Raw genomic sequence first — 57,671 nt, 5'->3', positions numbered from 1 at the left:
TGCTTTAATTATTAAAATATCATCATTTTCTTTCACATTCTTTTCTACCCACAAATCTTTCGGAATTACCTGTCCATTAACAGCCACAGCGATTCCTTTCGAGTTCTCGCCAATTTGGTCAAACACGATTTGTTGCAGCATTCTATTTGCTACGACTTCAACTTCCTTGTTATTGATTGTTATTGTCATTCCGTTACGCATTAATTACTTTAGGAATGACCAAAAAGAGATCATCTGAACTTTTCCCTACGTTGGTGCCAACCAAATCAGGTTCAAAGGGTATTTCTCAGACAGTCGGCTGACTGTCACCCCTAAAGTTTGGTATCGCTTGTGCCTTAGCTTCAGCGATGGTACAAAGATACAAGAGTTAATCGAGAAAAGAAAAAATGATTCGTTAAAATTGTCTATCAGATTCAATAACTCTTTTATTATCTTTGAGCCGCCGCTGAAGCTAAAGCCCAAGCGTCGCATTTGAAAAACAAAGAACTCACTTCATGAAAAACGTAGCAGTTATTGGAGCAGGAACGATGGGAAATGGAATTGCCCACACTTTTGCACAATTTGGATATAAAGTATCCTTAATCGATGTAGCACAGGCTTCATTGGATAAAGGAATCGCAACAATTACCAAAAACTTGGATCGTCAGGTTGCGAAAGAAGCTATCACGGAAGCAGACAAAGCAGCAACATTGGCGAACATTACCACCTTTACTTCCATGGAAGAAGGCGTAAAAGGAGTAGAATTAGTAGTTGAAGCTGCAACTGAAAATGTAGATTTGAAATTGAACATTTTCAAGCAATTGGATACTTTGACTGCTGAAAATGTAATTTTAGCTTCCAATACTTCTTCTATTTCGATTACAAAAATTGCTTCTGTTACAAATAGACCAGAAAAAGTAATTGGAATGCACTTCATGAATCCAGTTCCGGTGATGAAATTGGTAGAGATTATTCGTGGATATTCTACCACAGATGAAGTGACAAACTTGATCATGGAAACTTCCAAGAAATTGAATAAAGTTCCAGTTGAAGTAAACGATTACCCCGGATTTGTAGCAAACAGAATTTTGATGCCAATGATTAACGAAGCAATCTATACCTTGTATGAAGGAGTTGCTGGAGTGGAAGAAATCGATACGGTGATGAAATTGGGAATGGCTCATCCAATGGGGCCTTTGCAATTAGCTGATTTTATTGGATTGGATGTTTGCTTGGCAATTTTGGAAGTATTGCACACTGGTTTCGGAAATCCGAAATACGCACCGTGTCCGTTATTGGTAAATATGGTAACTGCAGGTAAAAAGGGAATAAAAACAGGAGAAGGATTCTATTCGTGGAATCACGGAACAAAGGATTTAATCGTTGCTCCGAATTTTGCGAAAAAATAAATCGAAATCTTGATTATGATATGAATGGCGGAAATACTCTTTCCGCCATTTTTTTATTCTCTTCTAAATCATTTTTACTGATAAAAACCGCATCACTACAACAATCTTCTCTTACTTTTTTCCAAGGCAGAAAGAATGAGCACTGCTCATGAAGACGAAGCATGACTTTCACAAAAAGTCAAATGCTAAGGTAGTAAGCAAAAACGCCTTAACCCAATTACGGCATTCAGGCAGCATTCCCTTTCTGACTGACCTTAGGAAAGGCGAGGTCAGGACCTCAAATGGAAACCACTTTCCTAGTTCAGTAACAGAAATGGAAGGCTTTTTCTTTCAAAACACCAATTTTAGTATAGTTGATGATTTTAGCTTCGAGATTTCAATTTCTCAGCAGTGTAATTGGGATTTTGTCCGCAGTAACGATTTTCAGAAAAAAAGCAAAATCAATTGTACGAAAAGTAAGCCGCTGATTTAGAAAATCAATTTAAACACATGTATTAAATACTGTTCTAATGATTTAAATTTAGTTTATCGGACACTAGTGATTCTATTCAATCAAAAACACCTTTGTTACTGGCAAACCTTCTTCTGAATCAAGAACCAAGAAATAATTCCCTTTTTGAAGATTAGATACATGAACTTCGATCTGATTCTTTTCAGACAGCTCCGAAATTTGTTCTGTACGAACAATTCTTCCCGCTAAATCGACAATACTTAATGTCAATTTATTTGTTGAAGTAGCATTCAGCTGCACCACAAAATTTCCATTGGAAGGATTGGGGAATACAGAGAAACTATTCTCTTGCTCCTGCTCTATTCCCAAATGACAATTGGTAGTCGTACCATACAAATAATGAGCAGGAATATTGGGTTTTTCAGATGAAGGAGATATTCCTCCACCAAGTGAAATATTTGCAGGATCCAATCCGCAAGCAACTCCTAAGTTATTTGGACAAACAATTTCTCCATCAATAAAACTAACCGATTCTTGATAAATCAAAATCCGTTTTGAAGGAGCGAGTATGATTTTTGAATTTGTATTTACCGATGCAATATTCTGCACGGTAGCAAGCACATTTGCCTGTTCCAAATCATATTGTTTGAGTGTCGTTCCTGAAATAAGATACAATTTCGTTCCATCGGGCGAAAAGGCAGCTTGGACACTGCTCCCCAATGCTGCGCGAAACTGAACGGTTCCCAATACCGGATCTAGATCGTACAGCGCATTTCCAACAGTCATAAAACGTCTATTGGGCGACACAACCAATGCTCCTTCTCCGCCTACTAATTTCTGAAACTGATTAAAGCCACCAACTCCAAAGTGAATGTGATACAAGGAATCATCCGTGTAAGAAAACAACCAATAACCTGCTTCTCCCGACTTTTTAGCCTCACCATCGGAATCTAAAACTGCCGTTACAGGTTCATAATTTGATTTATGTCCGGAAATAATGTGATATGGAACCAAGACGTTGTATCTTGAAATGACTGCTCCTTGCCCGCTATTTGCATTCATATCGATGATCGAATAGGTTAATCCCGAATTGTATTGATTTCCGGAGAAAGTGCTTTCGAGACAATCTTTGGTAAACAAATAATATTTACGATTTGTAGGAGTAATTCCTTCCGGATCAGGTAGTGCAATTGCGCCTTGAAAACTGCTTACACAGCCACCTGAATCAGTGAAATTTCCGTTTTGCAAATACGAATGATTGGGAGAAAAAACTCCGCCCTGGTACTGTGTAGCTGTAGGAGAAACTCCGCCGTTACTATAAAACAGGAGATTTCCCTGCGGATCACAAATAGAAGCAGCACATTCAAGCGACTCTTTTGCCTGATTACTAAGCACTAATGGCGGCTGATGACGAAAATCCAAAAGCGTAGTTCCAAAATAAAGCGTACTCACTTCGTTTTGAGCGGAAACATTACAGGAAAAAATGAGAAGACTTAGAAGATAGAGGAATCTCATAGTTAGTAGGTTTATTTTAGGCAAGTTACAATAAAATGATGTACGGACAAGTCGCGACTTGTCCGTACATCATTTTATTCGTTTCGCAATTTCACAAAAATATGCTTCGTGTTTTTATTGGCTGTTTCTCGGATATCGATTTCAAATTCGTCGGTGCTTTTGATGAGTGGTAAAAGTTTTTGAAACCCGTAATTTCTAGGATCAAAATCGCGTTGTTTTTTCTGCAAAAAGTTCCCCAATTCACCCAAGAATGTCCAGCCTGTATCATCTGCTAAATCACTCACACTTTTCTTCAGTAAGTTGACCAAACTCACATCCACTTTATTCATTGGTAGCGGTTCTTTTTCCTTCTTATTTAGCTTTTGTTTGGTTTCGGTTTTAGAAGGAATTGGTTTGGGCTTCAAAATTTCGATGTACACAAATTTATCGCACGCAGTAATAAAAGGAAGCGGTGTTTTCTTCTCGCCAATTCCCATTACTTTCTTACCTGATTCGCGTAAACGAGTAGCTAAACGTGTGAAATCGCTATCGGATGAAACAATGCAAAAACCATCTACTTGTTGGGAATACAAAATATCCATCGCATCGATGATTAGCGCACTATCACTCGAATTTTTTCCACTGGTATAGCTGTATTGTTGAATGGGAGTAATTGCATTTTCAAGAAGAACGCCTTTCCATCCATTTGCATTGGGCTTTGTCCAATCGGCATAAATTCGTTTAATGGTTGGAGTTCCTGTTTTAGCCACTTCTTCCAACATTTCTTTGATACTGGAATAGGGTACATTATCGGCATCAATTAAGACTGCCATTTTTTGTTCGTTCATTGTATTCATTTTAGGTATTCTGCTTCGTTGTTATTCTTAATCTTTAGAAAAACGAATTGAATAGTGTACAAGATAGGAAAAAGAAATATGAATTATCAATGAGTGAATTATCAAAGGGAAAACATTAGATTGGAGAATTGAAAAGATAGGATTCATTTTAAATGTTAAGAATTAGTACAAAAGTCGCTCTATAATCGGGTGAAATACGAAGGATCTTTTATGTTCATTAACTGTTAGTAAATCTGCGAAAAGACTCCAAATAGAACTAGAAGGAAGAAAACTGAATTTTTAACTTTACAACAAAACAACTCCGTAATGCCATTATTTCAAAAAACAGTTCTTAAAAAACACCTTTCCGAGATAAATAAAACCATCCTAATAGCAGGAACACCAACTAAATTTGTTGAAAAAAATTAATCAAAACGTGTATCTGCGAAGAAAAAGACACTTACTTTCAAAACTTGCATAAAGGCATAAAATAGAACAAAATTACAATGGCAAAACAAACGGCAAAAAACACCAAATCCATCGAAGAAACCCTTTGGGATTCAGCTAATAAACTACGTGGAACGGTAGAATCTTCTGAATACAAACACGTGGTGCTTGCGCTTATCTTCTTGAAGTTTACTTCCGATAAATTTGAAGAGCGCCGTCAGGAATTGGTTGCTGAAGGAAAAGACAAATACTTGGAGATGCCAGAATTCTACAACATGAAGAATGTGTTCTTCTTGGCAGAAGAAAGCCGTTGGAGTTACATCATTGCCAATGCAAAACAAAACGACATCTCTTTAAAGATCGATACCGCACTCCATACCGTAGAAAAAAACAATGCGTCATTAAAAGGTGCTTTGCCCGACAACTACTTCTCACGCTTAAACATGGACGTGAGCAAGTTGGCTGCCCTACTCGATACCATCAACAATATTGATACGCTCAAAGACAAACAACAAGACATTGTTGGGCGTGTGTACGAATACTTCCTCAGTAAATTCGCATTGGCAGAAGGAAAAGGAAAAGGTGAATTCTATACGCCAAAAAGTATTGTAAACCTGATTGCTGAAATGATTGAACCTTACAAAGGAGTGATCTATGACCCGGCTTGTGGTTCTGGTGGTATGTTCGTACAATCCATGAAATTTATTCAAAGCCATCATGGAAACACCAAAGACATTTCCATTTACGGACAAGAATACACGAACACGACTTACAAACTGGCAAAAATGAACCTGGCTATTCGTGGAATCTCGGCCAACCTAGGTGCTGTTGCTGCCGACACCTTTGCCAAAGACCAACACCCAGATTTGAAGGCCGATTTCATCATGGCGAATCCTCCGTTTAACCAAAAAGACTGGCGGGCAAGTGATGAATTAACAGATGATCCTCGTTGGAAAGGTTATGATCTACCCCCAACAAGTAATGCGAATTACGCTTGGATCTTGAACATGGCAAGTAAACTCTCTGAAAATGGAGTAGCTGGTTTTATCTTGGCAAACGGCGCCCTTTCTGGTGGTGGTGAAGAATACAAGATCCGCAAAAAGTTAATTGAGAATGGTGTTGTGGAGGCAGTAGTTATTTTGCCTAGAAGTATGTTTTACACCACAGATATTAGTGTAACGCTTTGGATTCTGAATAATAACAAAACAGAACGAGTTGTAAAACACCCGGATGAAACAAGAAATTACCGAAATCGGAAAGATGAAATCTTGTTCATGGATTTACGTGAAATAGGCGAACCTTTTGAAAAGAAGTTTACTCAATTTTCAGAAGACCATATCAAAGAAATTGCTGGAACATATCACACATGGCAACAAAAAAACTCCAACTACAAAGACATTCCTGAGTACTGTTATTCAGCAACTTTAGAAAATGTAAAATCTAAAGATTATTCTTTAGTTCCTAGTAAATACATCGAATTCGTCAATCGTGATGAAAACATTGATTTCGATGACAAAATGAAAAGTTTGCAAGCAGAATTTACCGAGTTATTAAAAGCAGAAGAAAGTTCTAAAAAGGATTTAATGAATGTGTTCAAAGAATTAGGATATGGGATCAAATTATAAAAAATTGGGTCCATATATTCAGATTGTAAATCAACGGAATAGCAGTTTGAGTGGACATAAATTACTGGGAGTAAGTATTAAGAAATGCTTTATGCCTTCAATTGCTAATATTATTGGAACAGACATGTCAACGTATAAGTTGATTCGAAAAAAACAGTTTGCATACGGCCCTGTAACTTCGAGAAATGGTGATAAAATTTCAATCGCAATTCTTGATGATCTTGACGAGGCAATAGTTTCTCAAGCCTACACAGTTTTTGAAATAAAAGATTTTAATGAATTGGATCCTGAATATTTGATGATGTGGTTTAGAAGACCTGAATTTGATCGCTATGCACGTTTTAAATCCCATGGGAGCGCACGTGAGATATTCGATTGGACTGAAATGAGTGAAACTGAACTTCCAGTTCCAAACATCGAAAAGCAACGCGAAATAGTTCGGGAATACAACACGATCGTAAACCGCATTTCATTGAATGAACAACTGATTCAAAAATTGGAAGAAACGGCGCAGGCTATTTACAAGCAATGGTTTGTGGAGTTTGAATTTCCGTATGAAAACGGAAAGCCGTATAAATCTTCTGGCGGCAAAATGGTATGGTGTGAGGAGTTGGAGAAGGAGATTCCACGGGGGTGGGAAGTGAAGACTTTAGATAATTTTTGTGAATGTCTTGATAATTTGAGAAAACCATTATCAGGAATTCAAAGAGGCACAAAAAAAGGAGTTTATCCATATTTCGGGGCAATGTCAATCATTGATTATATTGATTCATACATATATGACGGGGTGTTTCTATTGGTTTCTGAGGATGGTGCAAATGTTGTTGATGAATTTGGTCGACCTGCCACCCAATATGTCTGGGGTAAATTCTGGTTGAACAATCATGCGCATATATTAAAAGGAATTAATCCATACTCCACAGAATTTATAAAATTAGGTTTGTCATTTATCAATGCCTCACATTTAGTAACCGGAGCGGCACAACCAAAAATTAATCAGAATAATTTGATGTCAATAGAATTATTGAAGCCTGGCAAGTCCGTCCTTGTTGAATTTAATAAATTGATCAAACCATTATTTAATCAAATTATGTATTCAACAGATCAAACAAAATTATTGTTTCGCTTTAATGAATTACTTCTTTCCAAAATGACTAAAGTTGAAGAAACAATGTAAAAAGGATTGTCTATTTCTTTCTTTTAGAATGAAAGTACTTATCTAAAGCTTGATTAAATATCTTCTTTTCGTTTCGAACTTGTTTTATTATTGCCGGTTCATCCATTATTTCGGCTGCACGTTCAGCATATGTGAAATAGTTTCCTGAAGGTTTCTTTTTTGATTTATCCGAAATCATTTGAAACTCACCAGTATCTCGTTTTTCAAAACGGAGAAAATTCTTTTTTGCTGAATGATGATCCAAATCAACATTACGATAAATTCTATAGAGTTGTCTTTTGAATAAAATTGGTTTATCACCTTCTTTCTCCGCAATTTTCAACGCTAATTTTGATTTGTTTTTAACTGCATAAATCATGCGACGATAAAACTTCGAAATATTCGTTGATTTAATGAGAGTTTTTGTGCCATAAAACTCAAAGCCTAAATAGTTTAGCGGTTGATTTTTTATCCATTCCTCTCCACTTTTTTTAAATACCGAAATACCTGTGTTTGTATTTTGAAATCTAAACACTTCGGTTTTTTCAGTACTAATGATAACTTCTTGTCGTTTCATTTCCTCCGTCACAACCTGATTAACTAATTCCGTTTGTTCGGGACTACATATTACGATAATGTCATCAGAATACCTTCTGTAATAGCATCTTTTTTGGTCGACTAATTTTTGAATAATAGTTTTATCAAAATCCAAGAGATACAGATTAGCCAATAGTGCGGAAATCGGAAGACCTTGAGGAATACCGACTTGTTCACCTGCTTCATTCTTAAAGTTATTTTGGAAAATATGAATTTCACCTTTTTTTACACTCGTTCGAAAATCCTTCGGTGATTCAAAATAAGCTCTAAATCCGTTTTTGTTTCGGATTTCGGCTAGACGCTTTTCATCGTATTTTCTTTGTGGACCTTTACCTAATCTTTTTAAATCATTCTTGTATATAAAACTGAATTTTGTTGCTGCCTTAAATACATTCAAATGATCGGCTGGTAGATCTTTCTCGTTAATTAGTTCTGCCCATTTCTTATAAAGAAACCCATGATTCAAGGTAGAAAAGAAGCTTTTAATATCGAATGCCATAACAATGGTGTCACCAGAATCACATACTCTCATTTTTATTTCATCAAATACTTCCTTTGCAAAATGAATGTTTCCTTTGTTTTTGTCTGGTGTGTCATCTACTGGTATTTTACGATAAGCAGTTACACTTTTATCGAGTTCAAGATTCTTTTTTAATTGTTCATCATATTTTTCCTGCAATTTTTCGGCATAATATGCCATAATAAGTGCATCAAAATGATTAGCATAATGTAAAGGTCTTTTTTTTACATTTTTTTTAATCACCCCATTCTCATCAACAAAACTGTGTGCTCTTTTGGAAGTTTCATTCGGGATTTTCTTGAACTTTCGTTCATCTATAATAGTATGTAATAATGGATAAAATGCGTAATTGGCGACAAATTCCTTAGATTTCAACTTTGCTTCAATTTTACTATAATCTTTCCATGATCCACTAGTTTGCGGTGAAATGTGGTAATATCCTTTTATTTTAAACCAATCAGGTAGTTCCATAAAAAAATTAAAAAGCAGCCCTAGTAATGGATAACAGAAACATACATCTTACGATTCGAACCGGCACTCAAATTCTTGAGTCACTTTAATTTCAATATTCAAGATGGAATAAATAAATATATAATAAAGATGATAATAACCTTGATTAATACAATAATATCTATTATCTTGCAATGTCTGCTAAAGATTGGACTGAACGCTATTAAGGCGGTCATGTGCCAGACTTTATTGGACAATCTTTTTCCCTTAACAGGTACATGACCGAAGTCACCAATTGGTTCTTGCCAAGCGTTTCTTCCCGAGGGCTGCACTCAAATGTAAACATTTTAAGTTATATTTATTCTTTTAAAAATCTAACTTATGAAAATCACACTTGGGACTGTTGTTTCTTTAAAATCAAATAGCCTTATTCACATAGCTAATCATCATTTTCTAAGTCTTGGAGGAATAGAACATTTTACAACTCCTTTAATGGTTGTTATTGAAGTGTTATATGCTACTCAGGCTGAACTAGACGAAGAAACAGGTGAAGAGAAAATTCAACAGAAAGGAAAGAATAAATACAAATGCACTTATTTCTCAAATAAAACGATGAAATTTGAGGAAAACTGGTTTAGTGAAAATGAATTAAAAGTATACGGCGCTTCGGATCATACTGTTCACTTAAATGTCGACTCATTAAGTATTAAATGGGGTGATACAGTACGTTTTAAAACAGTAGATGAAGAGGCAAGGAAAACCAAATCATTTAATGATGGTGAAAAACAAAAAACAGGAAAGCCATTGTTAACCTTTACATCACCAGCACTGCAAGTGGCAGGATTTTCAGCTATTGACAAAAAAGAATCGTTAATTGATCCACATAACGGGCAAAAAAAACGTGAAAAATCAGAAAAACTGGTGAAGTGTAAGTTTTTCAACACCGAATTAGATAAGTTTTCAGAACAATTGATCCCAATAGAATGCCTTCAAAAAATTGACATTACTGAAATTGAATCACACCTCGAAATAATTTCAAAATTCATAATTTCAAAATCTTTAGTTATTATTGAATTGCAAGATGCAAAGTATTTTGGAAAACCACAGAGCGTGCATATTTTTGCCGGCCGTTATCAATTGATTTTTTGGAATGAGTTATTAAAAAAGAATGAATTTATTTGGATGGATTTAATCGTTGATTTCTTTGAAATCAATTTAGAAGACAGCAAATATTATCCAGGAATGCATGAGGTGGATGGAGAGCATAAAGTAATAGATTCTCCAAGCTTTATCAAATTGAACTCTGAAATTTTAAAAGATTCAAATATCAAAATTGTATATCGTAATTTGAAAGACCAAGTGATTTCGAGATATATACAAGTCAAAAAGGTTAGTAATCCAGTTGAAAATGAAGATCCAACTATATCCAAACAAACATATTACTTAAATGCTCATTGTTTTTATCGAGAAGCTGAAAGAGAATTTAGAAGTGATCGAATTCTGTCTATTCGCACAATTGAAGAGGTACAACTGAATACTTTTTTAAATTCCATTTACTTGTAACGAATGTTCTATAAACTTTTATGAAAGGATTTGAAGATTACATCCGCTTTTTCAATTCTTTGAAAATAGATTTGAAAGATGTAACAACGCTAGAGGAAAAACAGAATTTTCAAAAGGTAGTAATAGCCACTTATACTATAGAGAGCAAAAAATTTGAAACAAATAAACTGTATTACAAACGTGTCACCAATGCACGAAATGTAAAAAATGCGGTGTACCTCGATAGCTATTTTAATGATGAAGTCTATTGGTTAGATATTGATGAGCATGAATGGCCACAATCATCTGGCGAAACAGATATTGATGAATTAATCGTAAACGATATCACTCACAACCCTATTTTCAAAAATGAATTGCTGAAATTAGCAAACAATCAAGGTACTGGTTTCATTCAATTAATTTCAAAACAAGGTAGATCAAATCAATATTACCGCAATTTTGAAAATAACAATCACTGGCACGACATCATTTTACTGATAAAAGCTGTAATTGAAGGTGAAACAAATCTGAACCCTTTTCTGAAATCACTTGTGTTTAAATGGGACGGTAATAAGCATACAGAACGTTTACGCTCGTCACTTAGTCCACATTTTGGAAATAGAGCATTGTTACACCATTTAATCAATAATGTAAACAGGAAGAAATCAACTGTATTAAAAGAATTAATCATGCAAGAATATATTGACTTACTGAATTTCAAAAAACAAATCATTCTGCAAGGTCCTCCCGGAACGGGTAAAACAAGACTAGCGAAGGAACTAGCCAATATAAAATGTGGAATCACTGTTGAGTTTATTAAAGATAATTTGAAAGTTGGAGAAAAAATCGACAATGTTAGTGGGGCAAAAGATTATTATACGGTAAAGGCAATTGATACCAATACGGTTTCGTTGGTTTCTGAGAGAACAACCCAAGATTGGAAGCCAACTTACGTTGAAATCATTAAAAAATATAATCGACTGATAAGCGGTGAAGATGTGAAAAGTGCTAATGGTCTGAATCCTTATGATTTAGCAATAGCGAAACACTTTCTAAAAAAAGTAAGAGGTTCATCAAACAAAGAACAAATTAAATTAATTCAATTTCACCCAAGTTTTTCATATGAAGACTTTGTAAGAGGTATTGTATCGAAAACATCCAATATTGGAATTATTTATGAAGCCCAGAACAAGGTTTTAGCTGATTTTGCAAAAGCGGCTTTGGATAACTACCGTTTAAGCAAAACCGATAATACAGATGCAGTTATTGACAAGTGGGTAGAAGATACGTTCAATGAATATAAATATGACATTGAACAGGCTGTTGAAGAAAAAATGCTTTTAATTTCGGGTTCAATAGGCATATTTGAAGTACAACATGACTGTTTTAAATACGGTTTAGAGTGGCAAGTTCCGTCAAGAATCAACTTTGTAGACTTTAAGAAATTGATAAAATGGATTGTTGTTGGAGCACATGTTTTAGGTAATCCAATAGCAAAAGAATTATCTGTTCACGCGCATTACAGAAATCCATATTACAGCAGTTTACTAACTGATTTCTTTTCGAAATATCATTTTGAGAACACAGTTGAAAAGGTAGTTGAAAAGAATTATGTGCTGATAATCGATGAAATTAATAGGGCGAATCTTTCAACGGTACTTGGAGAATTAATTTATGCTCTCGAATATCGCGGTGAAGCGGTAGAAAGCATATATGAAATTGAAGGGTCTAACAAATTAATTCTTCCACCAAATCTATATATCATTGGAACAATGAATACTGCAGACCGCAGTGTTACACAAATTGATTATGCAATTAGAAGACGTTTTGCTTTTGTAGACATTTTACCTGAAGATATATCAAGTGATTTAGGTGATGACTTTAAGTCAGATTTATTTAAAAAAGTAGCAGCTCTGTTTGTCAAAGATTTCAGTGCTTCACTTGATTATTCTCGAGAAAAAGTAATAACGAATTCGGAACATTTATCATTTGAATTTAAACCAAAAGAAGTATGGTTAGGCCATTCCTATTTCATCCAGCACTACGAAATTGATCAATATGGTGAACAGGATAGAGATAATCCGTTTGACTTCAATTTGCGCTTAGATTATGAAATCAAACCCATTCTCCGTGAATATGTAAAGGATGGTATTTTAAAAGAGTCGGCTCTTGCAGAAATTGAAGCCTTATCATGCTCCGTTTAAGTGAACACCAAAAATATTATCCGTACAAAGAAGACCCCTACTTAGTACTGCAAGCGCATTTGAGTGATTGGTCTGTTCCTTGTCGTCCAATCTATTTTCGTGCAAATGAAAATAGCGTGTGTGTGCACGTGCAGCTCAATGTAAATCAAATACACATTGAAAACTCCTATTACATCGGTTTAGATTGGATTCGACCATGGAACATGCCAGTTTTGGTAGAGCCAAAAGTGAACAACGAGCAATACAAACTGAATCATCTACAGATGTTACTAGATGCACTTGAAGAACCTGAAAACTTGGATCATCTAGACGGCTTGATGGATGTCCGTTTTGAAGATGAATGGATTCCAGTTTCTGGCGAAAGTTCCATTGAGCTAACACCCTTTTTAATAGTGCAATTTTTAATGGCTGTAAGAGCCATTGTGAGGAAAGGTCTAAAAAAGGATTATTACCGAGTAAAAGAAAATCTAACCTCCAAGGTAAAAGGAAAAATACTTGTTGGTCAGCAAATTCGTCAAAATGTGGTTCGCAATAACTTGACAAAAACTGTTTGTGAATTTCAAGATTATGGATTAAATACAGAAACAAATCAATTTTTGAAATACGTGTTGCAATTTGTGCAAGTTAAGCTAGAAACAAGTTCATTTAGTAATGATAATTTAATTGAGACACTTCGTTTCAATTTAGGCGCTTTCAATCAAGTTTCCAATAAACCGTTTTATTCCTTTGAAAAAAAAGAAACCAATCCATTTTATCGCGAATACAATTTAGCCATTACTTTAGGAAATCAGTTGCTGAAATTAATGGATCATAATTTATCCAAAGCAAGTATTGAAATCCAAAAATATCCGCCACATTGGATAGACATGAGCAAGCTCTTTGAATTGTATGTGTTTAAAAAGCTACGCGAACAATTCACAGGAACGGATGAAGTAATGTACCATGAAAAAGTGCATTATCAAGAACCTGATTTTCTAATTCGTTCAGCGCATTTAAAAGCGGTTGTGGATGCAAAATACAAGCCACGTTATAAAAGTGGTAATCCTTCAATGGAAGATGCACGGCAACTTTCGGGTTATGCTCGTTTAACAAAAGTATACGAGAAATTAGCTGTCCCTGCCAATGAAATAATCCCCGTGTATATTGTTTACCCCAGTGCTCTGAAAGATTATTCAGTAGTGGTTGAAAACAGTAGTGAAGATGAAGTAGCTTTTGATCTTGAAACAACAAGTGATTCATTGACCTTATTTAAAGAAACGGCAAAGTACAGAAAGTCATCAGCGTATCAAAAAATGTATATGCAAGAATTGGATTTGAAAATAAAATGACTTTTGTAATAAGTTCAGTCGAAATATAAATTCTTACTTGAGGCTCTCCTTCAAATTCTTAAACGGCAAGCGTCCGCCTTTAGCGCGTACGTTTGAAATAAATGCATCGTATTGTTCTTCAGTCCAAAGTTTGGAGTTATAGGCTTCTTTGATCAAATCAAAAGTGGTGAGTAAATCCAGTGTGTGGCGTTTACAGTATTCGCCCACATCGCGTAAATTGCTTGAAACCACTATGTCCTTTGTGAATTTACAAAAACTCATGCAAGCGCTTTCTCCTGCTCCCATATCCATAACTGCAGATGTAAGGTGTGCATATTCCTTCATCATATCTGCATTTACCGGGAACTGAACAATTTCAATAAATTTTAATTGATGAATGGCACTATCAAGCATTGTTTTACTCAGCTTGTACTTTTCAACCTCCATGTAAACACGATCCAATACTATTTTTCTGTTAGATGGAAAAATGTTGCGCAAATCAGAGAATGATTCACCTTGTATAAAATGAATGAGTACATCGGCGTCAAAAACAAGAATTTGGTTAGGAGTAGGTGTTAGCATCTGTATCTATTTTTGCTCCAATAGAGGATAGATGTCAATTCCAATGTCGTCCATTAATTGTGCAAAATCTGCGAGCCCAATAATTTCTTGCTTATACAACAATTGCCCTTTTTCAAAATAATCAGATGAAATTACCTTCGGACTAGTGGCTTCATACAATTGGGTTTCAAAACCTAATCGTTCGGCAGACTCTTTCACCGTTTCAAAATAAGCTTTTTGTAAATCTGTTTGTTTATCAATTAATCCCAAGTTCACCAAACGATAAACCATTGCTTGCCGAGAGACTTGAAAATACTGCTCAAGTTTTACAATTTGTTCAATACCAATTTGTTTACTCAGAAAGTTTTGCATCAATAAAAGTTCCTTTATGCCTTCTTCTGGCATCAGTAGTTCACTAGCAAAAGCATCAGCCAGTTTTTCGTGTTCGTCTTTTACACGGTCTTCATTGCTTGCTATGATTTCAAACTGAAAATCTTTTTGTACGAATAAATGATACAATTCATGACAAATTGTAAAGTTTTGTCTGCCTTTAACGTGGTTACAATTGATTAATAAAAAGCCATTGTCCTCAAACTTTGCTGCCATTCCTGAAAAACTTTCAGACATTTTAGCAAAAACAGTTAATAAATCCAACTTAGCCAATAAAACATCCATACGCAGTGGCGCTGCCTGCCCTAGGTCAAATCTTCTTCGGAATTCAATTGCTGCATCTGCGGCTTTGTATTTGAGCTCGTTTTTATTCATTTAACACGAGCCATTAAGCGATTAACGCGTTGGTAATTTTTCACAATGCGTTTAAATCGTGCTATTTCATGTAAGTCTTCAGCAGCATAGTCATTTGCGCGGTATGCAATTCGAATTCCAACAGCGTTTTCAGTATTGAAAAAGTCGCTGAGTTCCACACCAAACAAATCTGCAGCTTTTTCTAACAAAAGAAGAGGGATTTCTCTGTTTTCATTTTCGTAGTAGGAAATTTCTTCTCTACTACAACCAAGATATTCCGCCATTTTTTGTTGCGTAAAACCCATTGTTTCACGCAGTTGTTTAAAGTTGGTGGCAATTAATTCTTGTGACATATGATTGAATTGTTGTGTTACAAAGTTATACTAATTTACAAAATAATTTAAATCGTGTAACATTTATTTTCAATCGTTCGTATCGAGAAAAAGCGTTAAATGTGCTTCTATTCCATATTTTTAGGTCTCTTCATCCAAAGAATTATTATTTTAACACTCTAAACTGTAATTACCAATTGGTAGAATGAAATTCACCGAGTCACAATTAGAACTAGCTATCATAGAACTCTTCCAATTAGAAGAAATTCCACATGTTGTTGGTTCCAGTATTCACCGCGAAGCATCAGAGGTTTTAATCAAAGAAGATTTGATTGCCTATTTATGCGCGAAGTATTCGGATGCGCTTTTAACAACTCAGGAAGCAGAAAGCATCATTCGCCAATTGGAAAGCTATCCAGCATCTGATCTTTACGAAAGTAACAAAACACTCATGAAACTCATTTCAGATGGGTTTTCTTTTAAACGAGAAGATAGGAGTCAAAAAGACATTTGGGTGTATTTGATTGATTATATGACTGTTGGGAACAATACCATCAAATTTGTCAATCAATTAGAAATTGTAGGTTACCACAACCGCATTCCAGACGGAATTGTGTACATCAATGGTATTCCAATGGTGGTGCTAGAATTTAAAACAGCCATCAATGAAAATACAACCATTTTTGATGCATACAAACAACTCACCGTCCGTTATAAGCGTGATATACCAGAATTGTTTAAGTACAATGCTTTTTGTGTAATTAGTGATGGCGTAAACAACAAGGCAGGTTCGTTTTTTGCACCGTATGAATTTTTCTATGCGTGGCGTAAGATTGAAGGACTAGACATTGAAGTAGATGGCATTTCTTCCTTGTATACCCTACTTCAAGGCATGTTCAACAAAAAAAGGTTATGTGATATTATTTGCAATTTCATTTACCTTCCAGATTCTTCCAAACGTGATGAAAAAATAGTTTGCCGTTACCCGCAATATTACGCAGCACGTAAATTATTTGAGAATATAAAAACCCACCAACGTCCAAATGGCGACGGAAAAGGTGGTACCTATTTTGGTGCAACTGGTTGCGGAAAAAGCTACACCATGTTGTACCTGTCGCGTTTATTAATGAAAAATGCGGCTTTTCAGAATCCAACCTTAATAATCATTACAGACCGCACCGATTTAGACGATCAACTTTCAGGTCAATTTACCAATGCAAAAGGCTTTTTAGGGGATCAGAATGTAATTAGTGTAGAAAGCAGAAGCGATTTACGAGCGCATTTATCGGGAAGGAAAAGCGGTGGAGTGTTTCTAACCACCATTCATAAATTTACAGAAGACACCGAATTATTGACAGACCGCACCAATGTCATTTGTATTTCGGATGAAGCGCATAGAAGTCAAACCAATTTGGATCAAAAACTAGTTATTACAGAACAAGGCGTGAAGAAAACCTTTGGTTTTGCAAAATATTTACATGAGTCATTGCCAAATGCGACCTATGTTGGTTTTACGGGTACTCCTGTAGATGCAACGCTTGATGTTTTCGGAGAAATCGTTGATTCTTATACTATGACGGAATCGGTTCAAGATGAAATCACAGTACGCTTAGTGTATGAAGGTCGTGCTTCTAAAGTGGTGCTTGAAAGTAAAAAAGTGTATGAAATAGAAGAATATTATAACAATTGTGTAGCAGAAGGCGCATCCGAATATCAGGTGGATGAAAGTAAAAAAGCCACTGCAAGCATGAATACAATCATTGGTGACCCGAAACGAATCCATTCGATTGCGGAGGATTTTGTTACCCATTATGAGAATCGTGTAAATGAAGGGTCAACTATTTTAGGAAAAGCCATGTTTGTGTGTAGCAGTAGAGAAATTGCATGGCAATTATACCAAGAACTGGTTACGCTGCGTCCGGAGTGGAATGTGGTTAAAATTGCAGACGAAGGTGCAGAATTATCGGAAAGAGAGCAGAAAGAAATAAAACCAATGGAACGGGTAAAAATGATAATGACCCGTGGGCAAGACGATGAAAAAGAATTGTATGACTTATTAGGTTCCAAAGAATACCGTAAAGAGTTAGATCGTCAATTTAAGAATGCAAAATCAAACTTTAAAATTGCCATAGTAGTTGATATGTGGCTTACTGGCTTCGATGTGCCTTTCCTAGATACCATTTACATAGATAAGCCTTTGCAAAAACATAACCTTATTCAAACTATTTCTCGTGTAAATAGAAAATTTGAAGGGAAAGAAAAAGGCTTAGTGGTTGATTATATTGGAATCAAACGCGAAATGAATTTGGCATTGGCAATGTACAGCAAACAAGATGGAACCAATTTTGAAGATATTGCCCAATCTGTGGTAATTGTAAAAGACCAATTAGAATTGTTAGCCAATTTGTTTCACACATTCGATTCATCCGGCTATTTTTCGGGTACACCAATTTCACAATTAGAAACATTAAATAAAGCTGCTGAATTTGTGCTGGTTACACGCAACCAAGAAAAGCGCTTTATGGATATTGTGAAACGTTTAAAATCCGGCTACGATATTTGTTCAGGAGCAAATGAGTTTTCAGATACACAACGCGATCATATTCATTTTTATTTAGCTGTTCGTTCCATTGTCTTTAAACTCACGAAAGGAAATGCTCCAGATACAGAGCAAATGAACCGAAAAGTCCGCGAAATGATCAAAGATGCCATTCAAAGCGATGGTGTAGAAGAGATTTTTAAACTCGGAGAAGATACAGCCAGCGAAATTGACTTGTTTGATGATGATTATTTGAATAAAATCAACAAAATAAAGTTGCCACATACAAAGATAAAATTGCTGCAACAACTATTGCAACAGGCAATTGGGCAACTTTCTAAAGTGAATAAAATTCAAGGAATAAATTTTTCAGATAAATTAAAATTTATTGTAGATAAATACAACGAACGTAAAGAAAACGACGTACTTCAAAGTCAAGTCTTAGAAGATTTTACAGATGAAATTATCGGTTTATATTATGCCATGAAAGAAGAAAAAGATTCCTTTAAAGACTTAGGTATAGACTTCGAAGAAAAGGCATTCTACGATATTTTAAAAGCATTAGCCAACAAATATGATTTCTCTTACCCTGAAGACAAGCTCATTCACCTTTCAAAGAAAGTGAAAACGGTTGTTGATGATTTGGCAAAATACACCGATTGGTCAAAGCGAGATGATATTCGGGCAGAACTAAAAGTAGATCTTATCATTCTACTCGCAGAAAACGATTATCCACCAGTTGATAGAGACGAAGTTTACAAAGAGATATTTGAACAAGCAGAGAACTTTAAGAAGAATAGGTAAAGCAGTATAGTTTTTGAATAGAAGTAAACTATACAGTTTGATTAGAATTGTCTTTTTAACAACATATTGCAAGAAACTCCCTCAATGAATATTCCTTGAGTTTTTGATTTGATATCAAGTAACGCTTGAAATTATTTGAATAACACGAATTACTTCATTTTCCCTTTTTCCTTTAAGAGCAATTCAAACTCCATTCGATCTTCTGGAGTTTTAAAACAGCTTTTAGGAATCCAAAAGGTTTGTTTAGTCTTCAATCGAACATGATACTGTTTCTTGGAAGAAACTACTTTATCCATATCAACAAAGAAAAACACACCTTCGCTTCCTGTTTCATCTTTTATTTCTATACAATGTTCAAATAGCATCAAAATTCTCTTGCTTTTAAATATTGGATTATTTTTAAACCCACTAATAAAGAAATGGCGTGCAATAAGCATTACCGCAACCAAAAATAAAGGGTATATAAAATGGGATACGCATGGATTGACAATTATATCATAAATCATTTTTCCAATCAGAAGACCGAAAAATGGATATACTACAAACCAATATTTCTTGACAGCTTCTTTCATAAACAAGAATTCAAACTGCAGGGCACTTTGCTTATAGGGATTACTTGATAATTTAGGTTCCATGGCACAAATATGTCAAAAATAAAATAGAACGAAAATTCAAACACTTTCAGAACCGATCAATAAATTTAAGAATTCGTGAAATTACAACCTATTTTTTGATCATCTTGACTAATGAAACAACTCAACACCTGATTCATTATAAGCAATATCATAACTGCTATTCTTTTGTACTAGATTTTAGTTGTCAGCAAGACCTTTTTTAGAAATTATTTTTCAAATTACAATATCCTCATTTTTTTGAACCCATTTTTTTCATTATCTTAAATAGATGAGACATCGAAAATTAAATCGTCTGAATGGTTTCGACTATTCTAAAGATAATACCTACTTCATTACATCCTGTGTACAAAACAAATATCCGCTTTTGGGAAAAATTATTGGTGAGGAAATGCAATTAAATGAATTAGGGAAAATTATTGAACGACAATGGTATTGGCTCGAAGAACAATATTCATATGTAAAATTGCATGCGTTTGTAGTAATGCCAGATCATATTCATGGGTTAATCGAAATTGATAGAAATCTTAAAATTGAAGAAAACCAGAAAATAAAATCCATCTCACAATTAATTGGAGCGTTTAAAACAAACTCATCAAAAGAAATTCATCTTAAATGGGATGAATCATTCGCGTGGCAACGTTCATTTCACGATCGCATTGTACGTGATGAAAATGAATATCAAAGAATATTCAAATACATTGTTGAAAATCCAATAAAATGGGCGCAAAACATACAGGAAAACATGTAGGGGTAGCTCGCGAGCTACCCCTACATGTTTCATTTCCTAGACATTCCCCTACCTCAACTGCTTCCAATTCTTATCCAACAAGCATTCAATCACTACATCTCCAGATTTATTTACCCGAAACTGCGCATATTCTGCTTGATCGAAATGTTTGCTTCTCCCCTCTTGAAACAAGTATTCATTGGGTTGGATTTCGTAATTGAAATACGTGTTTTTACAAGGCAATTCGAATTCTCCTTTAGCTAAAGGTTTTTTGTTCTTTATTCGGACAAAAACAGCCAAACTATCCTGCATTTTCACCACCACTTTTCTGCGAAGTGGTCCATCATAAGGCCTCGAACCCATAATGTTTATGTTTTCGAAATCGAAAGAGTTGGTAGAAATATCATTGTTAATGGCATAATTCAAAGTCATGTAATCTCCCATCATAAATGAACGTGGGTCAACAGGTTGCAGCTTCAACACCAAAATCTCACCATTTTTAATGAGTTCTTCTTTCTGGAATACCATCCATCCAAAAACACCGAAAACCAACATCATATTGGCTATAATTAAATTTCTCTTCCAATTAATCATGACGCTTTTTTTTTAAAGATTAACACCAAATAAAGTCCTAGATACAATGCTCCTAACCCCATAAACAAAAGTGATTTATGCATCAAGCTCCAATCCAACTCGTAGTAAAAATGAATCACTGCATAGATTAATCCGAGCGCACTTGTGACGATTCCAAAAATGGAACGAGTAAAGAGAAATGCTAAAAATGCCAGCAAGAAAAAGGCGATTTTCACACTAAAAACCCCTAGAAGAAATAAACTCAACGGTAAAAAAACAACCACCCAAAGTGGAATATTTCGATCCTTCATTCGTCGGTATTGCCACACAAACAAGGCAAAAGCCAAAAGAAGCAATTCCACATACATTGCCCGATTATACCACAAAGGCTCTTGAAAAGTCCCCCTCCAATGATTCCAATTGATGAAACCAAGTACGTAATAGCTTGTGAGAGCTACAAAAATTCCGTTTTTCAAATAATTGAAGAAATAGGACCATTTGATGAAATGAACCAAAACTGCTTCTTCGAAATAAATCAGCAGTGCTAGAATCAATGTGAAGAGCATCACGATCAACTTGAACGTATAATACGGAAATTGATACTCATCAATCAGCCAATTCATTTGCCAAAAAAGACCTACAATCCCCAAGATTGTTAGTAGGTTTTTTCTCGAAACAAGAATCAAAATAATCAATAGAAATACACTAATCAATCCTACATGCGAGTCTTTCCAATGTAAGGAGTATAAAAAAGCATTGAATGAGAAAAATCCAAATACACCAGCTCCAGCAGCCATTGCGTCTACTAATCGCTGATTGACAAAAATATGAAGCAAAATACATGCGCCAAGTAGAAGAATACTCCAAATGAGAAAAAATCCAGAAGAAGGATTATCTATTATTTGAAAAGTTGCACCTGTGAAAAGCCCCAATGTCAAGAGTGCTCCAATGAACACCAAATATTCGAGTGCTCGGATTCCAAAATGTGAGGCATGGTAATTCACCTCTTTCAGTGCTGCAGCCTCATCAATAGTTGCTTCCGGAAAAAGCGTTTTCCAACTGTCTTTTAACAAGTTTATCTTATGCTTTTCCATTCTTCCAAGAATTTCGTAAATAAATCAAAAAGAACACACTTCCTACTAAAGACCCTAAGGTTAGGAAAGCAGGTAAAAACAAATTATCGTCATAGCGAGTGATTACTTTCGCATTCATTACAATAATCAACGAGAGGGAAATATGCGCAATCGGAACTAACCATTTCTTATAAATTGCCAAACAAAAAAGAGCTACTTCGCAACAGATAAATAATGAAAATTCAAACCACTCAAATTTGGCAAAGAAAGAATCATTCGTAATCATGACCGAAGTTCTAGCGGTACTGAAAACAATTGCTGGAGTGAGTAAAGTCAACAAATACCAATAAGGAAATGACTTATTTGGTTTCCACTCATTCCACAAAACTGTTAATGCAACTACTCCAAAAAGATAGACATACACTGCAAAAAAATTATTGAAATAATCATAAAGCGCAGTGCAAAGCAGCAAGTGAAACAAAATCCACAAGGGTGTAAAATGCATCACAAAAACCCAAACAACAATCAGCACCAACCAAAGAGCGATAAACTGATAAGTAAAAGCTCCTGTTTGATAAACTTGTCCAAACACAGCAAACAAAACACCAACCAATACCGAACTAATTGTAACCAGAAGTTGTTTCGTCAACAATGGTACTTTCGGTAAAAAACTTGGAATTAAAAATCCGAGTAAGAAGATTAAAACGGTGGTAAATTTCCATGTAGGGGTTATATCTCGCCAATTAAATGCGAAGAAGAAAATGAATCCAAACGCCAGAAGACTAATTCCTCCTACTAAAAGTATCCATTGCAAAAATTGATTATACTCTGTAGGTTGGATTAAAATTTGATCGCGGAAACCCTCTTGTTTCTGTTCCGGACTTAAATCAGCATGATTAGCAAGTGCTGTTAATTCCGTTCGAGACAAACGCTTTTCGTGTTGTTCCATAGGTTATTTTGTATTCGTTGAGTGATCTCAGTAATTCACTTAATAGGGTAAATATAACATTTGAAAAGAAAAAAAAAGTTAAACCAAAAAAATGGATAAAACTTCTCAAAAATCACTGACTCATTTTACTGAATAACCACACGATGTTGACTAATTCCTTGACGGTTTGATAGCGCAAAAATGTAGACTCCTGCACTTAATTCTGGAAGTGAAATTCCAATTCTGAATAGGTAATAAATAGAGAGGAAGTAAAACTTCCCCCCTATTTATTTTTAGTATTGAATCATGAATTTTGCAATCATTGGCTCTAAACCAACTGGCGTAATTTCAATGAAATACTCTCCACGAGAAAGGTCATCTGCATCAATATATAATTGATTTACACCAATTGAAGTAGAAACTTCTTGATTTCGAATTGTTCTTCCTGTTAAGTCAAAAATGCGAATAGACGTTGTTTTTGACAAGTTTTTCAAATTTAAAACCGCTACGAAATTACCATTTGATGGGTTTGGATATAGGTATAAATCTGTTTCAGAAACCTCACATTTCACACTCAAAGGACTGAAAACTGTAAGAGTTCCATCTAAATCTGTTTGTTTCAATCTGTAATAAATCATATTCGGATTCGTTCGCGCAAAACTGTATGAATACGCTTGAGGAACAGTTGTTGTTCCAGCTCCATCAATGATTTGGATTACCTCATAGTTAATCCCATCAACACTACCTTCTAAGGTGAAATAATCATTATTCATTTCAGCCTCAGTTGTCCATGTAAAATCAATGATTCGATCTTTACAAGAAGCATTGAAACTCGAAAGGCTCACAGCCAATCCACATGGATCAACGATAATCGTAACACTTGAACTCAAAGGCACTGAGCAATTGCCAATTACTGAAACCAAATTCATAGTCACATTTGCTGTGATATTAGGAATAGTGATTTCATCCTGATGATGATTCAAGATCACTGTGCTATTTCCAGATCCAAAATTATAAGTCAATACTGCACCATCCGTTCCCGAAATATAAAAGATTCCATCAGTTCCTGCACAAGGCATTGAGTTGGTCGTAACTGAATACGTTGGTGCGAGTATTTCAGGAATAGTTACCGATAAATTGGAAGTACATCCATTAATATCTGTAATAGTAACAGGATATGTACCGCCAGCCAAGTTAGTTTGCGTTAATGTCGATGTGTAGGGATGATTTGTTCCATTCCAATTGATTGTATACGCTGGAACTCCACCCGTAGTATTTACTGTTGCCGAACCATTCGTACTTCCTTCACAAGCAGGTGTATTTCCTGTTACAAATAAATTAGGTTGTCCGTTTGTTGGGAAAATATTTACAGATCCCGTTGCGATACACCCTGTAGCTACATTCGTTGCTGTTACAGTATAATTTCCTGGAGCTACATTGGTAATACTGGATGAAGCCGCACCCGTTGTAGTACTTCCGTTAGACCAAACGAAATTATAACTTCCTGCCGGAGTTGGTGTAGACGTTGCAGTTCCATTGTTGTTACATGAAACACTTGTGCTGCTCAAATTCGCTTGAGGATTCGGGTTCACAGTTATTGGGAAAGCAAGTGTTACAGGACATCCTTGCACCGTATTTCCACCAGCAGTTTGCGTTGAAATAACAGTTGCATTGTACGTTCCTGTTGATGTTGGTGAAATTGTAATCGTATTTGTTGTTTGAGAAACAATACCCGTTGTTGGAGACCAAGTCAATACATTGGAAGCTGTTAATCCATTTACCGTTAAAGTAACATTGTTTCCATTACACACACTAGTTGGTCCAGAAGCCGTAACCGCTGGAATTGGTAATACATGTAAAAAGATTGTCTTTGGAGTCGAAGCTCCACAACAATCTGTTACCAAAGTCAAGGTAATTGTATAATATCCTGGCGTATTGAATTGCGCATTCACATTTTGAACAGATCCTGGATTGGCAATTGCTCCACCAAAATTCCAGATGTAGCTATCTGCATAATAGACACTTTGGAAGTTTGCAAAAGAACCTGCACACAATTGATACACATCTGTGGTTACTAAAGTCGCATTGGTTGCAATTTGAGGAGTTAAACCTCCATCAAAAGCAATATTATGAAAACCAGTATATGTATTTGCCCCCATTGAAACGCTGTATCTGTTTACAACAGAATATTGCGTAATTGTTGGACTTACCACTCCAGCAGTTGCAGGTGCTGCGTTATTTGTTACCACATCAAAATCCCAAGCTGCAGGTGCAGCAGAGGTATAAGTAACATTTGTATTTGTACAATTGACGTTCGTAACAGTAATTACGGGTTGAGCAGCTAGTCCAAAGTTTGAAACATTGGTTGCTAAAGCAGTTCCACTAGCAAGATGAATATTGATAGAAACACCTGCAGAACCATTTCCACCGTTACCACCTTTGCCACCATTTCCACCTTTACCACCAATTCCGCCTCTGTTTCCATCTCCATCTCCGTTCGTACAACCATTACCTAAAGCTGGAGTTGGGCTAATACCTCCAAGTCCTCCAGTACCTCCAAGTCCAGCTGCACCAGCTGCACCAGCAGTTACATTTGATTGAACCACATTTCCAGCAGCGCCATTATTGAATAAGAAGATTCCAAATGAAGCACCACCACCAGAAGCACCTGCACCTGCACCGCCACCTCCAGATCCACCGGACCCACCAGATCCACCACCACCGGCTGCATCACAATTATCAGTATCACGTCCAGCACCGCCGGCACCGCCACCGCCACCGCCACCGCGACCAACAGTTCCATTCGTACCATTTCCTGGGATAAAAAATCCAGCTACATAAGAACTCGTACCAGCAATTCCATCAATTCCTGCAGCACCTATTGCTCCAGCTCCGCCTGTACCACCATATGGAGTATTCGCTCCATTACCATCCGATGCTCCACCAGTTCCTCCTGCTCCAGCAGTACCACCTCCACTTGGTGCCGCAGTTCCACTATTCCCATTGAATCCAGCTGTAGCAGTATTATCTGGTCTACCCGCACCGCCAGCACCGCCAGCACCGCCAGCAGTAGCTGAACCTCCAACTTGAGTTGCACTTAGTCCACCAGCTCCAGCACCACCGCCAGCACCGCCAGCGCCGCCATTATCTGCACCGAAACTACAAGTACATTCAGGACCTCCGCCAGTCGCTCCATTTGCAGCATTTCCGCCATTTGCCCCATCCCAAGTAGCATTGAATGTTGCAGCATTATTATCCCCAGACCCTGCCATAGCAGCACCTGGCAAAACTTGAGTACGAACAATATTGTAATTCGAGCAATTCGTTAAATGCATTCCGTAAGTAGACATACCTGGCTGATTTGCAGCAGCAGTTGTAATTGTTAAATCTTGCAAGCGGAAACCTACAGCACTATTTGCATAAAATGCCACCAAACGTTGAGCTCCTGCTGCTCCTTCCGGCGCTACAGTACTGCGAGTAATCGTTGTTGCTCCAGCTAGGCTTGTTTTCACCCAAGTTGTTGGATCAAAACCACCTTCCAGTGTTACATAACTACCTAATTGAAGTGGAGCATTTATCGTATATGTTCCTATTGCCAATTTAATGACAGCATTATTACATTGTGCCATAGACAATGCATTTTGTAATGAAGTAGGACTAGCCTGGGTACCTGGGTTTCCTGCCGCCCCTGTTGGAGAAGCATAAATATTTACACAACTCGCCAATGCTGGAGGTGAACCAACAACAACCGTCATAGTTGCCTCTGATGAACATCCTGTAAATGGATTTGTAACACGCAAAGTGTATACATAAGTTCCAGGTGCAGCAGGAGTTGTAATAGAAAGAGAAGAAGTATTTCCTGATACCGTTCCAAATCCTAAACTGACCATTGCAGGATTGAACCATTGAAAATTCATTCCTGTTACATTCGTACTACCAGTCAACATGACTGTAGAGCTGGCACAAGCTGAAATCGTTGTAGGAGTAATACTCACAACAGGATCAGCGGCAACGGTTACTTGAACATTGTCCGTAGAAGAACAACCATCTGTATACGTCAACAAAACAGCATAAGTTGTTGTTGAACCAGGAGTTGCAGTAACACTTGGAGTATTCGTTCCAGATAATCCAGCAGAAGGTGACCAAATATATGTTGAAGCATTCGCGGCTGCAGTTGTTGCTGTTAAAACGGTAGAATTTCCAGCACAAATAGTTACATCTGGACCTGCATTTACAGGCGGATTTGGATTTGCAATGACATTAATCGTGATTACTTTTGAGTTTTCACCAACGAATGGACACGCATTATCTTCGACATTTACGGTCAAATAATGAACTCCAATTGCACTTGAATTAGGCGTCCAACAAATTGTTGCCGTTCGATTAGCTCCAGTTCCAGTAACTGTGAACGTTGCACCAGCTGGTAAATTACTATTTGAAATCGTCAGTTGTTGAGCAGTATTCGGATCAGTTAAATTCACGGTAAAACAAGTCGGAGAATTTTCACAAATAGTGATATCATAATCATTCGCGACTCCATTAATTCCACCTATAGAAGGAAGAGCATTCGTACAATTCGATATATTGATTTGTAAATCACGAATTACTGATCCAATCAAAACACCCGCACGGTATTCTTGAATTAAAATGGAAATAACGGCTACTTGTGGTCCGCTTGGTGTTACCGTTACCTCTCCTGTAATTGAATTGATTGTTACAGGATTCGTAAAAGGATTTGTCCCTGCATAACCACCTGCATACACAACAGAAGTTCCAGGATTTGAATTAGCATTCACCAAAGAATAAACCAATTGATCTCCATCAGGATCTGTCGCCAGCTGTTGAAAATTAATCGTATTTCCAACACAACCAAACAATTGAGGAACAGAAGTAAACTGAGGTGAGCTGTTACAGCTTGTTAAGGAATTATTAAGTGTTGTTTGAACATAAATATCTTCACTACTTGGTGTCGTTAAATTTGTAATGGATCCATTTCTACAACAAAGGTCATAATTTAAAATCCAATCACTACACCCATTTGGCAATGTTAAAACACCAGTGTACACCAATTTTTCCACACCTACTGTTCCACCACCACCACAAGCACTTGTAGCAGAAGCACATAATGGAGTAATATCCGTTGTGGATTGTAAATTCAACTGCAATGAAGCATTGACCCCACAGGCTGCACTTCGGTAATTAATAATGGCAGACGCATCAGCTGCGATTCCATTACAATCTCGATAAATCACCAATTTTACTTGATATTGATTCGGGCCTAAGCAGGTGTAGGTAATTTCTGACCCAGCCATGTGAGAAGCATAAGCTGTAGAAGCTGATAAAATTAAAGCCACAAAAGAGAAAAACCTCAATATAGGCAGTACGCAAGATTTAATCATAAGTTGTAGTAAGCTAAATGTTTACATAAAAGTATTGATTCAATAAGAATCAAACCTTTCGTGCAAATTAAATAACAATTAATTTTCTAAATTAATTAAAATTTTAGTTTTCAACTAAATGAGCTACTAAAAAACAACTGAAGATATCAACAATCATTAAAAATATTCATCCAAAACATGCAAATTAGTAAGATCTAAACAGAGAGCTTACAGAAAAAATATACAGCCAATTCCTGACTAGCCATGTATTTTCTCCTAACTTAGCAAAACCAAAGAATACGCGTGAAATCATTCTTCGCTCATCCTATTTTTAAAGACATTCGATTCTGGATTGTTTTATTCTTTCTGATTCGTATGGTTGGGATCACCAATCCTCCGTTGGAAGTTGCTCATAACTGGCGGCAGACGACAGGAACCATGGTTACGCGTAATTTCTACGAAGACTCAGCAAACATTCTCTATCCAAAGATTGATTTTGCAGGAGAAAAAACAGGAATTACAGGAATGGAATTTCCACTTTTAAATTACCTAGATTATATCGTTTCAGAAGTCTTTGGCTACCAACATTGGTATGGAAGGCTCATTAACCTCATCATAAGTAGCTTGGGAATTTGGTTTTTCTTCCGACTACTCAAAAGATATTTCACCCAAGAGACAGCCTTCAATGCTTCTATCATCTTGTTGGCTTCTATTTGGTTTGCTTATAGCCGAAAAATCATGCCCGACACCTTCGCTTGTTCATTGGTAATTATGGGATTCTACTATGCTAGCAGGTATTTTGAAGAGACTCAGCGAAAATGGTGGCATCTAACATTGTACGCTGCACTTACACTTTTGGGTGTTCTAGCAAAACTTCCTACTGGCTATTTATTGATTTTGTATGCTCTTTTCATCTTCAATAGACAGATATCTATCCATCTCAAAATAGTCTTTTTCATCGTAAGTGGAGTGATTTTAGCTCCTATTGCTTGGTGGTATTTCAGTTGGGTGCCATACTTAGTAGAGAAGTATCAATTTTGGCACTTTTTTATGGGAAAACCAATCAGTATTGGTGCAAAAGAATTGATTGAAAATTTAGCCGATGGATTAAAGCATTTTTACGATGCCGCTTTAAAATTTGTAGGATTTGGGTTATTTTTAGTCGGATTATTATTCGCTTTCAAGAAAAAAAACAAGCTTATTTTACGAATTTTAGGGCTTGGTTTCGCAGCATTCTTAATTATTGCTTTGAAGGCAGGATTTACCTTTACTCATCACTCCTACTACATCATTCCATTTGTTCCAATTATGGCTTTGGTAGCAGGGTTTGGAATTGCGGGTTTCAAAAGCAAAACCTTACAAATCGTTTTTCTAAGCGCAATTATGCTTGAAGGAACATTGAATCAACTCCACGACTTTCGATTAAAAGAACACGAGCGAGCATTCGTGAAACTGGAAAGTGATTTAGACCGATTCTCCAAACGCTCCGATCTAATTGTGGTAAATACCATAGATAACCCTACACCTATTTATTTTGCACACCGAAAAGGGTGGGTTGCTAGTAATGAGCAATTATTAGATGAAACCTATCGAAAATCCATTCAGCAAAAAGGATGCAAATACGTGGTGATTCTAAAACGCTATTTGGGGGGTGATTTGTATTTGGAACTTCCAGTCGTGGTGAACAATGCTGATTGGGTAGTTTATTCCTTAGACAAGGTGTCACATAAGTAGATTATAAATATTTCCCACAGCAGCGCGGACTCGTGATTGAAGACCAAAGTAACGTTGATAAAAGTTACAATCTTTGGAGTAACACAGAAATTCAAAGAAATGAGCTTTTATTAACAGTGTCCACCTGTAAAAGATTCGTGCTATCCTTTGGGATAAAATAAAAAAACAACCATTTATTAAACGATTACTTCTATTTTCGCAGTCATAAAATCATGGCAAAAAGAAGAACTGCGAAAAAAGTCGCCCCAAAGCGCAAATCAAAATCGACCAAAAGTCGCAGGAGTAAAGCCATTTTTTGGTTTATTATTCCATTTGGACTTTTAGCATTTTTCTTCTTTTGGTATGAATCCAAGGGAATGGTACAAACTTCTAGTCATTTCCACGAAATCATCCCCTCAGGTTATAAAAGTGTTGGATTAGATGTTTCACACCATCAAGGTAAAATAAATTGGGATTTACTGCTTCAAGAAAAGGGATTCGACACCATTATTGATTTTGTGTATTGCAAAGTAACGGAAGGATCCGATCATTTGGACACACAATGGGAACGCAATCGAGAATACTTGAACAAACATGGAATTTCAAACGGAGCGTATCATTATTTCAATCCGAAATCAGCACCCAGACCACAAGCGGAATATTTTCTTTCTGTATACAAGATCAGAAGCATCGATTTACCCCCTGTTCTTGATGTGGAAGATGAAGGGTTTTCTGACGAGGATTTGATTGCAAAAGTGCTTATTTGGTGTGAAGAAGTGAAGAAAGCCACAGGAGTAAAACCAATCATTTATACATCACTCAATTTTTACGAAACAAAATTTCGAGGTAAAATGGAAGGCTATAACTTTTGGATTGCAGCTTATAGCAGAGAACCGCAATACATGACCGACAGAGAAGTTCTGCATTGGCAATTTTCAGAATCTGGCAGATTACCTGGCATCAGTGGAAACGTAGATTTGAATGTGAGCAAACAAGAACTTTATTAATTACGAATGCCAAATTCCTAATATCGAATTAAGAAAACAGACTGCTTAGGACAAATAATTCGTAATTCGTAATTCGTAATTCGTAATTCGTAATTCGTAATTCGTAATTCGTAATTCGTAATTCGTAATTAATTATTCCAATACTGTCCTTCCCCCGTTTTCATTTGATGGTAAGATCGTGTCAAGTAAGCCAATAAAATCCGCATCGAATCAAATGCTTCTTCTGTTTCCTGTCCAATTTCTTTCTTTTGAAGCCTCATTAGCAACTTCATATAAAGCGCATGAAAACAAACCTCTAAGTGATTCATCCCTTTTAAATTGGATCGATCTATGAAATCTTCAACGAAAGGTAAAGCAGTTGAGTAAAGTGTTTTGTATTTCTCATCATTCACAACTGTAAGTAATGAATTGTGCAAGTATGAAAGTTCCACCAACACATCTTGAAGCTCTAAACGATGTCCAGCTTCCATAATTCGCTCAGATTTCATATCTTGAATTAGACCTCCGTACCAAGCTCTGTATCTTTCCAAAAAAGAACTATCGGGTAAATTTGGAGCAACAACTTCCTTCATGATTCGATCTAAATCAAATTGATAAGCACGTATCAAATCTTCAATCTGATACATGTAGAGGACATACTCTGCTACGTTTTCGTTAAGCTTCTGTTGTGCTATAAGCATATTTTTATTTCCCCTGAAGTTCTTTTTCCATCGATTCTTGTTCGTGATTCAAGAAATCAATGAATGATTGAGTAACGTTCATTTTTTCATTGATAAAGTTGATTTGACCACCTTGTCCATGAATCAACAGCATATCTATTCCATATTTTTCACAGTATTTTTTACCTGCTACTTCAATTTTCTTCCCTAAAACAGTCAATGCTTCGTTGGTTTCTTTTTCCAATTGAGCACCTTTACTTTGTTGCAAATTCATCAACTGCTCACGCTTGCGCATAATATCATTTTCCAATGTTTGCAATTGCTCACCTGTTGCCGTTCCTTCACGCATGTATTTCTCATAAGTTGCAGCTTGTTGCTCTAAAGAACGTTGACGAGCCATCAAATCATTTTGAAAAGCTTCTCCTTTTTTTGTGATTCGCGCATCTTCATTCTTGTAATAAGTAAACCCTTCTTTCAAACTATCTGAATAGTAAAAAGCCATTTTCAATCCTTTGGAGCTAACCGTTGGAACTACTGGTGCAGTTTCTTCTTTCGTTTTCGTTTCTTCTTTTTTGTCTGAACAAGCGAAAGTTGTTACTCCAAGAATTAAACCTGTTGCAATAAGGTATCCTAATTTCATATTGATTTATTTTTAAATGCTTCCTCCCAATCAGTTCTCATGGTCAGAAATCGTTCTAAGGAATTACGTAATAATTGATCTGTAATCATGCGTTTCACATCTTCTAATCCATTGACATCTGATTCAGCGATTTTGAAAACTTGCTCAAATTGACCCAATTCAATTTTCACCAAATACTTCGCATTGTACGAGAAGATTTGAATCTTATATCTTGGATGAGGAATATCAGCTATTACACGCATAATAGTAACAAAAATAATGAAATTGGAAAAAGGGAAGCTTTTTCTGGAAGATAATTGTTGAATAAAGAGCAGATTGTTCTTTAAGCAACTACCAAATCATTATCAGAATACTCCCGAAAATCAAATGGAACACGAACCATGAATGCATAATCTTGACCTACCTCATACATATCTTCATCAGATTGTCTGTAGTACCACTCTACTTTTGCCTTCTTTCCAGAATCAACAAGTTCGTTTAACTTGTATAGCAAAAACAAAATACGCTTAGAGGAAGTAATATTAAAATACTCCAAATCGATTTTCACAAGTGTTTCATCACTTGGATTCTTCATATAATTATCAAACCACGTTAATACTGAACCCCAAAAAGCCTCGGGATCGTCTGGTATTGAACGACCTTTAATTTCCATGATTCCTGTAGCGGAATTCAAATTAATTAAGGGGGTTTGAGCAGTTGCTTGAATTATTAATGTATCCATCTCTCACTTTCGTCTCTGCAAGTTGTGAATTATTTTTTAAACGACAAGTCACTTTTCTACGAAAGATTTAATATTTTCGACTAACACCTTCATAGTCAATAATCAAAACATTAACTAATTGTTAACAATATGAAAATTCACTAAGTCTTCTAGTGGACTTGCAACCTGCTTCAACACTTGAATGCCTGCTTTTTCAAAAACATTCTTCACCACATTTTTTTGTTCGAACCCATAAGTTCCAATGAGAGAAACTGATGGGATATCTGAAATCTGATTGCAATAATTTTGAATGAATAGCATTACATTTTGCTGATGCAAAAATTCAAAGTCTAAATGAGCGGTTAAACCTCCTAGACTAGCAATCCATTTCTGAGCTTCAGCACTGGCTAATTTTGATAATATTGCTTCTTTTGAGTGAAAAATAGCCGACCAGCTTGATTCCCAATTTTCTACATCCAATAAAAATCGAACGAGTAATTTCCCAAAGTAAAAGCCACTTCCTTCGTCGCCAATGAAAGAACCAAACCCACCAATTCGCTTTGTAATTCGTGTTCCATCATATTGTATCAGAATGGATCCTGTTCCTAATATACCAACCCAACCTGGTTCGCTTCCACAAAGTGCTCTGCAAGCAGCCAATGTATCTGGAAACACCTCCACTTGAGAAAATCCAATCTCTTTCAAAAGAGAACGCATTTTCTCTTGAATTTCAAAAGAAGAACATCCTGCTCCATAAAAAAACAAGGGTACTTTCAAGTCTCCAAACCTCGTTTGTAATTCTGTCAATAAATCTTCCTCAGAAAACACATACTTGGGGTGTAAACTAGCCGTTTGAACATAAACCACTTCATTATTGGTTAGAACAATTCCCCAGTTTGTAGAAGAACCTCCAGAATCAGCAATTATATATTTCGCATCCATCATCCAAAAATACCTTTTTTAAGGTATTGAAATTCGAAACCTATCAAACTAACTTTGCACTTCAAATAACCAAAAAAACACATGCGACAACTTCTATATTTCATTTCTTTGAGTATTATTCTAGTACAAGCAGCATCTTGTAAAAAAAGTGGTTGTACAGACCCAAATGCATCAAATTATAACTCCAAAGCAAAAAAAGATAATGGAAGTTGCACCTATGAAGCAACTTATTCGATTCCAACAAGCTATACATTTACCAATGCTAGTGGTCAATCAACAGTAGATTATTCTGGACAAACAGATCGAATAAACCAACTTATTGAATTGGTAACTTATGCCGAATTAGGTGAAAGTCAAGCAATATCTGCACAGGTTTTAAATGATATGTTTGCTAACACAAACGGAAATGGTAATGGTCATTTTTCATTTAATTCAACACGAAATTTGAAAGACAAATGCTTCAGCCTAGATACAGCCACTATTACTAATCAATTCCAAGCGATCCAAACTGCTAGTAATTTCTATCTGAATATAGCATCTAATGGTCAAGCAGGAACTTTATCATCCGGAACATCAACTTATTTGTTCGCTGCAAATGGATTTCAATATTCCGAATTGATAGAAAAATCAATCATGGGTGCTGTATTTCAATATCAAGCTTTGAATATTTATTTGGGATCTGCAAATATGAATGCTGATAACACCACTCCAGTTTCAGGTCAAACATATACAACAATGGAACATTATTGGGATGAAGCATTTGGTTATTTTTCTGCCCCAATAAACTTCCCCACTTCTTCAGCCGTTGCTTTTTGGGGTAAATATTGTAATTCTCAAAATGCTGCAATCAATTCCAATCAGGTAATGATGAGTAACTTTTTGAAAGGACGCGCAGCTATTTCGAATAAGGTAATCGCAGATCGTGATGTTGCTATCATTGAGATTAAGAATATGTGGGAGAAAATTGCAGCTTATCAAGCCATGCATTATTTAACTCAAGCGGCTGGCTATTACGGAACCGATCAAGCAAAATACTTACATGTACTATCTGAAGCTTATGGATTCATATACACTTTGCGTTTTGCACCTGTTGAAACGCGCAAATTGTCCACCACCGAAGTTGATAATTTATTAGCACAATTCAATGGCAATCTTTGGTCTTTGAATGTGACAGATATCAATAATATCAAAGCAACACTCGATTCAAACTATTAATATTTCAAGAATGAAATTAGTTAAATGGACCATTCCCTTTATTGCCTTACTTGTTATAGCAGCTTGTAAAAAAAAGAAGGACGAAAATACTGATTTTGACAAAGGACCTATTATGGTCAATATGGCTGATAACTATATCATTCCTGGATATGTCGATTTAAAAACTAAAATCTTTGACCTTGAATCAAGTTGGAATGATTTCTTAGCTGATAAAACGCAAACGAAATTAGATATTTCAAAACAAGCCTGGGCAGACGCCAATATCTCTTTTCAACACGTGAAAGGATTTGATTTTGGTCCAGCAATGACCGCGAACCTCGTATTGACTTTCGGTACTTTCCCAACGGATACTGCACAGATAAATAGCAATGTTCAAAGCGGTAGTTATGATTTATCGACGACTCAAAACTTAGATGCTTCCGGTTTTGATGCTTTGGATTATTTGCTTTACAAGCAAGATGCTCTGACGAAATTTCAAACGATCTCAAGCGCTTGCAGTTATGTTACGAATGTAATTGCAAAAATGAAAGCAGAAATTACCCTTGTTGTTTCTGGCTGGGATACATATAGAGCAACCTTTGTAGCTGGAACGAGCAATGAATCCACAAGCCCATTTGCATTGTTGATTAACAATTTCTGTAAAGACTTTGAATTGTGTAAAACAACTAAACTTGGTTTTCCAATTGGAAACCACACCTTAGGAATTCAGCAACCAAATTACTTAGAAGCACGTAGATCTGGAATTGGCAGAACCTTATTGATTGAAAATATTCGGGCTTCTAGAGCAATTTTCTATGGATTGAATCTTTCAGGAAATACAAACGGAACTGGGTTTGATGATTATTTGAATGCCTTAGAGAATAAAGCTTCGCTTTCAAACACGATTGCTTCCCGTTTTGACTATATGCTTTCAACACCTCAAACTTGGACAGAAACATTGGAAGAGCTCATGATTTCATCGCCAACAACTCTGAGCAATTTCTATGATTATCAGCAAGGTTCTGTAATCAATTTGAAAACAGATATGGCCTCTACATTTGGTGTCTTGATTACTTATCAGGATACAGATGGTGATTAATAAAAGGTGGAGTAACTTTCTATTTAAAGAGGTTTCTATTTCTCCACTTATTGCCTTTCGAATCATTATTGGGATACTATTTCTATTTAGTACCGTTCGTTTTATTCTCAATGGCTGGGTAAAACAATTGTACATTGATCCCCCGTTTCATTTCTCCTATTTGGGATTTGACTGGGTAAAACCACTTGCTGGAAATGGAATGTATCTTCCTTTCATAGCAATGATTGTTGCTAGTTTGGGAATCATATTTGGTGCATTTTACCGATTTTCAACAAGTTTGTTCTTTTTGGCTTTTACCTATGTTGAATTACTTGATAAAAGCTATTACCTCAATCATTATTATTTTGTAAGTCTCATTGCTTTTCTACTCATTTGGATGCCTGCCAACGCGCAATTCAGCTTGGATGCCAAGCGAAATCCTTCTATTCAACGAGAAACAATTCCACAATGGCCTATTTTTTTACTTCGCTTCCAACTTGGGATTGTTTATTGCTTTGCTGGAATTGCCAAACTCAATGCGGATTGGCTTTTTGAAGCACAACCACTTCGTTTATGGCTACAGGCATTTCGAGATCTTCCACTCGTTGGAAATCTCTTTGCAACTTCTTGGGTTGCTTTTGGATTTTCCTGGTTTTCGTGTTTTTACGATTTAACGATTCCCTTTTTCTTGTCGAAAAACAAAACACGAGTCGTAGCCTATGTTTTTGTAGTCGTATTCCACGTAATCACCTGGTTACTCTTCCCGATTGGTGTTTTCCCTTGGGTCATGATATGCAGTACCTTAATTTTCTTCCCCGCCAGCTTCCATGATCGTTGGTTGAATAAACTAAAAAATTGGTTTCGTTGGAAATCCGTTTCTGCGAAAATATCTAGTCCTGCAAGTAAAACAGTGTTCATTTTTACTTCGATCTTTCTAATCATTCAAATCATACTCCCATTTCGCTATTTACTATATCCTAACGGACTGTTTTGGCACGAAGAAGGTTTCCGATTTTCTTGGAGAGTGATGCTCGTTGAAAAAAAAGGATATGCCACTTTTTATGTGGAAGATCCTAAAACGCGAAATTCCATCGAAATTAGTAACGAAGATTATTTGAGTCCACAGCAAATCGACCAAATGTCGCGCCAACCAGATATGATTCTTCAATTTGCTCATTTTTTGGGGAATAAGTATGCAGATACAACCTTTCATTTCGGGAGTAAAAGCGTACATTTGTCGCGTCCAAGAGTCACAGCAGACGTTTATGTTACCTTAAATGGCAGGCCGAATCAACATTTTGTTGGTAGAGAAACTGACTTGATGAAAGAACACTACAATTTGAAACACCGGAAATGGATTATTCCTCTCAAAAATTAAGTTTACTTATTCTATTTTCCATATTGGTTTCATGTTCTTGGTCACAGAATTTTGAAGGAACGATTGTAGATCAAACAAACACCCCCCAATTTGGAGTAACAGTTCAATGTAACGAAAAAAAAGTGCTTACCGATGAAAGTGGGAAATTTCAAATTCCTTGCGAAAAAGGTCCTTTAATCATTTATGGAATTGAAATCGATACCTTGTTTTATATTCTAAATGGAATAGTTGCCCCAAATCCAATCATTCAAGTAAAAACTTCCGAAGAAATTGACGAAGTGGAAGTGAAAAGTAAACGTCTTCATTATTTTGATATTGGTTTTATTCCACCCATTAAAGGAGTTCAAATAGCAACGGGCACCAACACATTAATTGAAACGGAAAGACAAGGAGGAGCAAAATCTACAGCTAATCCTCGTGAATTATTTGCAAAAGTTCCTGGTTTAAATATTTGGGAAAGTGATGGAGCTGGAATTCAAATGGGAGTTGGTGGTCGTGGGCTAAGTCCGAATCGAGCAGCAAACTTCAATACACGTCAAAACGGTTACGATATTTCTGCAGATGCTTTGGGGTATCCTGAAAGTTACTATACACCGCCATTAGAGGCACTTCAAGCAATTGAAATCATTCGAGGATCAGCAAGTTTGCAATATGGAACACAGTTCGGAGGATTAATGAATTTCATACTGAAAGATCCCATTCAAACAAGTCCACTTCAATTCACCACTCGAAATTCCGTAGGGAATTACGGCTATTTTGGCACATTCAATCGCATTTCTGGGACTGTAGGTAGGTTTCAATATCAAGCATATTATCAGCTAAAAACAGGAAAAGGATATCGCCCCAATTCCAACTTCAATCAACAACAAGGATTTGCTCAAATTGGCTATATTATCAATGAAAACAATCAAATTCGATTGGAGTATACGCGAATGAGTTATTTGGCCCATCAACCAGGCGGCTTAACAGACAAGCAATTTGAAGAAGATCCCACACAAAGTATTCGAGATAGAAATTGGTTTAAAGTAGGCTGGAATATTCTAGCATTGCATTTTGACTCCAAACTAAACTCTAAAACGCATTTAAATGTGCGCGCTTTCGGAATGCTTTCTTCTCGTTATTCTCTGGGATATTTAGGCAAAATAAATACCGCTGACCCAGGTGGAAACCGAGACTTAATTACTGGGAATTTTAAAAACACAGGAATTGAAGCGCGTGTTTTGAGAAGATACAAACTCACCAAAAAACAAAAACACGAAAGCGCATTTTTAATTGGAGCTCGCTATTACCGTGGGCAAACAACCAATCTTCAAGGAAGTTCAACGAGCGGAGACGGACCTGATTTCGAGTTCAACAATCCTTCAAACATTGAAAACTCAGATTACAGCTTTCCATCAGAAAATATTGCTGTTTTCACTGATAATATTTGGTTCTTAGGAAATCGCTGGACAATCAATGCAGGTTTGCGTTTTGAGCATATCATGAGTTCTTCCAAAGGCTACTACTACCAATACAACATTCATCCACTGACATTTGATACATTGAGCGTATTCAAAAATGAAAATGCAAGTTCACTCACACGAAACATTCCATTGATTGGAGCGGGTACTTCTTTTAAAACTGGAAAATTCTCGAATGCATACATCAACTTTTGTCAAAATTACCGTGCAGTAAACTTTTCAGACATCCGAGTTGCAAATCCAAATATTGTAGTTGATTCGTTAATTAAAGATGAATATGGAAATACCACAGAAATTGGATGGAGAGGTTTTATTGGAAAATACTTCTATTCTGACATAGCTGTTTTTGCCCTTTTCTATGGTAATAAAATTGGATTAGCTCCACAACCCAATTCGGTAAAGAAGATTCGAACCAATATTGGAAATGCATTCAATACAGGTGTAGAATGTTTTGTTGAATTCGATTTTATCAAAGCATTTATGGATAGTTCAAGAATAGGATCTTCCATTTTCGTAAACTTCTCCTACATCGATGCGCATTATATTTCATCCAGAGAAAAAAGTTATGTTGGTAAACAAGTAGAATATGTGAGTCCGCTAATGTTCAAAACAGGATTGAAAGTTCGGGGAAAGAATTGGCAAGCGCAAATTCAAGGATCTTATAACTCCTCCCAGTTCAGCGATGCTACAAATTCGAAAGAAGGTAGTGGTGACGCAGTGATTGGTGAAATTCCAGCATATTTCGTCATGGATTTTAGCGCCCGTTATACCTTCAGGAAGTATTTTCAACTAGAAGCTGGCGTCAATAATCTACTGAATTCATCTTATTACACAAGGAGAGCAACGGCTTACCCTGGTCCTGGCATACTACCTTCTGATGGTATTACAATTTATGGTACATTGCAATTTACCATAGCAGTAAAAAAATGAATCCTACCGAGAAATACCGCATTCTGGAAAAAATTGACGGAGCCAAAAAACGGAAATTTGCACATACTTTTCTAGCTGAAAACAAAATTTCGGGTATCAAAGCAATTCTAAAAACGGTACAAAAGACAGATGCCAATTCAATCATACAAGATCGCTTGCGAAAAGAAGCACAGTTTTCATTTATCGTAGATGGGCTTCCAGAAACACTTGACTTCTTCGAAAGTGAATCAGAGATTTTTTTATTCAAATCCTTTCAGCCTGGAATTATACTTTCTGATTATATCGATCAATTCAGACCGAAAGAAAAAGCACACCAATTATTCTTGGTTTTGGAGCAATTAGAACCCATTCTGGAATATATTCATCAAGCCAATATTTATCACCTAGATATTAAGCCAAGCAATATAATCGTTGATTCTTCGAAGGGAATTCGGGTAGCGTTGATAGACTTTGGGCTTGCGCTGAATAAAAACGAAATAGAAATCCGGAAAACACTCTTTCCATTAGGATTTGCTGCTCCAGAATTATTATTAAACGAATTAGATCTTGTGGATGCCAGAACAGATTATTTTTCATTAGGAGTAAGCTGTTGGACCTGTTTACAAGGAAGAATGCCTCTAATTGACAAAAATCCAAGTATTACAACGAATTTACAAATCACTTATCCGCTTCCCAATTTGGATTCAAAGTTCAAACAAATAAGTCCTGTCATTCAAAAACTAGCAGCAAAACACCAATTTACACTTCCACCAAATAAGTTAACGAGTGAAGATCGCAAATCAGCTTTAAAGAAAGGAATGGATAAACGATACGCTTCTTATTCTGAATTTCTAAGTGATTTCGAAAAACAGCTAGCTACGAAGAAAAAAAAATGGTGGCTATTTTAAAATTTATCTAAAGATATCTCTTCTGTAACCAATACATGTTCCAAAATTGAGTGCAGAAATCTGATTTCCTGTATTTCCTGTTAAATTCGGTGAACCAGCTGCAACAATTGCATACGAAAGGGAAAGATCTAAAAATAAGGTCCCAAATGCGAATTGTTTTTTAACTCCACCTTGCAATCCGAAACTTAGTAAGAAAACACTTCCTTTGTTTGTTTCTGCAAAACGATACGCACTTTCATCAATATCATCCAAAATCTTGGAGCTCAGTCTGTACATCGAAACATTAAAGATTGTTCCTCCATACAATCCAAATCCATAATCAAAGTTTGATCCAATGAAATACCTTCTTGTTCCACCCTCTAAACCAAATTGAGTAACTCCATTTTTCACTTTTACCATCAAAACAGAAGGACTCGTTGCTAAATCAAAAGCTTCAGCATAGGTTGAATCTGTTTTGCTATTTTTCAAACTTGCAAAAGCACGAATAACAATAGAAGCATTTTCATCTCGTGGAATTTCCACACCAAGATTCAATGTCTTAAATAACTGACCAGAACCAAAACCATAATTTAACCCTGGAGCAATCATTAATCCAACTTGGGATTTTGCTGATAGGCTGATAATCAAAAGGATTATCGGAAGTACTATTTTTGTTTTCATGACTTGCTATTTTATGTTCGTTTCAATCTGATTGAATCTCCACAATTGGTGAACCTTCAAATCTTATTAAGCTTTACTTTTTTGTGTTCAATTCTTTATATCTAAAACAAGTTGACTGATGCGCTCCTGGAAGATAGCTCAAACTCATTAAAAATTCATTTACAATTTCTCCTCCCACAAATTTAAAGTGCTTTTTAAACAACTTTACCCACTCTTCTTTTGATTTCCCTAAGTGACTGTCTAACCAGTACTTAAAACTACCAAATTCTTTTTGTATTAACAATACTTGATTCGCATTGTAAATAACGGCATTTACTTTCAATTTATTTCTAATTATACCAGAATTTTGAAGCAATTCATTTATTTTATCTTCCTGATAATTAGCAATCTTTGATATATCATAAACGTCAAAAGCTTCCAAAAAGTTTGTTTGTTTCTTTAAAATAATATCCCAAGACAAGCCTGCTTGATTTATTTCTAGAATTAACCTTCCAAAAAGTTCATTATCATCTTCAATTGGCGTTCCATAATGAAAATCATGATAGATACGGTGAAGGTCGTCTTTTGGTTTGGTTGAAACATAATTGCAATAGCTCATTTTGCCGTTTTGATTGTTTATTTTTACCAAAAATAGGAATTCATGGCGGTATATTCATTCAATGGTTTTATTCCAGTTGTTAAAAAATCCAGTTTCATTCACCCACAAGCTGCAGTGACTGGAAATGTGATTATTGGCGAAAATGTGTATATCGGTCCAGGAGCTGCAATTCGTGGAGATTGGGGACAAATCATTATTGAAGACGGTTGCAATGTTCAAGAAAACTGTACCATCCACATGTTTCCAGGAACAACTGTTACTTTAAAAAAGGGTGCACACATCGGTCATGGAGCCATTGTACACGGCGGAACGATTGGCGAAAATTGCCTAATTGGAATGAATTCGGTGATTATGGACGATGTGACTATCGAAGATGAATGTATTATCGGAGCTTTGTGTTTTGTTCCTGCTAATACTGTTATTCCAAGAAGAAGTTTGGTGGTTGGAAATCCAGCAAAAGTAATCAAAGAAGTTTCGGACGACATGATTGCTTGGAAAACCAAAGGAACGGCACTTTATCAGGCTTTACCCAAAGAATGTTACGAAACACTGATTCCTTGCGAACCTTTGGAAGAAGTGGAAGAAAACCGACCAAATCAAGAAAAAATGTACCAAACTTGGGAGGCGATTAAGAAGGGATAATTACGAATTACGAATTACGAATTACGAATTATTCAGATTTTGTAACAAAATTGATTCTTCGACTTAATAAGAGTTCGGAACTGTTACTTATGAGATGTCAACTAATAAACCTGTCAATTTTACTATGTCTTCTGCCACTTAGTTGTAAAAGTCAGCCAAAGAAGATTGAAAAGAAATCTGAGGATACCAATTCCACTGAAAAAGGGACAATTGAGAAGCTTTACAATCCAACTCTTTCTGTTATAACAGATGATTACACACTAAAGGATTCTACTACCTTTTATGAATTGGTAAATTTCATTATTGAAAATGCAGAAATAAACACCACAAATCAACATGAACTTACAGATGGATATATCAGTTACAATGTTTATAAACTGGTTTATGAAACTTCTGATGATCAAATATCCCTGAACCGGAAATTGGATCTTTTGAGTTTGATGTTCTTTTATCATTATCACACTGCCAATGAATACAATTCTAAAGTTTCAGGAGAAATCCGCAAGGGAAATGAAAAAGTGTTATCTCGCCCAGTTTTACTGATACCCGTTCTGAATGCAACCTATTGGTCAGAACCAGTTTTATATACAATTACCGGAGAAGAAACAATCACCCTGCCCAAAAGCTATGTTCCAACTATGAATAAAACACTTGTGGAAATTAATGAGCTTTTAAATTTTAGAAAAGCTAACAAGCAAAACTTTAACGGTCCGATAAACCATTTGTTTAACAAACAATTTTCTTCCAGGTATCCGCATCATCATCGGTAATACAAATGTTCACTCAAAATCCATTAATATTCAAAGATTCTATTGATTTATTCTTTCTCTTCAAAATACCTGTTTACCTATCCAATATTTCAACACCTGTTTCTGTTAACCCACAAAAAGGTATCTCATGAAACAGTTAATCACCATCTTCATTATAGTTCTTGCAACTAGTGCATATTCACAGTTAAAAGCTTGCTACTCTCTGGAAGAAGCTCAAAAAGATCCTAAGCAAGTAGAAGAACTTCATTTGACGAATTCTCCTTTCGTACTCATTGATACCAATTTTAACCAATTTACAGCGCTAAAGGTTTTGAATTTGGCCTACAGTCCGGTTATGGAGGTGGCGCCAAATGTATTGATTCCTTCTTTAAAAGAACTCAACTTATCCCACGCTTCTTACAATCCTTGGAAAATTAGTTCAATTGGACAAGCATTCCCTAATTTGGAAAAATTGAATTTAAGTGGCAATCAACTCCCATTTATATGGTCGGGACTCCAAAGTTTGGGAAACCTCCTTGCTTTAGATATTTCAGACAATCAGCTGGTTACTATTCCCGTGGAAATTATGTATTTATCGAACCTGAAAGAGCTCAACTTAGCCAATAACCACATTAAACTACAAGCCAATGAACTAGGAGCACTTTGGGCATTGAAAAAACTAAACATCTCTTCCAATTCAAATTTAGGCAGCAATAATCTCATTTTAAGTATCGCTGAAAGCAAACAATTAAAGGATTTGACAATTGATGGCAATGGATTAAATCCAACAAGTATTCAACTGCTTTCTAAAATGGACTTAGAACGTCTTGAACTTGCAAATGTGAACGAACCATCTACTATCGATTTTACCCGTTTTTCTTCTACCAAAAATTTGGCGCTTACGCATTCTCCCAATTGGCTTTCCAAAGAAAACGAGAAACAATTTGACAACATCTCAAAATTAGAACTAACGAACTCTCTTATTCCAATTGGTCTTGAAAAATTGAAATCATTGAACACATTGGTTTTAAAAGATATCACAGAAGATCAACTTCCAAAATTGTATGCCTTAAAAAGATTAAGAATACTGGATATTTCAGAGACAAGTTTCAATAAAGATCAGATTGAAAAATTAAAACAGGAACTACCAAGAACTCAAATCATCACAGGAAATCCTGATGTAACAGAAAACATGATTGCCAACAAAGTAGATCCAATCCTTGAACTTCCCGCAAAAAAAATTGCTATTCAATCTACTATTTCCAGCACCATTTCAGAAAAGAATGTGACGCTCGAAATTCCCGAAAATGCGTTTCTAGATTCCAATGGAAAACCATATACTGGACAAGTAAACATTGAATTAACCGTATACAATGATGCTATTCAAACGGCTTTAGCAGGAATACCTATGACTTTTAATGAAAACGGTCAACAAGAATTATTTGCTTCAAATGGCATGCTTAAACTCGAAGCAAAAGGAGAAAATGAGGAAATATTACAACCAAATCCTACAAACTTGATTCAAGCTTCTGTTGGTAATTTACAACCACAAAATTCAGGTGGTTTGTATTCTTTCAATTCTCAAACTGGTCAATGGAGCACTATTTCGGATACTGTTAACAAATCCAACTTGAACGAGCTCATTCAACGCGCCATAGATTCAATAAATGGCTTGGAGCTAAAAAACATCGTTCCGCGAACAATCAATGACCGTATTTTTTCTATTTACCCCAAATTCTCTCGTTTTGATCGTACTGAATTCTCTTTACACTCTCAATTAGCACCATCTATTTCTAACTCATTAGTTGTTACAAACAATAGAAAACATGCTCTTGGAAAACTGATGCTCAAACAAAAATGGGTGATTGACACCATTGTGAGTAAAGAAATGAAGAAACACCTCAAAGTGATGAAGAAAGAAACGAAAGGATGGAAAGCAAAACGATTGAATAAACGAATTCCTATCAATTTCATTCCTCGTTTGATTAATCGATTAGATATTAAGGTAGATCCATCTCACGACAATTACCGACTCACTTTCATGTACAGAGATTCTGCGGTTAGTTTTCCAGTTGCGGTAGCTGGCGGATCAAACAAACAAATTCAACGAAATACACAGAAGTTTCACGATGCTTTGAAGCAGGTGAATAAAAAAGATCAAAGAGATGAATTTAATTATGAGAAACTATTGGAAGAACAACTAAAAATAAACGATAAAGCAATCAGACAAAATCTGATCAATCTGGCAATTATGAGACTTACACAGCCTTCAACAATGATTAATCAAAACCAAATAGGAGCAGCACCAATTTGGAATTCACCCAATCAATTAAATTTTGGGCTAAGCACTTTTGGGCTTGTAAATTGTGATTTTTTCATGCGCACACCACCCGAATACGTTCTCAGTGCAAATTCCACATTGAAAGATCAAAATGGAGAGGAATATCCATTACCGAACTCCATTATTTCTGTGGATCCATTGTTGAATTATTACATGGAAACTGCTTCCAATTTCCCTGTAAACTGTTTCAGAACATCGTATTTAGTCTTCAATTTAGGAGCAAAAAAGATTGGTGTTTCTAAACCAAAAGAAGGAGTACATCTCGTAAGTGAGATTACTGTAATTGATATTTCAGATAAAACTCCGGATGAAATTTCCAAAGCCATTTTATCGATTTAAGCATGAAAAAAGTACTTCTTTTTTGGATCATTACAGCCTCAAGTTTGAGCTATTCCCAAAGTGAATTTATTCAGGAAGCTAGGTATCACTTGCCTCGGAAGGATTCTTTATATACTTTTAAAACAGCTATTGCCAGTGCCGATAAACACGATTATTACTCAGATTCTACGATACAGCTAGAATTAATACTGAATGAATTACTCCGAAAAGGTAATAGAAACCGTGCTGACACTCTGAAGCAAAGTCTCGTTTTAACACAATTATCTACACTTTGTGTCAAGCGGATTCATTCCATTACGCCTCTCAAAGTGAAGCAAAAAAGAAGTCTAGAGAAACGAATTCGACGCATTTTTTTTGGGTCGAATTGCTGTTTCGGGTTAATTGAAACCATTTCATTTGAAATTCCATTAGTAAAATCAAAAGGACATTTTCACTACAACAAAAAAGGTGCTGATGGAGGTTTTAACTTATATGAAGGCAAATCGAAACCAAAAGCTACAAAGGAAAACCCTGAACCGAATGAAATCCCTCTAGAAACGTATACTTATGAGGAATTAAAGGGGCTCATTCAGATTCAATTCAATCGAAAAAAGGTGAATCGCTTTCTAGCTGAAAAAAGTATTGCCGCTTTTGGATATTACATGCAGTTGGATGAATCTACTATTCAAAAAAACAAGATTCCAACAGTGAAAGTGTTGTTGATATTGGGAATGAAAAGATTCTCATACAAGCAACGAAGATCGTTCCATAAAAAAACCTCAACTAATTATAGCTGAGGTTCTTTAAAGAAAAATTATATATCGTTATGCGTGCTTCACGTTTACGGCCATTAATCCTTTTCTTCCTTCTTCCAAATCAAATGTAACAGCGTCGTTTTCATTTACTTTGTCAACCAATCCTGAAACGTGTACAAAATACTCTTTGTTTGTTTCATCCTCCTTAACAAAACCAAAACCTTTAGTTTCGTTAAAGAACTTAATAGTTCCTTTATTCATATTCTCGTTTATTTGATAAACAAAGATGTAATAAAAAATGGAATACAAGTTATTTATTTAAAAAAAAATCAGATAAAATGAAAACGGCCTCCGTCAGATGAGGGAAGCCGTTTCATTGAACTATCAATTTCTAAACCAGCATCATAACTGGATTCTCCATGTATTGTTTAAAAGTTTGCAAGAACGAAGCCCCTGTAGCACCATCTACTGTTCGGTGATCACAAGAAAGTGTCACTTTCATAATATTTCCTGGAACAACTTGTCCATTCTTTACAACTGGCTCTTGAGAAATCCCTCCGATTGCCATGATACAACTGTCAGGTGGATTTACAATTGCCGTGAATTGCTCAATTCCGAACATTCCTAAATTGGAAATTGTAAAGGTATTTCCTTCCCACTCTGCTGGTTGCAATTTCTTTTCTTTTGCTTTTGTAGCAAGAACTTTCACCTCATCACCAATTTGAGTTAAGCCTTTGCTATCTGCAAAACGAACTACTGGAACCAATAATCCATCTTCTACAGCAACCGCTACTCCAATATGAATGTGGCTATTTCTACGAATCACATCACCCAACCAAGACGAGTTGATTGCAGGATGCTTACGCAATGCCATTGCGACAGCTTTGATCACCATATCGTTGAAAGAAACTTTCACTCCTTCTTGACTATTCATGGATTTACGTGCTGCAATTGCATTGTCCATATCCAACGAAATCGTCAAATAGAAATGAGGAGCTGTAAACTTAGATTCAGCCAAACGACGCGCAATCGTTTTACGCATTTGAGAGATTGGTTCATCTACAAATGATTCAATCATAGCGGCACTTCCAGATCCTGCAGGTCTAGCTGGAGCATCATAAGGAACGTAATGATCTACATCTCTTTTTGTAATTCTTCCACCTTCACCAGTTCCAGAAATGAAACCTAAATCAACTCCTTTTTCTTCTGCCAATTTCTTAGCAAGTGGGGAAGCCAAAATACGTCCGTTTGAGTTTGTATTAGAAACTGCTGGAGTAGTTTTCGGAGCAGAAGTAACTGCTGCTGGAGCTTTTTCTTCTGTTTTTACCTCTTCTTTCTTAGCTGGTTCAGCATCTGTTTTTTTCTCCACTATCTTCTCAGCAGGAGCATCTGTAGTGCCTGCAGAAGCCAATAATGCAGAAATATCTTCACCTTTTTCGCCAATGATCGCTAGTAACGAATTCACAGGAGCTGGCTTTCCTTTTTCTATTCCTATGTGTAATAAAACACCATCAAAAAACGATTCGAATTCCAATGTTGCTTTATCTGTTTCAATCTCAGCAAGTAATTCACCTGACTTTACAGTATCCCCCACTTTTTTATGCCATTCTGCAACAACACCTTCAGTCATGGTGTCACTCAATTTGGGCATGTTAATGATTTCAGCCATCTGCGATTTATTTGTATCTATTAATATTCAATAATGTAAGGATAATTTGGCTCTTGGTAGATGTCTTCATACAAATCGTCTGCATCTGGATAAGGAGATTCTTCAGCAAATTTCACTGATTCCTCTACTTCATTTTTCACCCATGCATCAATCGCTTCAATTTCTTTAGCAGTCAACCATTTATTGGATTGAATCATTTTCAAACAATGCTCAATTGGGTCTTGCTCCATCCACTCAGCAACCTCTTCTTTGGTACGGTATTTTTGTGGATCAGACATGGAATGTCCTTTATAACGGTAAGTACGAATATCCAATAATGAAGGCCCATCACCTCTACGTGCTCTTGCAACTGCTTCTTCAATTGCTTCATGAACCGCCTCTGGAGACATTCCATTCACTGATTTAGAAGGCATTTCATAAGAATCACCTATTTTAGACAAATCTGTTACGTTCGTTGTACGCTCAACAGAGGTTCCCATTGCATAGTTGTTATTTTCAATGATGTAGATTACTGGTAATTTCCAGTTCATCGCCATATTAAACGTTTCATGCAAAGCACCTTGACGAACTGCTCCGTCACCCATTGAAACAAAAACAACATTGTCTGTTCCGTTATATTGTTCAGCAAAAGCAACACCCGTACCCATTGGAATTTGAGCTCCAACGATTCCGTGTCCACCCATGAAGTTCTTCTCTTTATCAAAAAAGTGCATCGATCCACCTTTTCCTTTCGAACAACCCGTTGAACGACCATATAATTCTGCCATCAAAACACGTACATCAGTACCCAATCCAATTGGATGCGCATGATCACGGTAAGCAGTCATGTGGGAATCAGTAGGCTTTGACGCACTCACTGTTCCTGCAACAATTGCTTCTTGACCAATGTATAAGTGACAGAATCCACCAAATTTTTGTTGGATATACAATTGCCCTGCCTTTTCTTCGAAACGACGCATCAAAAGCATGTCTTTATACCATTTGATATACGTTTCTTTTGAAAATTTAGAGGTGCTTTTTGCTGCACTCTTCGTTGTTGTTTTTGATGGTTTTGAAGCTGTTTTCGTAGCCATGCTTACCAATTTTTTGTTTGTTTGATGGACAAATATAATTACTAATTACGAATTATGAATGCCGAATTACGAATAGGATGAAGTATCTGCTCTTTTCATCCCGATAGCTATCGGGAGTTCATTTTCAATTTTCAATTTGACAAAATGTTTAGTTTTGTAGTAATTCAACTATCAGAATGGTAAAAATTGGTTTATTATCAGACACACATGGATTTCTCCCAGAGCGCGTTTTTGAATTATTCAAAGATGTGGATGAAATTTGGCATGCGGGTGATATTGGAAGCTTGGAAGTTACAGATCATTTGAAAGCTTTTAAGCCATTGAGAGCCATTTTTGGGAATATTGATGACCAACAGATTCGCTCTGAATTTCCAGAATATTTAAACTTTCAGATAGAGGATGTTTCTGTTTCAATGACACATATTGCTGGAAGGCCGGGTAGATATAGCAAACATGCATTGGAATACATTCATCAAACAAAACCAACTATCTTTGTTTGTGGTCATTCACATGTTCTATTGGTTCAACAAGACAAAAGCAAAAATTTATTATGGCTAAATCCTGGAGCTTGTGGAAATAAAGGTTTTCACTCCATACAAACCGCGCTTCGTTTTCAAATCAATGGGTCAAAAATAGAACAAATGGAAGTGATTGAATTTGGAAAAAGATCAAGTTTAAACAATGAAGACAAAAAATAAGCGTTATCTCCCCATATGAATTATAAACTGCGACTTGTAATACTATTTCTAGCTCCTATGCTTACCCAAGCACAAACTGGAGGGAAATATGCATTTCAAAATTTAAATACTCAGTACAATGCCCGCACCATGGGGCTTGGAGGTGATGCTATAACCATTTATGACAGCGATTTAAACTTGGCATTAAACAATCCTGCGATTTTGAATGATCAAATGAACGGTAAATTTGGGTTCAACCAAACCATCATGAGTAGTGGCGTTAATACAGGAGCACTCACCTATGCCCGCAAAATTCACAAAACCATGGGTATGCTCAATTTTCGGTATACAGCTTATGGGAAAATGAAGCGTACAGACGAATTGGGAATTGAAAGTGGAACTTTTTCACCTGGAGATTTCATACTTGGTGCCAGCGCGCAACATGCTTTTAACCAACGAATGTCTGTTGGTGCAACATTCAACATTCTCTATTCACAATTAGATTCTTACACCGCATTTGGAACAAGCTTAGATATTGCAGGACTTTACAGAGATTCAGCAAGAAACTTAACCCTTGTTGGAGTCATTAAAAACTTAGGAGCACAATGGAAAGGATATACCAAAGAAAGAAATCCACTACCATTGGAAGTTCAATTAGGTATTTCTCATAAATTGAAACACGCCCCATTTAGATTTAGCTTGGTAGCACAGCACTTGCAAAAATGGAATTTGGCTTACAATGATCCAAATGCACAAGGTCGGATAGATCCATTAACGGGAGACTCTATTCAAGTAAAAAAAGCGGGGTTCTTTGAAAATTTAGCCCGACATGCAAAAATTCAACTAGAAATTTTGATTGGCAAAAAATTCCACCTTAGCACTGCTTTCGATTATCAACGAAGAAAAGAACTCGCAATCGTAGGACGAGGAGGTTTAGCTGGGTTCAGTTTTGGAGCTGGTTTTGCATTTAAACGATTCAGTATTGATTACGGTTGGTACATCTACTCTGCTGCTGGTGGACAGCATGGATTAACATTAAATTTTCTACTTTCAAAAAAGTAAACACCTCCTTGAATTTGACTATTTTACACGAATAATTAGAACTTAATCTTAAGTTGTTAACTGTAATTTGTTGACATTTTTTGTTTACACCGATTTATTTAATCCGTAATTTCGTACCAACCAATAATAATTTATAATATGAAAAAGTTAAGTTTACTATTAGGTGGAATTATTCTTTCCACTGCTGTAATGGCTCAAAAGCCAACTGAAGGAAATCCTTTCTCTATTGAGGGTCAAATGGGATTAACTGCTGGTCTTGGAGGTGGAACAAACCTTCAATTTGCTGCTCCTGCTTTGCGTTTACGTTATTTTGTAATTCCTGAATTTGCAGTTCGTTTGACTGTTGGATTTAACAACAACAAGAGAACAATTAATGCTGAAGAATTGATTGACGGAACAGGTGAATCTGGAAAATATGAATTTAAAAACTCGATGACGAACATTGGAATTGGTGGTGAATACCATTTCAAAGGAACTGAGCGTTTATCTCCATATGTAGGATTGGATATTCAATTCGGAATGGGTGCTGCTAAAGAAACAGGATCAAATGCAGATTATATCGCAGGTAATGCAGTGTATGTATTAGACCACAATGAAAAATATACTGCAAAAGCGAGTATGTTTGGAGTAAATTTAGTTGCTGGTACAGACTTTTATTTCGCTCAAAACTTTTACTTAGGTTTAGAGTTGGGTCTTGGATTCCAATCTACAACTTTAAAAGATGCTACTCGTGAGACTACTGTTGCTGCTGCTGTGCCAGTAGTTCAAGTAACTCCAGGAGTTAAAGAATCTTCTTTCGCAAATAACTTTATCGGAAACTTCCGTCTAGGATGGAGATTCTAATAAATTAGAACAGTATAAAAAAATGAAGGGTTTTCGCTACGGTGAAAGCCCTTTTTTTATGGTTAAAAACTTCATTTAAATAACTTTTAGCTTAACTTCGCGGTATGCAGAATGCGTCAAAAATCACCATCGCTATTGATGGATATTCATCTTGTGGAAAAAGCACATTGGCAAAAGCTCTTGCTCAAAAAATGAATTATACGTTCATTGATTCTGGAGCCATGTATCGCTGTGTTGCACTTTTCGGTATTCGGAATGGATGTGTTCTTGGTGCACACAAACTCAACTTATCCTGCGTCGTTTCATCTTTACCTCAAATTAACATTCAGTTTGGCGAAGCGGATGAAAAAGGAAACAGAGCTGTCTTATTAAACCAAGAAGATGTTTCGGATGAGATTCGTCAACTCGAAGTTGCAAATATTGTGAGCGAAGTTGCAGCTATCGAAGAAGTGCGAAGTTTCCTGGTTAAACAACAGCAAGAACTAGGCTCAAAGGGCGGAGTTGTTATGGATGGTAGAGATATTGGAACAGTTGTTTTCCCAAACGCACAATTAAAGCTTTTTGTAACGGCAAAGCCAGAAATTAGAGCTCAAAGAAGATTCTTGGAGCTTCAAGCAAAGGGAGAAACGAATTCGATGGAAGAAATACTACAAAATTTGAAACACAGAGATCGCATTGACAGCACACGAGCAATTAGTCCGCTAACTCAAGCTAAGGACGCTCAAGTGCTTGATAATTCGGAAATGAGTGAATTGGAACAATTGGAATTCGTTTTAAATCTCGTTAAAAATAAAACAACTATTTAACCACTAAAAATCATATTTCTTTCCTTTAATGATTTGTTAATCTAAACAAAACTGAATGTTCATCAAATATTCGATTTTCTTCATTGAAATCATTAGTTTATTCATTCCGTACAGATTTTAACACAAAACCCTCATTTTAAGGTTCAAGTTGTGTAAATTTGCACACCTATTAATTCAAACCAAAATATGTTATCAATTGGAAAAATAACCGAAGAAATCATTGGTAGAAGTCCGTTTTTGCGTGAGGCAATGACTGATGATTTGATCAATATTTCTTCTTTAGCTAGAAAAATCAAACCTGAAATTGAGGAAGCTTTAGGAAAAGAAGTAAAGGAAGGAGCTATCGTAATGGCAATCAAAAGAATGTCTCCAGGACTTTACCATCGCTTAAACATCAAAATCACCAACATTATTGGTGAACTTGGAGATTTCTTGGTTCGTTCAAACTTGGAAGATTTTACATTTGAAAACACAGAATCATTGCGCTTAAAGCAAGCTGATTTAGTTCAATTGGTAAACTCCGAATCAGATATTTTCTATACGATTTGTAGAGGTGTTACTGAAACTACGGTCATTTGTTCTCAAAGTATTTCGCCAAGAGTTGAAAATTTACTCATCAATGAGCGCTTAAAATCTCACACACGAGATTTAGCTTCTATTACAGTAAAACTTCCAGCAGTAAACTCAGAAGTCTATGGTATTTACTACTATATTTTGAAACACCTGGCTTGGGAAGGATTAAATATCGTTGAAATCGTTTCTACAGCAAACGAGTTTACGATTATCGTTAAACAAGATCATGTAGACAAAGCATTTAAAGTTTTGATGCAATTGAAAAGAGGAAAATAAAAAAAATGCCTCCCGAATTTATCGGGAGGCATTTTTTTTATTTTCTTGAAGGTGTGCGACGCATCGCGCACTCACTTTTTTTATTATAGTGCCTTCACTTCACCTGTTCCATTCATAAGAACATCCACTCCAAGCGGAGTTCCTTTATAAAGAATATTTCCCGATTGAGTAATGTAGCCTTTAATCATCAAATTATTTGCATTGATTTTAATATCTCCAACAGTTTCAGATGCTACGTAGATCGAATCGGAGACTACTAAATCACTCACATCACAATAACTATTGCTTTTAACCAAAATACTCGCAGATTGAGTTGTACCAGATAAGGTAAAATTGCACCAGCCATGATTTGCCTCAGCATATACATAAACTGCATTTAGATTCAAATTCACATCCCCTGCTCCATCACGACTGTAAAACGTAAAAAAATCTGTTTGAATTGTTCCCAAATTACTCAAGGGTTCAGTTCCTATAAAACGGATGTTGATCAATCTTGTACAATGTATTTCAGCAACTACCACTTTCTTGGCATTTCTCAAAAACCCACAACGATTCTTGTTATCAATAGTCAATGTACCATCAATAATTTCTACCTCAATGAAATTCAATAAATTTTCGCCTCCTTTCAATACAACTTTATCCAAAGAGTCTTGAATAATAACAAATTCTACGTGCTCTCTTAGATCAAGTCTATCAAAATTCCCTAACGGAATTTCTTTGGTCGTTTGATTTCCAATAAACTTAAAGCATTTTCTATTTTCAGCCTTTTTACAAGAAACTAACAACGAGAATAAACTCAAAAACAACAAACTACTTCGCATGGTACCTTGCTTTATAATTAAAGGTATAACCTACCCCATACTCTACATAATCCGCTTTTGCCCAGTTCGATTTTAACACCAAGTTAAATAAGAGTCCATTTTCACATTGGTAACGCATCCCAACACGGTGATAAAAACGACCATCTTGATCGTATCGATCTCTCAAATAAGCTCCCATTCCAAGAACAAATCGAAAGCGATCTAAAGGAACATTGTAACCAAGATACGCTCCAACTTGAATGATGGAACCTTGTGTTTTCGGAATATACTCCCGGTAATTAAATATGGATTGTTTTGAAATAACATCTAAGGCTATTTCCATTCCAACTTTTGGTTTAAACTGTTTATACAACATCCCGCTTAAGGCGAAGACTGGATAACGTTTTCCTCCCGTTGGGAAAATCTGTTTTTCAGAAAGAATTCCAACAAGAGAAACATTCCAACTTTTGAAGAAAGGAACATGCTGAAAAGTTCTAGCATCAACTACCTTTGGTTCTTTGTTAGCAACAGTATAGGAATATCCCAATCCAACAAACATCATATTTACCCCCAAATTCGGAACCTTACTTGCCCCGTTTGAAAAGTGGGTCATATCCAAACTAAGCATCAGTCCATGATTCGGTTTAACATACCATTTACCCTGAACACCCAAACAAATTAAGGCATTCACATAACTACTCATCGGTACATTTTTGGGATTTGAATCTTTGTTGTAAACCTTCGTAATGATACCTAATCCAGCCCCCACCTTTGAAGTCAATACAAACTTTTCACTTCTTGTCCATGGAAACTCCACAAAACCATATCCCCCAAAACCATATCCTAGTATGTCGCGATTCCCGAGATTGGAACCATAAAGTGTTATTCCAACATACGGATTTCTATAATCAGAACTCCAGCTCTTCGAACGCACTCGCTTATAAAAAGAAAATTCACCTGCTAAAAGTCTATCTTTTGCTAAATGCCCCATCGTTCCTCTATGTGCTGCCAAGAATCCGGATTTACCTTTTACAGAAAACTCCCAACTATCCTTTTTAGACTCTTGACCAAAGAGAACTATAGGTAGCAAAAAAAATAGCATCACAAGTTTCATAATTCAAAATTACAAATTTTGTTCTATGTACATTTGTTGAATAGAAATAACAATCAATAATATGAATCAAGACCCAAGATTAGTTGCATTTGAGCGCTTATTAATTATTATGGATGAACTTCGAGAGAAATGTCCATGGGATAAAAAACAAACCATTCAATCTTTGCGTCATTTGACAATAGAAGAAACCTATGAACTTGCAGATTCTATTCAGGCCAATGATATGAATGGGATCAAAGGAGAACTCGGTGATTTATTCTTGCATTTGGTCTTTTATTCTAAGATTGGTTCTGAACTAGGAGCGTTTGATGTAACAAGCGTTTTGAATGGAATTTGTGATAAACTAATCAACAGACATCCACATATTTATGGTGATGTCACTGCCGATTCAGAAGAAGAAGTGAAAGCCAATTGGGAAAAAATCAAGTTACAAGAAGGTAAAAAATCTGTTTTAGAAGGAGTTCCAAACACACTTCCAGCACTGATAAAAGCCATGAGAATTCAAGAAAAAGTAAAAGGAATAGGGTTTGAATGGAGCGAATTGGAAGACGTCAAAAATAAAGTCATTGAAGAATTTTCAGAACTCCATGAAGCGCAGTTAAATAAGGATTCGGATCAAATTCTAGATGAATTCGGCGACGTACTCTTCTCCTTGGTAAATTACGCCCGATTTATTGACGTAAATCCAGAGGATGCTTTAGAATCTACCAATCAAAAATTCAAAGCGCGTTTTCAAAAGATGGAAGATCTAATTCGAGATGATGCTCAAAACATGAGTGAAATGAGCTTGGATGAGATGGATATTTATTGGGAAAAAGCCAAAAAGATTCTTCGTAAAAACTGAATTAAAACCCGTTCAATCAATAATCCACCCGTTTAATCATTTTTCGAACTTTTGGCTCGTTAATTACTGTTAATTATGTAATTTCGGAACTTCTTTAATAGATTGGTAAAACTTATGAAACAATTTCTCTCTCTAGTTATATTTTTAACCATTTCAATTTATTCTTTTTCACAGGACAATACCATTCGTGGATTTTTATTCAACAATGAAAACAGTGAGGTTGTTCCATTTGAAAAAGTAGTACTTATTCCCACAGATAAATCGCAATCAATAGTCGGTGCAACTTCTGATGTTAACGGGTTCTTTACAATTCCAAAAGTTAACACAGGGACTTATTTACTGAAGGTTCAAACAGTTGAATTCAAAGAATACAACAAAGAATTAACAATTCAATCTAAATCTAGTGTTACCGAATTAAGAATTGATTTGATTCCAATGGATGCAGAAGGAATTGATGAAGTCGTGATTTCTGCAGAAACAAAATCTAAAACAACAGAGGTTTTAATGTCTGTAACAAAATTAGACAAAAAAGGATTAGAACGAATCCCAGCAGTAGGAGCCGAAAATGATATTACTGCAGCTTTCTCAGTAACGCCTGGTGTTGTGACTACCGGTGACCAAGGTGGACAGTTATATGTTCGCGGTGGTACACCCATTCAAAATAAAGTATTATTAGATGGTATGACCATTTACAACCCATTCCACTCTATTGGTTTCTTCTCCATATTCGAAACAGAATTAATTAAGAACGTTGACATTTATACAGGTGGATTTGATTCAAAATACGGAGGTAGAATTTCATCCGTTATGGACATTACTTATAGAGACGGGAATAAGAAAAATTTTGGCGGAAAAGTATCTGTATCTCCATTTTTAGCAAAATTAGTTGTTGAAGGTCCATTGTATCGAGCAAATGAAAAAAGAACTGGTGCTGGCTCATTTATCTTTTCAGCTAAGCATGCTTTATTAGAT

General features: G+C 36.0%; 50 protein-coding genes and 1 riboswitch (2 of these 51 running past the window's edge). Of the genes, 26 read left to right on the top strand and 24 right to left on the bottom strand.

What is annotated here, in order from left to right:
• Nucleotides 1-201, bottom strand: the 5' portion of a protein-coding gene (thiS, locus tag FLUTA_RS14050; RefSeq protein ID WP_013687551.1) for a sulfur carrier protein ThiS. It extends 15 nt beyond the left edge of the window; 201 of the gene's 216 nt are visible here — the first part of the coding sequence; the start codon lies at nt 199-201; its stop codon lies beyond the left edge, outside the window.
• A 25-nt stretch (nt 202-226) separates the two neighbouring features.
• Nucleotides 227-323: riboswitch (TPP riboswitch) on the bottom strand.
• A gap of 171 nt (nt 324-494) precedes the next feature.
• Between thiS and FLUTA_RS14045 the strand changes: the two genes are divergently transcribed.
• The gene (locus FLUTA_RS14045) at nt 495-1,388 is read left to right on the top strand and encodes a 3-hydroxybutyryl-CoA dehydrogenase (protein ID WP_013687550.1); all 894 of its coding nucleotides are present in this window, start codon (nt 495-497) and stop codon (nt 1,386-1,388) included.
• Nucleotides 1,389-1,932: 544 nt separating this feature from the next.
• Here FLUTA_RS14045 and FLUTA_RS14035 read toward each other — a convergent pair.
• Both FLUTA_RS14035 and FLUTA_RS14030 read right to left on the bottom strand, forming a co-directional pair.
• Nucleotides 1,933-3,354: a T9SS type A sorting domain-containing protein gene (locus tag FLUTA_RS14035; RefSeq protein ID WP_013687549.1), complete on the bottom strand. Its 1,422-nt coding sequence runs from the start codon at nt 3,352-3,354 to the stop codon at nt 1,933-1,935.
• Between the two features lie 74 nt (nt 3,355-3,428).
• Nucleotides 3,429-4,181 (bottom strand): NYN domain-containing protein, encoded by a 753-nt coding sequence (locus FLUTA_RS14030; protein WP_013687548.1) that lies wholly within the window; start codon nt 4,179-4,181, stop codon nt 3,429-3,431.
• A 494-nt stretch (nt 4,182-4,675) separates the two neighbouring features.
• Here FLUTA_RS14030 and FLUTA_RS14025 point away from each other — a divergent pair, with 494 nt between their 5' ends.
• Together FLUTA_RS14025 and FLUTA_RS21185 are read left to right on the top strand one after the other, a co-directional pair.
• Nucleotides 4,676-6,241 (top strand): type I restriction-modification system subunit M, encoded by a 1,566-nt coding sequence (locus FLUTA_RS14025; RefSeq protein WP_013687547.1) that lies wholly within the window; start codon nt 4,676-4,678, stop codon nt 6,239-6,241.
• The gene (locus FLUTA_RS21185) at nt 6,225-7,418 is read left to right on the top strand and encodes a restriction endonuclease subunit S (protein ID WP_013687546.1); all 1,194 of its coding nucleotides are present in this window, start codon (nt 6,225-6,227) and stop codon (nt 7,416-7,418) included. Before FLUTA_RS14025 ends, FLUTA_RS21185 begins: the two co-directional genes overlap by 17 nt.
• A gap of 10 nt (nt 7,419-7,428) precedes the next feature.
• Here FLUTA_RS21185 and FLUTA_RS14015 read toward each other — a convergent pair whose 3' ends face one another.
• Nucleotides 7,429-8,985 (bottom strand): reverse transcriptase domain-containing protein, encoded by a 1,557-nt coding sequence (locus tag FLUTA_RS14015; RefSeq protein WP_013687545.1) that lies wholly within the window; start codon nt 8,983-8,985, stop codon nt 7,429-7,431.
• A gap of 360 nt (nt 8,986-9,345) precedes the next feature.
• On the opposite strand from FLUTA_RS14015, the gene FLUTA_RS14010 reads away from it, so the two are divergent.
• From FLUTA_RS14010 to FLUTA_RS14000, 3 genes are read left to right on the top strand one after another with little or no spacing between them, the layout of a single operon-like run.
• Entirely contained in the window at nt 9,346-10,527 is a 1,182-nt protein-coding gene (locus tag FLUTA_RS14010; RefSeq protein ID WP_013687544.1) for a WYL domain-containing protein, read from the top strand.
• A gap of 20 nt (nt 10,528-10,547) precedes the next feature.
• The gene (locus FLUTA_RS21745) at nt 10,548-12,710 is read left to right on the top strand and encodes an AAA family ATPase (RefSeq protein ID WP_013687543.1); all 2,163 of its coding nucleotides are present in this window, start codon (nt 10,548-10,550) and stop codon (nt 12,708-12,710) included.
• Entirely contained in the window at nt 12,698-14,038 is a 1,341-nt protein-coding gene (locus FLUTA_RS14000) for a 5-methylcytosine restriction system specificity protein McrC (protein ID WP_013687542.1), read from the top strand. Before FLUTA_RS21745 ends, FLUTA_RS14000 begins: the two co-directional genes overlap by 13 nt.
• A gap of 33 nt (nt 14,039-14,071) precedes the next feature.
• On the opposite strand, the gene FLUTA_RS13995 is transcribed toward FLUTA_RS14000, so the two are convergent.
• Genes FLUTA_RS13995 through FLUTA_RS13985 form a run of 3 tightly spaced genes read right to left on the bottom strand, consistent with a single transcriptional unit; the run spans nt 14,072 to nt 15,675 of the window.
• Nucleotides 14,072-14,599 (bottom strand): hypothetical protein, encoded by a 528-nt coding sequence (locus FLUTA_RS13995; RefSeq protein ID WP_013687541.1) that lies wholly within the window; start codon nt 14,597-14,599, stop codon nt 14,072-14,074.
• 6 nt (nt 14,600-14,605) lie between these two features.
• Nucleotides 14,606-15,343, bottom strand: a complete 738-nt coding sequence (locus FLUTA_RS13990) for an ImmA/IrrE family metallo-endopeptidase (RefSeq protein WP_013687540.1) — start codon at nt 15,341-15,343, stop codon at nt 14,606-14,608.
• Entirely contained in the window at nt 15,340-15,675 is a 336-nt protein-coding gene (locus FLUTA_RS13985) for a helix-turn-helix domain-containing protein (protein WP_013687539.1), read from the bottom strand. The genes FLUTA_RS13990 and FLUTA_RS13985 overlap by 4 nt, the downstream gene beginning before the upstream one ends.
• Nucleotides 15,676-15,859: 184 nt before the next feature.
• Here FLUTA_RS13985 and FLUTA_RS13980 point away from each other — a divergent pair, with 184 nt between their 5' ends.
• The gene (locus FLUTA_RS13980; protein ID WP_013687538.1) at nt 15,860-18,997 is read left to right on the top strand and encodes a type I restriction endonuclease subunit R; all 3,138 of its coding nucleotides are present in this window, start codon (nt 15,860-15,862) and stop codon (nt 18,995-18,997) included.
• 149 nt (nt 18,998-19,146) lie between these two features.
• Here the strand turns inward: FLUTA_RS13980 and FLUTA_RS13975 are convergent, their stop codons facing one another.
• On the bottom strand, nt 19,147-19,632 hold the full coding sequence (locus FLUTA_RS13975; RefSeq protein WP_013687537.1) for a hypothetical protein: 486 nt from the start codon (nt 19,630-19,632) through the stop codon (nt 19,147-19,149).
• A gap of 268 nt (nt 19,633-19,900) precedes the next feature.
• Between FLUTA_RS13975 and FLUTA_RS13970 the strand changes: the two genes are divergently transcribed.
• Nucleotides 19,901-20,380 carry a transposase gene (locus FLUTA_RS13970; protein WP_013687536.1) on the top strand — a complete coding sequence of 160 codons (480 nt, stop codon included), beginning with the start codon at nt 19,901-19,903 and terminating at the stop codon, nt 20,378-20,380.
• A gap of 48 nt (nt 20,381-20,428) precedes the next feature.
• Here FLUTA_RS13970 and FLUTA_RS13965 read toward each other — a convergent pair whose 3' ends face one another.
• The 4 genes from FLUTA_RS13965 to FLUTA_RS21610 form a co-directional block, all read right to left on the bottom strand.
• On the bottom strand, nt 20,429-20,953 hold the full coding sequence (locus FLUTA_RS13965) for a GDYXXLXY domain-containing protein (protein WP_013687535.1): 525 nt from the start codon (nt 20,951-20,953) through the stop codon (nt 20,429-20,431).
• Nucleotides 20,950-22,026 carry a DUF4401 domain-containing protein gene (locus tag FLUTA_RS13960; protein ID WP_013687534.1) on the bottom strand — a complete coding sequence of 359 codons (1,077 nt, stop codon included), beginning with the start codon at nt 22,024-22,026 and terminating at the stop codon, nt 20,950-20,952. Before FLUTA_RS13960 ends, FLUTA_RS13965 begins: the two co-directional genes overlap by 4 nt.
• Nucleotides 22,013-22,954, bottom strand: a complete 942-nt coding sequence (locus tag FLUTA_RS13955) for a DUF2157 domain-containing protein (RefSeq protein WP_013687533.1) — start codon at nt 22,952-22,954, stop codon at nt 22,013-22,015. Before FLUTA_RS13955 ends, FLUTA_RS13960 begins: the two co-directional genes overlap by 14 nt.
• A gap of 272 nt (nt 22,955-23,226) precedes the next feature.
• Entirely contained in the window at nt 23,227-28,332 is a 5,106-nt protein-coding gene (locus FLUTA_RS21610) for a T9SS type A sorting domain-containing protein (protein ID WP_013687532.1), read from the bottom strand.
• 282 nt (nt 28,333-28,614) lie between these two features.
• Between FLUTA_RS21610 and FLUTA_RS13945 the strand changes: the two genes are divergently transcribed.
• Together FLUTA_RS13945 and FLUTA_RS13940 are read left to right on the top strand one after the other, a co-directional pair.
• Nucleotides 28,615-30,045 carry an ArnT family glycosyltransferase gene (locus tag FLUTA_RS13945; protein WP_013687531.1) on the top strand — a complete coding sequence of 477 codons (1,431 nt, stop codon included), beginning with the start codon at nt 28,615-28,617 and terminating at the stop codon, nt 30,043-30,045.
• 212 nt (nt 30,046-30,257) lie between these two features.
• Nucleotides 30,258-31,031, top strand: coding sequence for a glycoside hydrolase family 25 protein (locus tag FLUTA_RS13940; protein ID WP_013687530.1), 774 nt, complete (start codon nt 30,258-30,260; stop codon nt 31,029-31,031).
• A 128-nt stretch (nt 31,032-31,159) separates the two neighbouring features.
• On the opposite strand, the gene FLUTA_RS13935 is transcribed toward FLUTA_RS13940, so the two are convergent.
• The 5 genes from FLUTA_RS13935 to FLUTA_RS20895 all read right to left on the bottom strand — a co-directional run bounded on the left by FLUTA_RS13935 (nt 31,160) and on the right by FLUTA_RS20895 (nt 33,975).
• On the bottom strand, nt 31,160-31,711 hold the full coding sequence (locus FLUTA_RS13935; protein ID WP_013687529.1) for a DUF4924 family protein: 552 nt from the start codon (nt 31,709-31,711) through the stop codon (nt 31,160-31,162).
• Nucleotides 31,712-31,715: 4 nt separating this feature from the next.
• Entirely contained in the window at nt 31,716-32,330 is a 615-nt protein-coding gene (locus tag FLUTA_RS13930) for an OmpH family outer membrane protein (RefSeq protein ID WP_013687528.1), read from the bottom strand.
• A complete protein-coding gene (locus FLUTA_RS13925) occupies nt 32,327-32,572 on the bottom strand; it encodes a hypothetical protein (RefSeq protein WP_013687527.1) in 246 nt (81 codons plus the stop codon). The genes FLUTA_RS13930 and FLUTA_RS13925 overlap by 4 nt, the downstream gene beginning before the upstream one ends.
• 80 nt (nt 32,573-32,652) lie before the next feature.
• Nucleotides 32,653-33,051: a DUF1987 domain-containing protein gene (locus tag FLUTA_RS13920; protein ID WP_013687526.1), complete on the bottom strand. Its 399-nt coding sequence runs from the start codon at nt 33,049-33,051 to the stop codon at nt 32,653-32,655.
• Between the two features lie 114 nt (nt 33,052-33,165).
• A complete protein-coding gene (locus tag FLUTA_RS20895) occupies nt 33,166-33,975 on the bottom strand; it encodes a BadF/BadG/BcrA/BcrD type ATPase (protein WP_013687525.1) in 810 nt (269 codons plus the stop codon).
• 78 nt (nt 33,976-34,053) lie between these two features.
• Between FLUTA_RS20895 and FLUTA_RS13910 the strand changes: the two genes are divergently transcribed.
• The 5 genes from FLUTA_RS13910 to FLUTA_RS13890 are packed head-to-tail and all read left to right on the top strand — an operon-like array spanning nt 34,054 to nt 40,899.
• Nucleotides 34,054-35,187, top strand: coding sequence for a DUF4856 domain-containing protein (locus tag FLUTA_RS13910; RefSeq protein WP_013687524.1), 1,134 nt, complete (start codon nt 34,054-34,056; stop codon nt 35,185-35,187).
• Nucleotides 35,188-35,197: 10 nt separating this feature from the next.
• Nucleotides 35,198-36,265, top strand: coding sequence for an imelysin family protein (locus FLUTA_RS13905; RefSeq protein ID WP_013687523.1), 1,068 nt, complete (start codon nt 35,198-35,200; stop codon nt 36,263-36,265).
• Nucleotides 36,255-37,622 (top strand): HTTM domain-containing protein, encoded by a 1,368-nt coding sequence (locus FLUTA_RS13900; protein WP_013687522.1) that lies wholly within the window; start codon nt 36,255-36,257, stop codon nt 37,620-37,622. The genes FLUTA_RS13905 and FLUTA_RS13900 overlap by 11 nt, the downstream gene beginning before the upstream one ends.
• Nucleotides 37,598-40,012 (top strand): TonB-dependent receptor family protein, encoded by a 2,415-nt coding sequence (locus FLUTA_RS13895; protein WP_013687521.1) that lies wholly within the window; start codon nt 37,598-37,600, stop codon nt 40,010-40,012. The genes FLUTA_RS13900 and FLUTA_RS13895 overlap by 25 nt, the downstream gene beginning before the upstream one ends.
• Complete coding sequence (locus FLUTA_RS13890) at nt 40,009-40,899, top strand: serine/threonine protein kinase (RefSeq protein WP_013687520.1); 891 nt, start codon at nt 40,009-40,011, stop codon at nt 40,897-40,899. The genes FLUTA_RS13895 and FLUTA_RS13890 overlap by 4 nt, the downstream gene beginning before the upstream one ends.
• 3 nt (nt 40,900-40,902) lie before the next feature.
• On the opposite strand, the gene FLUTA_RS13885 is transcribed toward FLUTA_RS13890, so the two are convergent.
• Both FLUTA_RS13885 and FLUTA_RS13880 read right to left on the bottom strand, forming a co-directional pair.
• Entirely contained in the window at nt 40,903-41,559 is a 657-nt protein-coding gene (locus tag FLUTA_RS13885; RefSeq protein ID WP_013687519.1) for a hypothetical protein, read from the bottom strand.
• A gap of 73 nt (nt 41,560-41,632) precedes the next feature.
• Entirely contained in the window at nt 41,633-42,157 is a 525-nt protein-coding gene (locus FLUTA_RS13880; RefSeq protein ID WP_013687518.1) for a DNA-3-methyladenine glycosylase I, read from the bottom strand.
• Between the two features lie 42 nt (nt 42,158-42,199).
• On the opposite strand from FLUTA_RS13880, the gene FLUTA_RS13875 reads away from it, so the two are divergent.
• From FLUTA_RS13875 to FLUTA_RS13860, 4 genes are all read left to right on the top strand, one after another.
• Nucleotides 42,200-42,799 (top strand): acyltransferase, encoded by a 600-nt coding sequence (locus FLUTA_RS13875; RefSeq protein WP_013687517.1) that lies wholly within the window; start codon nt 42,200-42,202, stop codon nt 42,797-42,799.
• Between the two features lie 89 nt (nt 42,800-42,888).
• Complete coding sequence (locus tag FLUTA_RS13870; protein ID WP_013687516.1) at nt 42,889-43,569, top strand: hypothetical protein; 681 nt, start codon at nt 42,889-42,891, stop codon at nt 43,567-43,569.
• Nucleotides 43,570-43,696: 127 nt separating this feature from the next.
• On the top strand, nt 43,697-46,228 hold the full coding sequence (locus FLUTA_RS13865) for a leucine-rich repeat domain-containing protein (protein WP_013687514.1): 2,532 nt from the start codon (nt 43,697-43,699) through the stop codon (nt 46,226-46,228).
• 2 nt (nt 46,229-46,230) lie between these two features.
• On the top strand, nt 46,231-47,004 hold the full coding sequence (locus FLUTA_RS13860) for a hypothetical protein (protein WP_013687513.1): 774 nt from the start codon (nt 46,231-46,233) through the stop codon (nt 47,002-47,004).
• 27 nt (nt 47,005-47,031) lie between these two features.
• Here FLUTA_RS13860 and FLUTA_RS13855 read toward each other — a convergent pair whose 3' ends face one another.
• The 3 genes from FLUTA_RS13855 to pdhA form a co-directional block, all read right to left on the bottom strand.
• On the bottom strand, nt 47,032-47,223 hold the full coding sequence (locus tag FLUTA_RS13855) for a cold-shock protein (protein ID WP_013687512.1): 192 nt from the start codon (nt 47,221-47,223) through the stop codon (nt 47,032-47,034).
• Nucleotides 47,224-47,353: 130 nt separating this feature from the next.
• The gene (locus FLUTA_RS13850) at nt 47,354-48,631 is read right to left on the bottom strand and encodes a pyruvate dehydrogenase complex dihydrolipoamide acetyltransferase (RefSeq protein ID WP_013687511.1); all 1,278 of its coding nucleotides are present in this window, start codon (nt 48,629-48,631) and stop codon (nt 47,354-47,356) included.
• 20 nt (nt 48,632-48,651) lie between these two features.
• The gene (gene pdhA, locus FLUTA_RS13845; RefSeq protein ID WP_013687510.1) at nt 48,652-49,704 is read right to left on the bottom strand and encodes a pyruvate dehydrogenase (acetyl-transferring) E1 component subunit alpha; all 1,053 of its coding nucleotides are present in this window, start codon (nt 49,702-49,704) and stop codon (nt 48,652-48,654) included.
• A gap of 176 nt (nt 49,705-49,880) precedes the next feature.
• On the opposite strand from pdhA, the gene FLUTA_RS13840 reads away from it, so the two are divergent.
• From FLUTA_RS13840 to FLUTA_RS13820, 5 genes are all read left to right on the top strand, one after another.
• A complete protein-coding gene (locus FLUTA_RS13840; protein ID WP_013687509.1) occupies nt 49,881-50,402 on the top strand; it encodes a metallophosphoesterase family protein in 522 nt (173 codons plus the stop codon).
• A gap of 15 nt (nt 50,403-50,417) precedes the next feature.
• On the top strand, nt 50,418-51,443 hold the full coding sequence (porQ, locus tag FLUTA_RS13835) for a type IX secretion system protein PorQ (protein ID WP_013687508.1): 1,026 nt from the start codon (nt 50,418-50,420) through the stop codon (nt 51,441-51,443).
• Between the two features lie 138 nt (nt 51,444-51,581).
• Complete coding sequence (locus tag FLUTA_RS20890; RefSeq protein WP_013687507.1) at nt 51,582-52,286, top strand: porin family protein; 705 nt, start codon at nt 51,582-51,584, stop codon at nt 52,284-52,286.
• Between the two features lie 104 nt (nt 52,287-52,390).
• A complete protein-coding gene (gene cmk, locus FLUTA_RS13825) occupies nt 52,391-53,092 on the top strand; it encodes a (d)CMP kinase (RefSeq protein ID WP_013687506.1) in 702 nt (233 codons plus the stop codon).
• A gap of 186 nt (nt 53,093-53,278) precedes the next feature.
• Complete coding sequence (locus FLUTA_RS13820) at nt 53,279-53,941, top strand: hypothetical protein (protein ID WP_013687505.1); 663 nt, start codon at nt 53,279-53,281, stop codon at nt 53,939-53,941.
• Between the two features lie 83 nt (nt 53,942-54,024).
• Here FLUTA_RS13820 and FLUTA_RS13815 read toward each other — a convergent pair whose 3' ends face one another.
• Both FLUTA_RS13815 and FLUTA_RS13810 read right to left on the bottom strand, forming a co-directional pair.
• Nucleotides 54,025-54,762 carry a GIN domain-containing protein gene (locus FLUTA_RS13815; protein WP_013687504.1) on the bottom strand — a complete coding sequence of 246 codons (738 nt, stop codon included), beginning with the start codon at nt 54,760-54,762 and terminating at the stop codon, nt 54,025-54,027.
• Nucleotides 54,752-55,843: an acyloxyacyl hydrolase gene (locus FLUTA_RS13810; protein WP_245545480.1), complete on the bottom strand. Its 1,092-nt coding sequence runs from the start codon at nt 55,841-55,843 to the stop codon at nt 54,752-54,754. Before FLUTA_RS13810 ends, FLUTA_RS13815 begins: the two co-directional genes overlap by 11 nt.
• A 73-nt stretch (nt 55,844-55,916) precedes the next feature.
• On the opposite strand from FLUTA_RS13810, the gene mazG reads away from it, so the two are divergent.
• Nucleotides 55,917-56,699: a nucleoside triphosphate pyrophosphohydrolase gene (gene mazG, locus FLUTA_RS13805; RefSeq protein ID WP_013687502.1), complete on the top strand. Its 783-nt coding sequence runs from the start codon at nt 55,917-55,919 to the stop codon at nt 56,697-56,699.
• Between the two features lie 114 nt (nt 56,700-56,813).
• Nucleotides 56,814-57,671: the start of a TonB-dependent receptor gene (locus FLUTA_RS13800; RefSeq protein WP_013687501.1), read on the top strand. It continues 1,485 nt past the right edge of the window; the window shows 858 of its 2,343 coding nt (coding positions 1-858); its start codon is at nt 56,814-56,816; its stop codon lies beyond the right edge, outside the window.

This window comes from Fluviicola taffensis DSM 16823, from assembly GCF_000194605.1.
GTDB classification, from domain to species: domain Bacteria; phylum Bacteroidota; class Bacteroidia; order Flavobacteriales_D; family Crocinitomicaceae; genus Fluviicola; species Fluviicola taffensis.
This window is presented reverse-complemented; position numbering and strand designations above follow the sequence as displayed.

Bases quoted from the DNA above. Each gene is read 5' to 3' on its own strand.
- FLUTA_RS13855 (WP_013687512.1), bottom strand. From the start codon at position 47,223: ATGAATAAAGGAACTATTAAGTTCTTTAACGAAACTAAAGGTTTTGGT.
- FLUTA_RS13970 (WP_013687536.1), top strand. From the start codon at position 19,901: ATGAGACATCGAAAATTAAATCGTCTGAATGGTTTCGACTATTCTAAA.
- FLUTA_RS13925 (WP_013687527.1), bottom strand. From the start codon at position 32,572: ATGCGTGTAATAGCTGATATTCCTCATCCAAGATATAAGATTCAAATC.
- FLUTA_RS14025 (WP_013687547.1), top strand. From the start codon at position 4,676: ATGGCAAAACAAACGGCAAAAAACACCAAATCCATCGAAGAAACCCTT.
- FLUTA_RS14045 (WP_013687550.1), top strand. From the start codon at position 495: ATGAAAAACGTAGCAGTTATTGGAGCAGGAACGATGGGAAATGGAATT.
- FLUTA_RS13890 (WP_013687520.1), top strand. From the start codon at position 40,009: ATGAATCCTACCGAGAAATACCGCATTCTGGAAAAAATTGACGGAGCC.
- FLUTA_RS13910 (WP_013687524.1), top strand. From the start codon at position 34,054: ATGCGACAACTTCTATATTTCATTTCTTTGAGTATTATTCTAGTACAA.
- FLUTA_RS13985 (WP_013687539.1), bottom strand. From the start codon at position 15,675: ATGTCACAAGAATTAATTGCCACCAACTTTAAACAACTGCGTGAAACA.
- FLUTA_RS13920 (WP_013687526.1), bottom strand. From the start codon at position 33,051: ATGGATACATTAATAATTCAAGCAACTGCTCAAACCCCCTTAATTAAT.
- FLUTA_RS14010 (WP_013687544.1), top strand. From the start codon at position 9,346: ATGAAAATCACACTTGGGACTGTTGTTTCTTTAAAATCAAATAGCCTT.
- FLUTA_RS14035 (WP_013687549.1), bottom strand. From the start codon at position 3,354: ATGAGATTCCTCTATCTTCTAAGTCTTCTCATTTTTTCCTGTAATGTT.
- FLUTA_RS13935 (WP_013687529.1), bottom strand. From the start codon at position 31,711: ATGCTTATAGCACAACAGAAGCTTAACGAAAACGTAGCAGAGTATGTC.
- mazG (WP_013687502.1), top strand. From the start codon at position 55,917: ATGAATCAAGACCCAAGATTAGTTGCATTTGAGCGCTTATTAATTATT.
- FLUTA_RS13870 (WP_013687516.1), top strand. From the start codon at position 42,889: ATGAGATGTCAACTAATAAACCTGTCAATTTTACTATGTCTTCTGCCA.
- FLUTA_RS14000 (WP_013687542.1), top strand. From the start codon at position 12,698: ATGCTCCGTTTAAGTGAACACCAAAAATATTATCCGTACAAAGAAGAC.
- FLUTA_RS13875 (WP_013687517.1), top strand. From the start codon at position 42,200: ATGGCGGTATATTCATTCAATGGTTTTATTCCAGTTGTTAAAAAATCC.
- FLUTA_RS13810 (WP_245545480.1), bottom strand. From the start codon at position 55,843: ATGCTATTTTTTTTGCTACCTATAGTTCTCTTTGGTCAAGAGTCTAAA.
- FLUTA_RS13815 (WP_013687504.1), bottom strand. From the start codon at position 54,762: ATGCGAAGTAGTTTGTTGTTTTTGAGTTTATTCTCGTTGTTAGTTTCT.
- FLUTA_RS13930 (WP_013687528.1), bottom strand. From the start codon at position 32,330: ATGAAATTAGGATACCTTATTGCAACAGGTTTAATTCTTGGAGTAACA.
- FLUTA_RS13880 (WP_013687518.1), bottom strand. From the start codon at position 42,157: ATGAGCTATTGCAATTATGTTTCAACCAAACCAAAAGACGACCTTCAC.
- FLUTA_RS14030 (WP_013687548.1), bottom strand. From the start codon at position 4,181: ATGAACGAACAAAAAATGGCAGTCTTAATTGATGCCGATAATGTACCC.
- FLUTA_RS21610 (WP_013687532.1), bottom strand. From the start codon at position 28,332: ATGATTAAATCTTGCGTACTGCCTATATTGAGGTTTTTCTCTTTTGTG.
- FLUTA_RS13965 (WP_013687535.1), bottom strand. From the start codon at position 20,953: ATGATTAATTGGAAGAGAAATTTAATTATAGCCAATATGATGTTGGTT.
- FLUTA_RS21745 (WP_013687543.1), top strand. From the start codon at position 10,548: ATGAAAGGATTTGAAGATTACATCCGCTTTTTCAATTCTTTGAAAATA.
- FLUTA_RS13975 (WP_013687537.1), bottom strand. From the start codon at position 19,632: ATGGAACCTAAATTATCAAGTAATCCCTATAAGCAAAGTGCCCTGCAG.
- FLUTA_RS13850 (WP_013687511.1), bottom strand. From the start codon at position 48,631: ATGGCTGAAATCATTAACATGCCCAAATTGAGTGACACCATGACTGAA.
- porQ (WP_013687508.1), top strand. From the start codon at position 50,418: ATGAATTATAAACTGCGACTTGTAATACTATTTCTAGCTCCTATGCTT.
- FLUTA_RS13990 (WP_013687540.1), bottom strand. From the start codon at position 15,343: ATGAATAAAAACGAGCTCAAATACAAAGCCGCAGATGCAGCAATTGAA.
- FLUTA_RS13995 (WP_013687541.1), bottom strand. From the start codon at position 14,599: ATGCTAACACCTACTCCTAACCAAATTCTTGTTTTTGACGCCGATGTA.
- FLUTA_RS13860 (WP_013687513.1), top strand. From the start codon at position 46,231: ATGAAAAAAGTACTTCTTTTTTGGATCATTACAGCCTCAAGTTTGAGC.
- FLUTA_RS13895 (WP_013687521.1), top strand. From the start codon at position 37,598: ATGGATTATTCCTCTCAAAAATTAAGTTTACTTATTCTATTTTCCATA.
- FLUTA_RS20895 (WP_013687525.1), bottom strand. From the start codon at position 33,975: ATGATGGATGCGAAATATATAATTGCTGATTCTGGAGGTTCTTCTACA.
- FLUTA_RS13940 (WP_013687530.1), top strand. From the start codon at position 30,258: ATGGCAAAAAGAAGAACTGCGAAAAAAGTCGCCCCAAAGCGCAAATCA.
- FLUTA_RS13905 (WP_013687523.1), top strand. From the start codon at position 35,198: ATGAAATTAGTTAAATGGACCATTCCCTTTATTGCCTTACTTGTTATA.
- FLUTA_RS13865 (WP_013687514.1), top strand. From the start codon at position 43,697: ATGAAACAGTTAATCACCATCTTCATTATAGTTCTTGCAACTAGTGCA.
- FLUTA_RS13960 (WP_013687534.1), bottom strand. From the start codon at position 22,026: ATGGAAAAGCATAAGATAAACTTGTTAAAAGACAGTTGGAAAACGCTT.
- FLUTA_RS20890 (WP_013687507.1), top strand. From the start codon at position 51,582: ATGAAAAAGTTAAGTTTACTATTAGGTGGAATTATTCTTTCCACTGCT.
- FLUTA_RS13885 (WP_013687519.1), bottom strand. From the start codon at position 41,559: ATGAAAACAAAAATAGTACTTCCGATAATCCTTTTGATTATCAGCCTA.
- FLUTA_RS13840 (WP_013687509.1), top strand. From the start codon at position 49,881: ATGGTAAAAATTGGTTTATTATCAGACACACATGGATTTCTCCCAGAG.
- FLUTA_RS13980 (WP_013687538.1), top strand. From the start codon at position 15,860: ATGAAATTCACCGAGTCACAATTAGAACTAGCTATCATAGAACTCTTC.
- pdhA (WP_013687510.1), bottom strand. From the start codon at position 49,704: ATGGCTACGAAAACAGCTTCAAAACCATCAAAAACAACAACGAAGAGT.
- FLUTA_RS13955 (WP_013687533.1), bottom strand. From the start codon at position 22,954: ATGGAACAACACGAAAAGCGTTTGTCTCGAACGGAATTAACAGCACTT.
- FLUTA_RS21185 (WP_013687546.1), top strand. From the start codon at position 6,225: ATGGGATCAAATTATAAAAAATTGGGTCCATATATTCAGATTGTAAAT.
- cmk (WP_013687506.1), top strand. From the start codon at position 52,391: ATGCAGAATGCGTCAAAAATCACCATCGCTATTGATGGATATTCATCT.
- FLUTA_RS13900 (WP_013687522.1), top strand. From the start codon at position 36,255: ATGGTGATTAATAAAAGGTGGAGTAACTTTCTATTTAAAGAGGTTTCT.
- FLUTA_RS14015 (WP_013687545.1), bottom strand. From the start codon at position 8,985: ATGGAACTACCTGATTGGTTTAAAATAAAAGGATATTACCACATTTCA.
- FLUTA_RS13820 (WP_013687505.1), top strand. From the start codon at position 53,279: ATGTTATCAATTGGAAAAATAACCGAAGAAATCATTGGTAGAAGTCCG.